The organism is Thermoactinomyces mirandus (genome assembly GCF_013868055.1).
In the GTDB taxonomy this organism is placed as follows: Bacteria; Bacillota; Bacilli; order Thermoactinomycetales; family Thermoactinomycetaceae; genus Thermoactinomyces; species Thermoactinomyces mirandus.
In genome coordinates, this window is sequence record NZ_JACEOL010000002.1 from 115,343 (window position 1) to 160,589 (window position 45,247).

Annotated in this window: 51 protein-coding genes and 1 riboswitch (1 of these 52 only partly in view); of the genes, 42 read left to right on the forward strand and 9 right to left on the reverse strand. The window is 44.8% G+C overall.

Features of this window, described 5'->3' with window-relative positions:
• From H2C83_RS01030 to H2C83_RS01065, 8 genes are all read left to right on the forward strand, one after another.
• Nucleotides 1–1,226: the 3' portion of a sigma-54 interaction domain-containing protein gene (locus H2C83_RS01030; RefSeq protein WP_181736882.1), read on the forward strand. 832 nt of this gene lie to the left of the window's left edge; the window shows 1,226 of its 2,058 coding nt (coding positions 833–2,058); the start codon falls outside the window, past its left edge; its stop codon occupies nucleotides 1,224–1,226.
• 238 nt (nucleotides 1,227–1,464) lie between these two features.
• Complete coding sequence (yqiS, locus tag H2C83_RS01035) at nucleotides 1,465–2,370, forward strand: phosphate butyryltransferase (protein WP_181736884.1); 906 nt, start codon at nucleotides 1,465–1,467, stop codon at nucleotides 2,368–2,370.
• Nucleotides 2,371–2,750: 380 nt separating this feature from the next.
• Entirely contained in the window at nucleotides 2,751–3,851 is a 1,101-nt protein-coding gene (locus H2C83_RS01040; protein ID WP_181736989.1) for a Leu/Phe/Val dehydrogenase, read from the forward strand.
• Between the two features lie 42 nt (nucleotides 3,852–3,893).
• Nucleotides 3,894–5,000, forward strand: a complete 1,107-nt coding sequence (gene buk, locus H2C83_RS01045; RefSeq protein WP_181736885.1) for a butyrate kinase — start codon at nucleotides 3,894–3,896, stop codon at nucleotides 4,998–5,000.
• Nucleotides 4,993–6,417, forward strand: a complete 1,425-nt coding sequence (gene lpdA / locus H2C83_RS01050) for a dihydrolipoyl dehydrogenase (RefSeq protein ID WP_181736887.1) — start codon at nucleotides 4,993–4,995, stop codon at nucleotides 6,415–6,417. Before buk ends, lpdA begins: the two co-directional genes overlap by 8 nt.
• An 18-nt stretch (nucleotides 6,418–6,435) precedes the next feature.
• Entirely contained in the window at nucleotides 6,436–7,425 is a 990-nt protein-coding gene (locus tag H2C83_RS01055) for a thiamine pyrophosphate-dependent dehydrogenase E1 component subunit alpha (RefSeq protein WP_181736889.1), read from the forward strand.
• Nucleotides 7,426–7,446: 21 nt separating this feature from the next.
• The gene (locus H2C83_RS01060; protein ID WP_181736891.1) at nucleotides 7,447–8,430 is read left to right on the forward strand and encodes an alpha-ketoacid dehydrogenase subunit beta; all 984 of its coding nucleotides are present in this window, start codon (nucleotides 7,447–7,449) and stop codon (nucleotides 8,428–8,430) included.
• Nucleotides 8,431–8,450: 20 nt separating this feature from the next.
• The gene (locus tag H2C83_RS01065) at nucleotides 8,451–9,722 is read left to right on the forward strand and encodes a dihydrolipoamide acetyltransferase family protein (RefSeq protein ID WP_181736893.1); all 1,272 of its coding nucleotides are present in this window, start codon (nucleotides 8,451–8,453) and stop codon (nucleotides 9,720–9,722) included.
• Between the two features lie 125 nt (nucleotides 9,723–9,847).
• On the opposite strand, the gene H2C83_RS01070 is transcribed toward H2C83_RS01065, so the two are convergent.
• Nucleotides 9,848–10,252 carry a hypothetical protein gene (locus tag H2C83_RS01070; protein ID WP_181736895.1) on the reverse strand — a complete coding sequence of 135 codons (405 nt, stop codon included), beginning with the start codon at nucleotides 10,250–10,252 and terminating at the stop codon, nucleotides 9,848–9,850.
• Between the two features lie 203 nt (nucleotides 10,253–10,455).
• Between H2C83_RS01070 and H2C83_RS18000 the strand changes: the two genes are divergently transcribed.
• On the forward strand, nucleotides 10,456–10,581 hold the full coding sequence (locus tag H2C83_RS18000) for a hypothetical protein (RefSeq protein WP_281364066.1): 126 nt from the start codon (nucleotides 10,456–10,458) through the stop codon (nucleotides 10,579–10,581).
• 472 nt (nucleotides 10,582–11,053) lie between these two features.
• Here the strand turns inward: H2C83_RS18000 and H2C83_RS01075 are convergent, their stop codons facing one another.
• On the reverse strand, nucleotides 11,054–11,227 hold the full coding sequence (locus H2C83_RS01075) for a hypothetical protein (RefSeq protein ID WP_181736897.1): 174 nt from the start codon (nucleotides 11,225–11,227) through the stop codon (nucleotides 11,054–11,056).
• 334 nt (nucleotides 11,228–11,561) lie between these two features.
• Between H2C83_RS01075 and H2C83_RS01080 the strand changes: the two genes are divergently transcribed.
• The 5 genes from H2C83_RS01080 to H2C83_RS01100 all read left to right on the forward strand — a co-directional run bounded on the left by H2C83_RS01080 (nucleotide 11,562) and on the right by H2C83_RS01100 (nucleotide 17,131).
• Entirely contained in the window at nucleotides 11,562–13,211 is a 1,650-nt protein-coding gene (locus H2C83_RS01080; RefSeq protein ID WP_181736899.1) for an acyl-CoA mutase large subunit family protein, read from the forward strand.
• 18 nt (nucleotides 13,212–13,229) lie between these two features.
• Nucleotides 13,230–13,643, forward strand: coding sequence for a cobalamin B12-binding domain-containing protein (locus H2C83_RS01085; RefSeq protein ID WP_181736901.1), 414 nt, complete (start codon nucleotides 13,230–13,232; stop codon nucleotides 13,641–13,643).
• Complete coding sequence (gene mce, locus H2C83_RS01090) at nucleotides 13,640–14,065, forward strand: methylmalonyl-CoA epimerase (protein WP_220183938.1); 426 nt, start codon at nucleotides 13,640–13,642, stop codon at nucleotides 14,063–14,065. Before H2C83_RS01085 ends, mce begins: the two co-directional genes overlap by 4 nt.
• A 12-nt stretch (nucleotides 14,066–14,077) precedes the next feature.
• Nucleotides 14,078–15,619: an acyl-CoA carboxylase subunit beta gene (locus tag H2C83_RS01095; protein ID WP_181736994.1), complete on the forward strand. Its 1,542-nt coding sequence runs from the start codon at nucleotides 14,078–14,080 to the stop codon at nucleotides 15,617–15,619.
• A gap of 363 nt (nucleotides 15,620–15,982) precedes the next feature.
• Entirely contained in the window at nucleotides 15,983–17,131 is a 1,149-nt protein-coding gene (locus H2C83_RS01100) for a M20/M25/M40 family metallo-hydrolase (RefSeq protein WP_181736903.1), read from the forward strand.
• Between the two features lie 169 nt (nucleotides 17,132–17,300).
• Here H2C83_RS01100 and H2C83_RS01105 read toward each other — a convergent pair whose 3' ends face one another.
• The 4 genes from H2C83_RS01105 to H2C83_RS01120 form a co-directional block, all read right to left on the reverse strand.
• A complete protein-coding gene (locus H2C83_RS01105) occupies nucleotides 17,301–18,143 on the reverse strand; it encodes an EcsC family protein (protein ID WP_181736905.1) in 843 nt (280 codons plus the stop codon).
• A gap of 21 nt (nucleotides 18,144–18,164) precedes the next feature.
• Nucleotides 18,165–18,929, reverse strand: a complete 765-nt coding sequence (locus tag H2C83_RS01110; protein WP_181736907.1) for a hypothetical protein — start codon at nucleotides 18,927–18,929, stop codon at nucleotides 18,165–18,167.
• A gap of 528 nt (nucleotides 18,930–19,457) precedes the next feature.
• Nucleotides 19,458–20,324, reverse strand: coding sequence for a fructosamine kinase family protein (locus tag H2C83_RS01115; RefSeq protein WP_181736910.1), 867 nt, complete (start codon nucleotides 20,322–20,324; stop codon nucleotides 19,458–19,460).
• 78 nt (nucleotides 20,325–20,402) lie between these two features.
• Entirely contained in the window at nucleotides 20,403–20,558 is a 156-nt protein-coding gene (locus H2C83_RS01120; protein WP_181736912.1) for a hypothetical protein, read from the reverse strand.
• Nucleotides 20,559–20,678: 120 nt separating this feature from the next.
• On the opposite strand from H2C83_RS01120, the gene H2C83_RS01125 reads away from it, so the two are divergent.
• Nucleotides 20,679–21,227, forward strand: a complete 549-nt coding sequence (locus H2C83_RS01125; protein ID WP_181736915.1) for an NUDIX domain-containing protein — start codon at nucleotides 20,679–20,681, stop codon at nucleotides 21,225–21,227.
• On the forward strand, nucleotides 21,224–22,417 hold the full coding sequence (locus H2C83_RS01130; protein WP_181736917.1) for an endonuclease Q family protein: 1,194 nt from the start codon (nucleotides 21,224–21,226) through the stop codon (nucleotides 22,415–22,417). The genes H2C83_RS01125 and H2C83_RS01130 overlap by 4 nt, the downstream gene beginning before the upstream one ends.
• Nucleotides 22,418–22,445: 28 nt before the next feature.
• On the opposite strand, the gene H2C83_RS01135 is transcribed toward H2C83_RS01130, so the two are convergent.
• Nucleotides 22,446–22,826, reverse strand: coding sequence for a hypothetical protein (locus tag H2C83_RS01135; protein WP_181736919.1), 381 nt, complete (start codon nucleotides 22,824–22,826; stop codon nucleotides 22,446–22,448).
• A gap of 223 nt (nucleotides 22,827–23,049) precedes the next feature.
• Between H2C83_RS01135 and H2C83_RS01140 the strand changes: the two genes are divergently transcribed.
• The 23 genes from H2C83_RS01140 to H2C83_RS01250 all read left to right on the forward strand — a co-directional run bounded on the left by H2C83_RS01140 (nucleotide 23,050) and on the right by H2C83_RS01250 (nucleotide 41,815).
• Complete coding sequence (locus tag H2C83_RS01140) at nucleotides 23,050–23,499, forward strand: hypothetical protein (protein ID WP_181736920.1); 450 nt, start codon at nucleotides 23,050–23,052, stop codon at nucleotides 23,497–23,499.
• Nucleotides 23,500–23,572: 73 nt separating this feature from the next.
• Nucleotides 23,573–24,223 (forward strand): stage II sporulation protein M, encoded by a 651-nt coding sequence (gene spoIIM, locus H2C83_RS01145; RefSeq protein WP_181736922.1) that lies wholly within the window; start codon nucleotides 23,573–23,575, stop codon nucleotides 24,221–24,223.
• A gap of 115 nt (nucleotides 24,224–24,338) precedes the next feature.
• Nucleotides 24,339–24,818, forward strand: coding sequence for a ferric iron uptake transcriptional regulator (gene fur, locus H2C83_RS01150; RefSeq protein WP_181736924.1), 480 nt, complete (start codon nucleotides 24,339–24,341; stop codon nucleotides 24,816–24,818).
• Between the two features lie 162 nt (nucleotides 24,819–24,980).
• On the forward strand, nucleotides 24,981–25,226 hold the full coding sequence (locus H2C83_RS01155) for a DUF4227 family protein (RefSeq protein ID WP_181736926.1): 246 nt from the start codon (nucleotides 24,981–24,983) through the stop codon (nucleotides 25,224–25,226).
• A gap of 124 nt (nucleotides 25,227–25,350) precedes the next feature.
• A complete protein-coding gene (deoB, locus tag H2C83_RS01160) occupies nucleotides 25,351–26,532 on the forward strand; it encodes a phosphopentomutase (RefSeq protein ID WP_181736927.1) in 1,182 nt (393 codons plus the stop codon).
• A gap of 16 nt (nucleotides 26,533–26,548) precedes the next feature.
• On the forward strand, nucleotides 26,549–27,373 hold the full coding sequence (locus H2C83_RS01165) for a purine-nucleoside phosphorylase (RefSeq protein ID WP_181736996.1): 825 nt from the start codon (nucleotides 26,549–26,551) through the stop codon (nucleotides 27,371–27,373).
• Nucleotides 27,374–27,544: 171 nt separating this feature from the next.
• Nucleotides 27,545–29,818, forward strand: coding sequence for an immune inhibitor A domain-containing protein (locus H2C83_RS01170; RefSeq protein WP_181736929.1), 2,274 nt, complete (start codon nucleotides 27,545–27,547; stop codon nucleotides 29,816–29,818).
• Between the two features lie 185 nt (nucleotides 29,819–30,003).
• Nucleotides 30,004–31,191, forward strand: coding sequence for a D-alanyl-D-alanine carboxypeptidase family protein (locus H2C83_RS01175; protein WP_376766322.1), 1,188 nt, complete (start codon nucleotides 30,004–30,006; stop codon nucleotides 31,189–31,191).
• A gap of 124 nt (nucleotides 31,192–31,315) precedes the next feature.
• Complete coding sequence (gene spoIIAA, locus H2C83_RS01180; protein ID WP_181736934.1) at nucleotides 31,316–31,669, forward strand: anti-sigma F factor antagonist; 354 nt, start codon at nucleotides 31,316–31,318, stop codon at nucleotides 31,667–31,669.
• Nucleotides 31,666–32,121: an anti-sigma F factor gene (gene spoIIAB, locus H2C83_RS01185; protein WP_181736935.1), complete on the forward strand. Its 456-nt coding sequence runs from the start codon at nucleotides 31,666–31,668 to the stop codon at nucleotides 32,119–32,121. Before spoIIAA ends, spoIIAB begins: the two co-directional genes overlap by 4 nt.
• Nucleotides 32,122–32,130: 9 nt before the next feature.
• Complete coding sequence (gene sigF, locus H2C83_RS01190) at nucleotides 32,131–32,901, forward strand: RNA polymerase sporulation sigma factor SigF (RefSeq protein WP_181736938.1); 771 nt, start codon at nucleotides 32,131–32,133, stop codon at nucleotides 32,899–32,901.
• Nucleotides 32,902–33,002: 101 nt separating this feature from the next.
• Nucleotides 33,003–33,629, forward strand: coding sequence for a stage V sporulation protein AA (locus H2C83_RS01195; protein ID WP_181736939.1), 627 nt, complete (start codon nucleotides 33,003–33,005; stop codon nucleotides 33,627–33,629).
• Entirely contained in the window at nucleotides 33,613–34,038 is a 426-nt protein-coding gene (locus H2C83_RS01200) for a stage V sporulation protein AB (protein ID WP_181736941.1), read from the forward strand. The genes H2C83_RS01195 and H2C83_RS01200 overlap by 17 nt, the downstream gene beginning before the upstream one ends.
• Nucleotides 34,039–34,056: 18 nt before the next feature.
• Nucleotides 34,057–34,410 carry a stage V sporulation protein AE gene (gene spoVAE, locus H2C83_RS01205; protein WP_181736943.1) on the forward strand — a complete coding sequence of 118 codons (354 nt, stop codon included), beginning with the start codon at nucleotides 34,057–34,059 and terminating at the stop codon, nucleotides 34,408–34,410.
• Nucleotides 34,411–34,412: 2 nt separating this feature from the next.
• Complete coding sequence (gene spoVAEA / locus H2C83_RS01210) at nucleotides 34,413–34,985, forward strand: stage V sporulation protein SpoVABEA (protein ID WP_181736945.1); 573 nt, start codon at nucleotides 34,413–34,415, stop codon at nucleotides 34,983–34,985.
• 153 nt (nucleotides 34,986–35,138) lie between these two features.
• On the forward strand, nucleotides 35,139–36,107 hold the full coding sequence (locus tag H2C83_RS01215) for a COX15/CtaA family protein (protein ID WP_181736947.1): 969 nt from the start codon (nucleotides 35,139–35,141) through the stop codon (nucleotides 36,105–36,107).
• Nucleotides 36,108–36,285: 178 nt separating this feature from the next.
• A riboswitch (FMN riboswitch) is annotated at nucleotides 36,286–36,421 on the forward strand.
• 164 nt (nucleotides 36,422–36,585) lie between these two features.
• The gene (gene ribD / locus H2C83_RS01220) at nucleotides 36,586–37,701 is read left to right on the forward strand and encodes a bifunctional diaminohydroxyphosphoribosylaminopyrimidine deaminase/5-amino-6-(5-phosphoribosylamino)uracil reductase RibD (RefSeq protein ID WP_181736949.1); all 1,116 of its coding nucleotides are present in this window, start codon (nucleotides 36,586–36,588) and stop codon (nucleotides 37,699–37,701) included.
• A gap of 18 nt (nucleotides 37,702–37,719) precedes the next feature.
• Nucleotides 37,720–38,367, forward strand: coding sequence for a riboflavin synthase (ribE, locus tag H2C83_RS01225; RefSeq protein ID WP_181736951.1), 648 nt, complete (start codon nucleotides 37,720–37,722; stop codon nucleotides 38,365–38,367).
• A 13-nt stretch (nucleotides 38,368–38,380) separates the two neighbouring features.
• Nucleotides 38,381–39,577 (forward strand): bifunctional 3,4-dihydroxy-2-butanone-4-phosphate synthase/GTP cyclohydrolase II, encoded by a 1,197-nt coding sequence (locus H2C83_RS01230; RefSeq protein WP_246333670.1) that lies wholly within the window; start codon nucleotides 38,381–38,383, stop codon nucleotides 39,575–39,577.
• Nucleotides 39,578–39,593: 16 nt separating this feature from the next.
• The gene (ribH, locus tag H2C83_RS01235; protein WP_181736955.1) at nucleotides 39,594–40,064 is read left to right on the forward strand and encodes a 6,7-dimethyl-8-ribityllumazine synthase; all 471 of its coding nucleotides are present in this window, start codon (nucleotides 39,594–39,596) and stop codon (nucleotides 40,062–40,064) included.
• A gap of 22 nt (nucleotides 40,065–40,086) precedes the next feature.
• On the forward strand, nucleotides 40,087–40,827 hold the full coding sequence (locus H2C83_RS01240) for a segregation and condensation protein A (RefSeq protein WP_181736957.1): 741 nt from the start codon (nucleotides 40,087–40,089) through the stop codon (nucleotides 40,825–40,827).
• 8 nt (nucleotides 40,828–40,835) lie between these two features.
• A complete protein-coding gene (scpB, locus tag H2C83_RS01245; protein ID WP_181736998.1) occupies nucleotides 40,836–41,450 on the forward strand; it encodes an SMC-Scp complex subunit ScpB in 615 nt (204 codons plus the stop codon).
• 218 nt (nucleotides 41,451–41,668) lie between these two features.
• Nucleotides 41,669–41,815, forward strand: a complete 147-nt coding sequence (locus H2C83_RS01250; protein ID WP_181736959.1) for a hypothetical protein — start codon at nucleotides 41,669–41,671, stop codon at nucleotides 41,813–41,815.
• Between the two features lie 126 nt (nucleotides 41,816–41,941).
• On the opposite strand, the gene H2C83_RS01255 is transcribed toward H2C83_RS01250, so the two are convergent.
• Both H2C83_RS01255 and lepB read right to left on the reverse strand, forming a co-directional pair.
• Nucleotides 41,942–42,550 (reverse strand): YIP1 family protein, encoded by a 609-nt coding sequence (locus tag H2C83_RS01255; RefSeq protein ID WP_181736962.1) that lies wholly within the window; start codon nucleotides 42,548–42,550, stop codon nucleotides 41,942–41,944.
• A 17-nt stretch (nucleotides 42,551–42,567) separates the two neighbouring features.
• Nucleotides 42,568–42,963: a signal peptidase I gene (lepB, locus tag H2C83_RS01260; protein WP_181736964.1), complete on the reverse strand. Its 396-nt coding sequence runs from the start codon at nucleotides 42,961–42,963 to the stop codon at nucleotides 42,568–42,570.
• Between the two features lie 469 nt (nucleotides 42,964–43,432).
• On the opposite strand from lepB, the gene H2C83_RS01265 reads away from it, so the two are divergent.
• The 3 genes from H2C83_RS01265 to H2C83_RS01275 all read left to right on the forward strand — a co-directional run bounded on the left by H2C83_RS01265 (nucleotide 43,433) and on the right by H2C83_RS01275 (nucleotide 45,074).
• Nucleotides 43,433–43,954, forward strand: coding sequence for a hypothetical protein (locus H2C83_RS01265; protein WP_181736966.1), 522 nt, complete (start codon nucleotides 43,433–43,435; stop codon nucleotides 43,952–43,954).
• A 90-nt stretch (nucleotides 43,955–44,044) separates the two neighbouring features.
• Nucleotides 44,045–44,809: an HNH endonuclease gene (locus tag H2C83_RS01270; protein WP_181736968.1), complete on the forward strand. Its 765-nt coding sequence runs from the start codon at nucleotides 44,045–44,047 to the stop codon at nucleotides 44,807–44,809.
• A 19-nt stretch (nucleotides 44,810–44,828) separates the two neighbouring features.
• The gene (locus H2C83_RS01275) at nucleotides 44,829–45,074 is read left to right on the forward strand and encodes an SMI1/KNR4 family protein (protein WP_181736970.1); all 246 of its coding nucleotides are present in this window, start codon (nucleotides 44,829–44,831) and stop codon (nucleotides 45,072–45,074) included.
• Nucleotides 45,075–45,247: the final 173 nt, after the last annotated feature.

A 45,247-nucleotide genomic window follows, 5' to 3' on the forward strand; every position in this document is an offset into this window, starting at 1 on the left:
GCAAGCCGGCGGAAACGGATATTTCCGAAGGGGAGAGCATGCACAGGAAGGTGCTTCGGACAAAACAGCCTGTGCGTGGTGTACAATTAAAGGTAGGGCCCAATCGGAAAGAAGTTTTTGTTAACGTGGCGCCGATTGTGATCGATGGTGAATTGAAAGGCAGTGTGGGAATCATATATGATGTTTCAGAGATCAAGCAGTTGAACAAGGATTTGGAGCGGGCACGCCGGATTATTCGTACCCTGGAGGCAAAATATACGTTTGATGACATCATCGGCAGCTCGGAAGCGATGAAAGTGTGCATAGAACAGGCCAAACAGGCTGCAAAAACTAGAGCTACTGTTTTGCTAAGAGGGGAATCGGGTACAGGCAAGGAATTGTTTGCCCATGCAATCCATAATGCAAGTGACCGCAAATATAACCAGTTTGTTCGGGTGAATTGTGCGGCATTATCGGAAACGCTATTGGAAAGTGAGCTGTTTGGATATGAAGAGGGCGCCTTTACCGGTGCCAGACGGGGAGGAAAAAAAGGTCTGTTTGAGGAAGCCAATGGCGGCACAATCTTTCTCGATGAAATTGGCGAATTAAAGCCGAGTACGCAGGCAAAACTGTTGCGTGTGTTGCAGGAAAAAGAGGTTTTGCGTGTAGGAGGAACCAAATCGATTCCGATTGACGTTCGTGTCATTGCGGCCACCAACGTTTACCTGGAAAAAGCAATCCAGGAAAAAAGATTCCGGGAAGATTTGTTTTACCGGCTAAATGTGTTGCCAATCCAGATTTCCCCTCTGCGCATGCGGAAGGAAGATCTTGTTGATCTGGCCATGCACTTGGTCAAGAAGTTCAATCAGGAATATGGCCGGAATGTGGAAAAGATTGATACCAAAGCAGTTCAGACCCTGCTTCAGTATTCGTGGCCAGGAAACGTCCGCGAACTTGAAAATGTTTTGGGACGGGCCATGATCAATATGAAGTTCAATGAGGTAATCATGAGAAAGAAACACTTGCCTCCCCTGGATCTGTACCGGATTAAGGAGATGGAAAAGGATGATGACGTGCTGGATTCGGATGAGACGAAGCCCTTAAAAGATGTCATCTCAGAGACGGAAAAGTTGTATATCAGGAAAGTTTTTGAAAAAACCGGAAAAAACAAGACAGAAACAGCGCGTTTGCTGGGGATTTCGGTGAGAAGTTTGTATTATAAACTGGAGAGATATCATTTGCTCTGATCTTGCAAAATATTTCATGAAAAAAAATTCATATTATGTGCAGTCTTTTGCAAAAAAGTTTATACTGGAACAAGAGGTTAAAATAACAATTAACTTTAATAAAATCACCGCTTTCCCTGTTTCGTTCCACAGTTGGCATCGCTTTTGCATAAATGTAGGACGACCGGCGAAACTGTTAATATTAGATTTTATTAAAAAAATAAAACATGGCAAATTGCCGGGATAAGAGGTGTGTAGGATGATAAGAACTTTTGATGAGGTACTGAAGAAGGCTGAGTCATTGCCTTCAGTTACAGTCGCAGTGGCAGCAGCAGATGACAAGGATGTGCTGGAAGCTGTTCAAAATGCGATTTCGCATGAGATCGCCCAATTCCTGCTGTTCGGGAATAAGGCAAAGATCCAGGAAATCAGCAAGGAAATCGGTCTGGAGATTGATGGCAGTCGGATTTTCCATGCGGATTCTGCCGGACAAGCTTCAAAAATGGCAGTAGCTGCTGTGCGCGATCAAAAAGCAGATGTCGTAATGAAAGGGATGGTGCAAACCGCAGACTTTTTGCGTGCCATTCTCAATAAGGAAAAAGGACTGAGAACAGGCAAGGTTTTGAGCCATGTCGCCACATTTGAAGTACCGGGTTACGATTATCTCATTCATGTGACAGACCCGGCATTAAATGTTGCTCCTGCTTTGCCGGAGAAAGCACAAATTGCTGAAAATGTCATTCAGTATTGCCATTCTCTGGGGAATGAAAATCCAAAAGTGGCCGTATTGGGTGCGGTTGAAGTGGTCAACCCGAATATGGAAGCGACACTGGACGCAGCTGCTCTTACTCAAATGAATCGCCGCGGTCAAATCAGAGGGGCAGTGATTGACGGGCCTTTTGCACTGGATAACGCGGTTTCAGTCAAAGCTGCCGAGCATAAAGGCATTGAAAGCCCTGTGGCAGGACGTGCTGATGTATTGCTGGTTCCGGATATCAATGCAGGAAACATGCTGTACAAATCAATGGTGTATTTCGCCAAAAGCAAAATTGGGGCAGTAGTATTGGGAGCTGCAGCACCGGTAGTATTGACATCCCGTGCAGATTCTCCAGAATCCAAGCTTTATTCAATTGCTTTGGCGGTTGTTCAATCTGCCTATAAATAAAAATTATTATTAAATTTCATTTCCTGAAAAAAAGAAAGTACCTCCTGTTAAAGACTATTAACAGATGAGGTACTCAAAAAAAGCAATCTTAAAATTAGGTAAATTAATGATTCAAAATTAATTTTATGTTTTTCTTTTGCAAAAAACAAGCATCTTTTAAATTTTCTAAACAAAATTATTTTGATTTCATTTGGGTGAATGAAAAAAAGCAATTTGGTACAGATAGATTCGGATCAAGGCGGTCTTGGAACAAAACCGTCTTTTTCAAGAATTGGTTCTGTTTGTAATTTTTTACAGAATACCCAAGAAAAGGATTGCAGGCAAATAAAACAAGTTGATCGACAGTGGGAACAAATCCAATTCACAGAGGGATGGTAAAAATGATTATCTTCGATTATATGGAAAAATATGATTACGAACAATTGGTTTTCTGTCACGATGAAACATCCGGGCTTAAAGCAATTATTTGCATCCATGACACCACGTTGGGACCCGCTTTGGGCGGAACCCGCATGTGGACCTATGATTCTGAAGCTGATGCCATTGAAGATGCGCTCCGCCTGGGTAGAGGAATGACCTATAAAAATGCTGCGGCCGGATTAAATCTTGGCGGAGGCAAAACCGTTGTCATCGGTGATCCGAAAAAAGATAAAAGCGAAGAGTTGTTCCGTTCATTGGGACGCTTTATCCAGGGGTTGAACGGGCGCTATATCACGGCCGAAGATGTAGGGACAACCGTGGAAGATATGGATATTATCCATGAGGAAACCCGCTTTGTTACAGGAGTTTCACCTGCTTTCGGTTCCAGCGGCAACCCTTCACCGGTAACGGCCTATGGAGTGTACCGGGGTATGAAAGCGGCCGCAAAAGTAGCATTTGGCGACGATTCGCTCAAAAATAGAGTGATTGCCATTCAAGGAGTCGGACACGTTGCTTATTCTTTGTGTAAACATTTGCATGATGAAGGTGCAAAAATAATTGTAACCGATATCAATAAAGAAAATGTGGATTGTGCCGTTCAGGAATTCGGTGCCGAAGCCGTTCATCCGGAGGAAATCTATGATGTGGAATGCGACATTTTTTCCCCGTGTGCCCTGGGTGCCATTATCAATGATGAAACCATCAATCGTTTGAAATGTAAAGTCGTGGCCGGTTCTGCCAACAACCAGTTGAAAGAAGAACGCCATGGAGATCTGCTCGAGGAAAAAGGAATCGTTTATGCACCCGATTATGTCATTAATGCCGGAGGTGTCATCAACGTGGCCGACGAACTCTTGGGCTACAATCGTGAACGCGCCATGAAAAAAGTGGAAGGCATTTATGGAAATATCCTAAAAGTTTTTGAAATTGCAAAACGGGACGGAATTCCAAGTTATCTCGCAGCTGATCGCATGGCGGAAGAACGAATTGAAAAAATACGTAAAACAAGAAGTAATTTCTTGCAAAATGAACGGAGTTTAATAAACTTTAATTTGAAATAATAGATTTTTAATTTAGGGCTAATTGGAAATGGAGTGTTGTAGGTGGAGCCGATTCGGGTTTTGGCGATTAACCCAGGATCAACTTCAACCAAAATTGGCGTCTTTGACAATGAAAAGCCAATTTTAGTTGAAATGTTGCGACATAATGCAGATGAGATTGCACAGTTCAAAGATTTGTTTGATCAGTACCCGTTTCGAAAGCAAGTGATATTGGATACACTCGATCATGAAGGCATTAATTTGAACCGACTTGATGCTGTGGTGGCGCGTGGCGGATTGTTGAGACCGATTCCCGGCGGAACTTATCAGGTTAATGACAATATGATCGAAGATTTGCGGTCTGGAAAATATGGTGTTCACGCCTCTAATCTCGGTGCAATTATTGCCCGGGAGATCGCTGGTCAATTAAATATCCCCTCGTATATTGTCGATCCGGTCGTTGTGGATGAGTTGCAACCGGTTGCCCGGCTTTCGGGAATTCCGCAAATTGAGCGGAGAAGCATTTTCCATGCGTTAAATCAAAAGGCGGTTGCCCGGCGGGTCGCAAAAAAGTTGGGTACCACCTATGAACAGGGCCGTTTTATTGTGGTCCATATGGGGGGAGGTATTACGATCGGGGCCCACGAATATGGCCAGGTGATCGATGTGAATAACGGTCTGAATGGTGATGGTCCTTTTTCTCCTGAACGTTCCGGGACGCTTCCGGTGGGTGATCTCGTTTCACTCTGTTTTTCCGGCAAATATCTTTTGGGTGATATCATGCAATTGATTGTCGGCCGTGGGGGACTGGTCGGTTATTTGGGAACAAACGATGCCCGTGATGTGGAAGAAATGATTGAAAACGGGGACAAAAAAGCAACTCTTGTCTATGAGGCAATGGCCTATCAAGTGGCGAAAGAGGTCGGATCGGCTTCTACGGTGCTCTACGGGAATGTGGATGCTATCATTTTGACCGGAGGATTGGCTTATGGAGAGTCATTTATCCGGATGATCCGCGAGCGGGTGGATTGGATCGCTCCTGTCCATATCTTTCCGGGGGAAAATGAATTGCAGGCTTTGGCAGAAGGCGCTCTCCGTGTCATTCGGGGTGAAGAAGAGGCAAAAACTTATCCACCTTTAGAAAAAGGAGTCGAGATAATACATGGCTGAGAATTATGATCTCGTTGTGTTGGGGGCCGGTCCCGGCGGTTATGTAGCCGCCGCTCGCGCCGCCCAATTGGGGATGAAAGTGGCTGTCGTTGAGAAAGAAAAACTGGGTGGTGTCTGTTTGCACAAAGGGTGCATCCCGACGAAAACACTGCTCAGGAGTGCGGAGCTTTATCAGGAGATAAAGAAAAGCCATGACTACGGAATTAAAACCGGAGAAGTTGAACTGGAGTTCGAGCTGGTGCAGAAACGGAAACAAAAAGTGATTGACCAGTTGCATAAAGGAGTTCAAGGCCTCTTAAAGAAAAATAAAGTTGATGTTTATTACGGTTTCGGCCGTATTTTGGGGACATCGATTTTTTCACCGCTGTCCGGAACAATCTCGGTAGAAAGCAATGAAGGTAGTGAACCGGTGATTTTGATTCCAAAATATGTATTAATTGCTACAGGATCAAGGCCGAGAACATTGCCGGGTTTGGAAATTGATGGCCAATATGTGATGAATTCCGATCATGCCCTCTCCATGAATCAGTTGCCGGAATCGATTGTGATCATTGGCGGAGGCGTAATCGGCGTGGAATGGGCTTCCATGCTGAGTGATTTTGGCGTAGAGGTTACTATTGTCGAATACCTGGATCGCATCCTGCCGCTTGAAGATAAAGAGGTAAGCAAAGAGATTGCACGGATCCTCAAGAAAAGAAAAGTTAAAATCATGACTGGTACCAAAGTACTGCCTGAAACCGTCTCGATTGAAGACAGGCAAGTTTTCCTGCAGGCGAAAAAGGGCGGAGAAGTGGTTACGTTAACAGCAGATCGCGTATTGGTATCTGTGGGACGCCAGGCAAATATTGATGAGATCGGCTTGAACAATACCTCCATCAAGGTTGAAAAAGGGGTTATTCAAGTAAATGAATTTATGCAGACCGAGGAAAGTCACATTTATGCGATCGGCGACGTGATTGGCGGGTACCAGCTGGCACATGTTGCTTCTCATGAAGGAATCCTGGCTGTTGAACACATGGCTGGAAAGAAAACCCATCCGATCGATCCGTTAACGATTCCGCGTTGTACCTATAGCCGTCCGGAAGTGGGAAGTATTGGTCTGACCGAAGCTCAGGCAAAAGAACAAGGATATGAAGTAAAAGTCGGCAAATTTCCTTTCCGGGCCATCGGGAAATCTGTAGTAATGGGTGAACTGGATGGATTTGTAAAAATCATTACAGATCAAAAAAACAATGATCTGTTGGGTGTTCATGTGCTTGGTCCGCATGCAACCGATTTAATTTCCGAGGCTGGTTTGGCCAAAGTATTGGATGCAACTGCATGGGAAATTGCTCATACGATTCATCCGCATCCAACTCTGTCAGAAGGTTATATGGAAGCTGCGTTGGCAGTGGATGGTAAACCGATTCATGGTTGATAAAAGGAGAGAGTGCAGATGAGCGAATTAAACCACCGCGAACTGGGATTAAGTGACGAAGAGGTTTTGGAAATGTACCGCTACATGCTTTTGGCGCGTAAAATTGATGAACGCATGTGGCTTTTGAATAGAGCCGGAAAAATCCCGTTTGTGATTTCCTGTCAGGGGCAGGAAGCCATTCAGGTAGGAGCCGCTTTTGCGCTGGATCGTGAAAAAGACTGGCTTTGTCCTTATTATCGTGATTTAGGCATGGTATTGGCATTTGGACAAACAGCGAAAGAACAAATGCTGTCCGCCTTTGCCAAAGCGGGTGATCCCAACAGCGGAGGCCGTCAAATGCCTGGACATTACGGAGACAGGCGTTTCCGGATTTTTACCGGTTCCAGCCCTGTTACCACACAGGTGCTTCATGCAGTAGGAATTGCGTATGCCGGGAAGTTGCAACAGAAGGAGCATGTCGTGCTGACGACAAACGGTGATGGTTCCAGCAACCAGGGAGACTGGCATGAAGCCTGCAACTTTGCCGGGGTTCACAAGCTGCCGGTAATTTTCATGGTGGAAAACAACCAGTATGCCATTTCAGTACCGCTAAAAAGGCAAGTAGCCGGCGGTGAGATTTGGAAACGTGGAGAAGGATATGGATTCCCGGGAATAAAAGTAGATGGAAACAATCCTTTGGCGGTCTATCAGGCGGTTAAAGAAGCCAGAGAGCGAGGCATAAATGGTGAAGGCCCTACATTGATTGAAGCGGTTGCCTATCGCCTGGTTCCCCATTCCAGTGATGATGATGACCGCACTTACCGGACACGGGAAGAAGTGGAAGAGGCGAAGAAAAGAGATCCGATGCTTCTGTTCAAAAATTATCTGGTCGAAAAAGGCATCCTGACCGAAGAGCTCAATCAAAAGTTTAATGAATCCATTGCCAGAGAGATTAATGAAGCAACGGAATATGCAGAAAAGGCACCTTATCCGGATCCGGAAACTACTTATGAGCATGTATATGCCTAATATGAGCAGGGGGAGAAAGATATGCCAGTCATTTCCTATATAGATGCGGTGACACAAGCGCTTATGGAAGAAATGAGACGTGATTCATGTGTCTTCGTACTCGGAGAAGATGTTGGTGTGCGCGGCGGAGTCTTTCGGGCCACGGTCGGTCTTTATGAAGAGTTTGGTCCTGATCGGGTGCTCGATACGCCGCTTACGGAATCTGCAATTGTTGGCGTTGGTATTGGCGCAGCGGCGTATGGTATGCGTCCTGTTGCAGAAATCCAGTTTGCAGACTTTATCTTGCCAGCATTCAATCAGATTGTCAGTGAAGCCGCAAGAATTCGTTATCGTTCCAACGGGGATTGGAATGTTCCGATGGTGATTCGTGCACCATATGGTGGCGGTGTTCATGGTGCTTTGTATCACTCACAAAGCGTGGAAAAACTTTTCACCGGCGTGCCCGGCCTGAAAATTGTCATGCCATCCACGCCATATGATGTGAAAGGCTTGTTAAAAGCTGCGATCCGTGATGAAGATCCTGTGCTGTTTTTCGAACACAAACGTTGTTATCGACTGATTAAGGGAGAAGTACCCGTTGAAGATTATACGCTGCCGATTGGCAAGGCCGATGTGAAACGTGAAGGAAGCGATGTAACGGTTATTACCTATGGATTGATGGTGCATTATGCTTTACAGGCTGCAGAAAAGCTGGAAAAAGAAGGCATCAGCACGCATGTGCTCGATTTGCGCACATTGATTCCACTGGATAAAGAAGCGGTTCTGGAAGCAGTCAAAAAAACAGGTAAAGTATTGATTGTGCATGAAGATAACAAAACTGGCGGATTTGGCGGAGAAGTGGCAGCCTTGATCTCTGAAGAAGCATTTTTAGAACTGGATGCTCCCGTCCAGCGCCTCTGCGGCCCGGATGTACCGGCGATGCCATATAGCCCGCCCCTTGAAAAAGAGTTTATGTTAAACCCTGATAAAATTGCGGATGCCATTCGCGAACTGGCAGAATTCTAAGCAAAAGAGGAGGTTCCTGTATGGTGACCGATATCTTGATGCCTCAACTTGGGGAAAGCGTAACGGAAGGCACTATCTCAACATGGCTGAAAAAACCGGGTGATCCTGTTACAAAATATGAACCCATCTGTGAAGTAACAACGGATAAAGTGAATGCGGAAGTTCCTTCAACTTTTGACGGAACCATTACGGAACTCATCGCCAAAGAAGGAGAAACGGTAGAGGTAGGACAATTGATCTGCCGGATTGAAGTAAGCGGTGAAGAGGCTGAAGAAGCAAAAGCGGAAACCCCGGTACCGTCAGAAGTGCCAAAACCGGCGGCAAACGAAAAAGACGATTCGCAGAAAAATCGTTACTCCCCGGCTGTGCTTCGACTGGCTCAGGAAAATGACATTGATTTGACACAATTGACCGGCAGCGGAAAAGGAGGCCGGATCACCCGCAAGGATGTGCTTCGCGCCATTGAAGAAGGAGTTGGCCAATCGAAGGCTGCTCAAGTGACCTCTGCGGTCATACAGGAAAAACCGGCAGAAGCGGAAAAGGATGTCAAAAAAGAGGCCGTAAAACCGGCAACCGATTCCGGAAATGTTTTGGAAAACGGCGATATTGAAATACCTGTATCGGGTGTCCGCCGCATGATTGCCAACCGCATGGTGGAAAGCAAACATGAAGCACCACATGCCTGGACGATGATGGAAGTCGATGTTACAGGGCTTGTTGAATTGCGCCATCGCATGAAAAAGGACTTCCAGGAGCGGGAAGGGGTAAAACTGACCTTTATGCCTTTTTTTATCAAAGCCGTTGTTGACTCTTTGAAAGAGTTCCCTTATCTCAATTCCGTCTGGGCAGATGACAAGATCATTCTGAAGAAACGGATCAATATTTCCATGGCTGCCGCAACGGATGACGCGTTATATGTGCCGGTGATTCATGATGCTGATGAGAAAAACATCCTGGGACTGGCAAAATCTGTCCAAAATCTGGCTGAAAAAACGCGTGCGGGCAAATTGGAAGTTTCCGATATGGAAGGTGGAACCTTCACGGTCAACAATACCGGATCTTTTGGATCGATCCAGTCTCAACCGATTATCAACTCTCCGCAGGCGGCGATTTTATCTTTTGAATCAATTGTCAAACGGCCGGTTGTGATTAACGACATGATTGCGGTTCGGGATATGATGAACATCTGCATGTCATTGGACCATCGGATTCTCGACGGATTGATGGCTGGAAAATTCCTGAAACGCGTAAAAGAACGTCTGGAATCTTACGGACCGGATACAAAGTTTTGATAAATATTTCAGAGGGCACCCAGTGGAGACGGGTGCCTTCATTATGCAAACAGATGTAAGAATTTTAATGAAACGAATATATTTCCTTGTTTGCCTGCAAACTGGAGAGAATAAAAGAAACAGGATCAGCCCTTTTTTACAGTAAATTTTTTGGCTATCAGGCACCATAATCCTGTGCTAACAAAGATCATCCCTGGAATGATCAGTGGGGAGAGAGAGTTTCCACCGCTATAGGGCAACCTGGTTATCTCAGTATAAACGATGCCTCCCAAACATAAAAAACCTGTTAAAGCAAAAATCCATCCACTTCTTGCAGAATGAATTTTTATTTGTTTTGGAAAGGAAAAATAGATAGCAGACAACGTCAACACAAATAAAATCCAATACAGGGGGATGTAAGGATCCAGAGCCTCTGCAACACCTTCATTAAAAATCGTATCACCGAATAAAACCAGTATAGATTCTCCCAGCAAGAACACAGTTCCCAGCCCATTTAACATAAATATAGTAGCAGTACTCCACTTGTTCATCCTGTTTCCTCCAAACATCTTTTTGTAAATTTTTTATTCTGATGCTGAAATTGGCAACAATAATGAAAACAAGTTACTCCATGAAAAGGGAATATGCCTAGCATATTGTTTCCTGCTTCTTCCAGCAGGGGAAATAGAAGAAAAAACTCCAAAAATGAGGATGCGTTGCTTAAGTGTTTAAAAAAATATAGAGAGGATGGATCGTGAAGAAGTTGTCCGGCTTGCTGCTGCTTTTTCTGGGGTGTGTAAGTGTTTACGAGTTTTTCTCGCTGGTGACCAAAGAAACAGCACTCAAACAGGGAACACTTCATGTAATGTTCAGACTGTAGAAAAAAATATACAAAGATGATTTTTAGGACTCTGTTCCGTCTTCGCCTTGCAAAGAAGGCATAACGCTTGAGCATTCCCTTCCAGGCGGGCTCAAAACTCGCTTGCGCTCAAACAGTTTCGTCCTCTTTCCCTGGAAGTGAACGCTTTCGCTTGAGAGCGGCATTGACGCCGCTCCGCTTCTAAAAATCACTTTCTCACACTTTGTCGACAAGCTGAAACATTCTATATAATGCTTTTCTTATAGTATCGCAAAAAAAAGAGGCCAATAGGACCTGCATTCTTTAAAATTTTATTAAAATACAGAAAAAATCTTTGGATGGGCGTTTGGGACCGGGCACCTTATTTGTTATGTTTTTAAAACCAGATCCGTAACCGGGTTGACCCGAATCGCGACTGGCATAGGGTTTTGCAAAAAATACAAGGTTCTCACCCTTATGGTGAAAACCTTGCCAGAATCTTGTCCGGGGTTGATTAAAGCCCGATAAAGAAGTCATACAGAGCCAGTACGGTAACTCCGGTGATTCCGAGCGAAAAAAGACCACCGAGAATGAGACCGGGTTTGTTCCCGGTTTTTTTGTTGTACCAGGTTCCCCAAAGGGCAAAAATACTGATTAATACAAGAAGTGGCACCATGAAGTAATTCACTTTTTTGCACCTACTTTCTTCATTGTATTAAATTAATCGTTTCAATTTTCAGTATAAACAAATATTTTGCCCTTTGAAAGATAGATTGCGGAAAATCAGAACAGGAAAATGCTTGAGGCCAAAGATGTCGCAACCAGTGTAAAGATAATTAAATAAACAATCACCTTTATCCAGCTTGGTTTCAAAATCATTCACCTCAAAAACATATTTTAATCAACTTTTTTTTGCTTGTCCACGTTATTAATCATTGCAATTAGCAGTCCAAAGAAGCATAATATTTGATATATTAAAAAGTGAAAATGTTTTATACAATATTGAGAGGAGATTGTAAAATATGAAGAAAAAGACTTCGGAAGAAGAAGAACTATTCAAAAATTGGAAAGAAAAGACGGAGCGCCTTCTGCAAAAAAGACCGGAACGGAAAAACAGGTTTCAAACGTTATCCAATATTGAAGTTAACCGGGTTTATACAGAAGCGGATCAGCCAGGGGAAAGCCCGGGATTTCCGGGGGTTTTTCCTTATGCCCGCGGAATTCATCCAACCATGTATCGCAGCCGGTTATGGACAATGCGACAATATGCGGGATTTGGTTCGGCGAGGGAAACCAACAGGCGTTTTCGCTATCTCCTGGAGCAAGGGCAGACAGGATTAAGTGTCGCTTTCGACTTGCCCACACAAATCGGCTATGATTCCGACGATCCCATGGCCTCCGGAGAAGTGGGGAAAGTAGGGGTAGCTATCGATTCCCTTAAAGATATGGAGAAACTGTTTGAAGGCATTCCGCTTGATCAGGTAAGCACCTCCATGACAATCAATGCTCCGGCTTCCGTATTGTTGGCCATGTATATTGCGGTGGGTGAAAAACAGGGAGTCAGTTCCAGGGAATTGAGAGGAACCATCCAAAACGATATTTTGAAAGAATATATTGCCCGCGGAACCTATATTTTCCCGCCCAAGCCATCCATGCGCCTGATTACCGATGTGTTTAAATATTGCGCGGAATCGGTTCCGAAATGGAATACGATCAGCATCAGCGGCTATCATATTCGGGAAGCGGGATCCACCGCTGTTCAGGAAGTCGCTTTTACGTTGTCTGACGGAATTGCTTATGTGGAAGCAGCCATTCAGGCCGGTCTGGAAGTGGATCAGTTCGCTCCCCGTTTATCCTTTTTCTTTAATGCGCATAATAATTTCTTCGAGGAAATTGCCAAATTCCGTGCAGCACGCCGGATTTGGGCCAAAATCATGAAAGAGCGTTTTCATGCGTCGAACGAGCGCTCGTTACAATTGCGCTTCCATACACAAACAGGAGGTTCTACTCTAACGGCCCAACAACCGGATAACAATATTGTCCGTGTAACGCTGCAAGCTCTGGCAGCTGTATTGGGCGGAACACAAAGCCTGCATACCAATTCACGTGATGAAGCCCTGGCCTTGCCAACCGAAGAATCAGCCCGGATTGCCCTGCGTACCCAGCAAATTATCGCCTACGAAAGCGGTGTTGCAGATACCGTTGATCCATTGGGCGGTTCATATTATATCGAGGCCTTGACGGATCAGATTGAGCAGGAAGTCTGGCGCTACATAGAAAAAATTGATGAAATGGGTGGTGCCGTAAGTGCGGTTGAGCAGGGATATATGCAACAGGAGATTCATCGTGCGGCTTTGGAAACGCAAAGACGGATTGAATCGGGAGAAGAGATCGTGGTCGGAATGAACCGCTATCAAATAGAACAGGAAACAGAACCTCAACTCCTGCGGGTAGACCCGTCAGTTGAGAAACAGCAATTGGCACAATTGTCAGAACTGAAAGCGAATCGTGACTTGTTGGAAGTGGAGGAAAAGTTGAATAGTCTTAAAAAGGCTGCCGAGGGTACCGACAATTTGATGCCTTATATTTTGGATGCAGTCAGGGCTTATTGCACGGTTGGGGAGATCTGCCATGCGTTGCGTGAAGTTTTTGGAGAATATCGAGCTGTATAAAAAAGAGGAGGAAAGAAAATGAAACGGCCTATTCGTGTGTTAATTGCCAAACCAGGTCTTGACGGGCATGACCGGGGGGCGCTGGTGATCGCCCAGGCCTTAAGGGATGAAGGAATGGAAGTGATTTATACAGGATTGCGACAAACTCCTGCACAAATTGCAGCAGCGGCCGTTCAGGAGGATGTTGATGTGGTTGGCTTGTCCTGTTTGTCAGGCGCACACAATGAATTGTTTCCTGAGGTCGTCCGTTTGCTGAAAGAACAGGGAGCGGGAGACATTCTGGTCATTGCAGGCGGTGTGATCCCGAAGGAAGATATCGCCTATCTGAAAAAACATGACATTGCTGAAGTATTTACTCCGGGAACGCCAACCAAAGTAACCGCTGAGTTTATCCGGCAGGCCATTGTCCAAAAGGTGAAATCGTCAATATGAGTTCAATCAATCCCAAAAAGATAAGTCATATCGGGATCGCCGTCAACAGCCTGGATGAGGTGATTCCATTTTACCGTGATGTACTGGGACTAGCCTATGAGGGTGAAGAGGCTGTTGAAAGCGAACAGGTTCGGGTTGCTTTTTTCCGGATTGGAGAGAGCAGGATTGAACTTCTGGAACCATTATCTGAAGAAAGCGCCATTTATAAATTCCTGCAAAAAAAAGGCCAAGGAATCCACCATATTGCTTTGGAAGTATGCGATATAAAACAGCGGATATCGGACCTGAAACAGAAAGGAGTCCGAATGATTCAGGAAGAGCCCAAGGCGGGAGCGCATCAGATGAATATTGCTTTTCTTCATCCCGGGGCAACGGGCAAAGTCTTGTATGAAATTTGTGAACCGCAGCACAGGGAGGAGTAGTCATCGATGGATATGCATATGAAAATAGGTGAACTGTATAAAAGGCGCCGGAAAGTGGAACTGGGCGGCGGGGAAAAACGCATTCGTGCCCAGTATGACAAGGGAAAACTGACGGCTCGCGAACGGATCGATTTATTGCTGGATGATGACAGCTTTGTCGAGTTGAACCCGTTTATCGAGCATCGTGCTGTTCATTTTGGAATGGATCAAAAAGAAGCTCCGGGAGAAGGAGTCGTTACAGGATACGGGAAAATCGACGGACGTGACGTTTATGTATTTGCCCAGGATTTTACCGTTTTTGGCGGGGCATTGGGGGAAATGCACGCGCTTAAAATCGCCCGCTTGATGGATCTGGCGGTGAAAAACGGAGCCCCCATCATCGGGTTGAATGATTCGGGAGGGGCGAGAATTCAGGAAGGTGTTGTTTCGTTAGATGGGTATGGGCATATTTTTTATCGCAACTCCATTTACTCAGGAGTGATACCGCAAATTTCCGTCATCATGGGACCGTGCGCCGGTGGAGCGGTTTACTCCCCTGCGATTACCGACTTTGTGTTTATGGTAGAAAAAACCAGCCAAATGTTTATTACCGGGCCCAAAGTAATCGAAACCGTGACGAAGGAAAAAATTTCTTCCGAAGCGTTGGGCGGAGCCAAAGTTCACGCCAGCGTGAGCGGAAATGTCCATTTTACCGCGTCAAGTGAGCCGGAAGTATTGGAGCAGGTTCGCCATCTGGTCAGCTTTCTGCCGCAAAACCATAAGGAAGTTCCGCCGCAGGTTCCATTTGAAGAAGAAGAGGACTGGATTGAAGAACTGGCCGAAATCGTTCCGGTAGAAGAGACAAAAGTATATGATGTGCGCAAAGTGATCAGACTGATTGTGGATCACGGGGATTTTATGGAAGTTCACGAACAGTTTGCCCGCAACATGGTAGTGGGATTCGCCCGGATTGCCGGACGGACTGTCGGAATTGCCGCCAACCAGCCGAAAGTGATGGCCGGCAGTCTCGATATTGATTCATCCGATAAACTGAGCCGGTTCATTCGTTTTTGTGACAGCTTCAATATTCCCATTATCACTTTTGAGGATGTGACCGGTTTCTTCCCGGGGGTTAATCAGGAACACCGGGGGATTATACGACATGGGGCGAAAATTCTCTATGCCTACTCCGAAGCAACTGTTCCCAAAATTACGGTTATTTTGCGGAAAGCGTTTGGAGGCGCTTATGTTGCCCTGAACAGCAAAGCAATCGGTGCTGACCTGGTTTTTGCCTGGCCAAGTGCGGAAATCGCGGTCATGGGCGCACAGGGGGCAGCCAATATTATTTTTAGCCGTGACATAAGAGAAAGCGATAATCCTGAACGGACCAGACAGGAACGGATTGCCGAATATAAGGAAAAGTTTTCCAATCCTTATGTAGCAGCCAGTCATGGCATGGTGGATGATGTGATCGATCCGCGGGAAACAAGGCATAAACTTAAACAGGCGTTAATTATGTTGCGAAATAAACAGGAACAACGGCCAGCCAAAAAACATGGTAACATTCCATTATAACATTAAAAAAAATAAAAAGTGGCGAAAAAGTGGGAAACAAGATTGTTTGCCACTTTTTCTTTGAAAAAACGGGATACGACAAAAGCAAAAATAATGGATAATGAAGGAAAAAAAGGAGGAAATTAAACTTAAAAATTTAAGTTGAATAATGGTAAAATGATTATTGGACCAGAAGAAAGAAAAATTTTCTACAGGTATTGTCAGTTTTGGCTTTATAGTTTTAAACATTTATTATGTAATTGTTTTAACTGATCACGGCAGTTTTCCGCCGGATCAGAGATCTTTTCAATTCCTTTCCAATCCGTTTCCGAAACCGCAGGCACCATAGATTAAAAAATTTTTTCAGTGAATGGAGGAATTTAATTGGTAGATCAACAACGACTTTTTGATGAATTTATTGAGCTTATTAAAACGGACAGCGAAACAGGTGACGAACGGGCGATCTGCGATTTGCTGAAAGGGAAATTGGCAGCACTCGGTTTTGAAGTTGTTGAAGATGATTCGGCTGAAAAAACGGGTCATGGGGCGGGAAATCTGGTAGCCACATTAAACGGTACACTGGAAGATGCCCCCATTATTTATTTTACTTGCCATATGGATACGGTTGCCCCGGGGAAAGGAATTAAGCCGACACTGAAAGACGGATATTTTGAGTCAGATGGGACAACCATTCTCGGAAGTGATGATAAAGCCGGTTTGGCAGCATTGATGGAAGGAATCCGTTTGTTGAAGGAACAAAATATTCCGCACGGTAAAATTCAGTTTGTAATTACCGCCGGTGAAGAATCCGGCCTGATGGGTTCCAGGCACCTGGATACAAGCCTGGTCGATGCCGATTTCGGTTTTGCGATCGATTCCAACGGACCGGTAGGAGAAATTATTGCCTCTGCTCCCGCACAGGCAAAAATTATCACTACTATTTATGGTAAAGCAGCCCATGCAGGGGTAAATCCGGAAGACGGCATCAGCGCTATTCAAGTAGCGAGCCGGGCCATTTCCAAAATGCGTTTGGGCAGGATCGATGCCGAGACAACAGCCAATATCGGTTTCTTCAAGGGAGGAACCGCAAGCAATGTTGTTCCGGAGAAAGCAGAGATCATTTCCGAGGCACGCAGCCGCAACGAAATCAAACTGAAAGCGCAAGTAAAACATATGGAGCAGACCTTCAAGGAAGTAGCTGAAGAGTTGGGAGCCAGAGCAGAAGTTGAGACCAGGTTCATGTATCCTTCGTACAAGTTTACGGAAGAGGATCTTGTTGTTCAAAAAGCAATCGCGGCTGTTGAAAAAATTGGCCGCACTCCCAAGGTTACGGTAAGTGGCGGAGGCAGTGACGCCAATGTCATGTCCGGTTATGGATTTCCCACGGTAAACCTTGGAATCGGTTACGAAAATATTCATACGACAAGTGAACGGATGCCGGCCAAAGAATTGGTCAAGACGGTCGAACTTGTTGTTGCCCTGATTGAGGAAAGCGCAAATGTCCCCGCCAAAGGCGCTGAAGTCACCCCTTGATCAAGGGTTACTGACTTTACAGTTTCAAACAGCCGCTGTTTGATGCCAAAACAGCGGAAATGCAAAATCACTTCCAAAGACAGGTTAAGAGAACCCTGATAGACATGGGTTCTCTTTTTTGTCATTCATATCGGGGCAGGACTCAAACTGTGTATATACCCATTCTGAACTAGGCAAAGAAGTTTTCGCTGGAAGGTGGATCAATGACTTTCAGCTTTTCCATGATTCTCCGTTTCCGGTACAGCATCATTCCTGTTTCAGCCACCTCCCCAATGGTGGAGCGATTGATGATTGCGCCAAAAACAATGCCAATTACAGGAACAAGCTGAAACAGCTTCTTCCAGCCGTAATTGTCACCATAGGTAATAATGACTTCCCGCCAGCCCTGAAATTCGGAAATGGCTTCCCGCTGAACTTTGCCTGAATCGGCCAGTTGTTTCAGGATTGATTTTTTCCCGACATAATCAGCCGACGCAAATTGCAGGCATTTAACAATAAAGATGCGTTCTTTTTTTTCACGGGGCTGATAGCCATAGATCAGTGCCATTTCCTGCAACACCCGGAGGGAGAGCCCAAGCAGGGCCGGGATGTCGATGGCAAGCGTGAAAATGCCGCCAAAACCCGTCGTTGCCCCCTGCATGGTGGCAATCTGTTTATGAAGTTCTTTTGTTTCCTCGGCCACTTGGTTTAAAACGGACAGGGGGACGTGGGCAACCTCTTCAATAGAGAGGGAACCTGATGCAATCCCGGCCGCCCTGGAGACATGAAATAAGGTTTGCCGGTCGTTGATCAGATAATGGCCGCCGGTTTGCACATAGTTCCCCAGTTCGTCCAAAAATTTGCCGAGTATTTCGTGCACCGTTTTTGGGATGATTTTGTCCAAGAGAGCAAAAGGAAGACGACCGATTTTTTCCCAAAACCATAAATCTTTCTGGTCTTTTTCCCATCGACGGATCGTTTCCAGTTCTTGCAGTAAATATTCCTTGCTTTCAAGCGGAAATAAATAATTCATTTAGCAAGCCCTCACCTCTTTTCAAGTGTTCAATAATTCTCTGCAAGCTTTGAGCAGTGTTTCCCCATAAGCCTGGCGCAAAGGTTTATGCTCGGTCTTATCAATACTTTTTTCAATTGCAGAAATGATTGCCAAAGCAGCACGTACTTTCAGATCAATTCCGGAAGATGTTTCCTGGTCGCCCTGAATCAGCAATTGACAATCTTGATTTTCATCTTCAATAAGGATGCCTTTTTTGACCGACAGAAACCGGTCTTTGGCTGCTATGGTTTCCAAAGCGATGTGATAAGCTTCTTCCATGAGATCGAACAGGAATAAATCAGACGCGGAGCTGTCAGATTCGAGTTTTTTCCGGAGTGCCTGCAATTCTTTCAGGTGATGTCGCAAGTTCTGGTTTTCCAGTTCATAAATCGCCTCGACCGGGGTAGTGGTGTGTTTTTTTCCGGAAGGAACCGGTTGAGGCGCCTCGATATGTTTGATTCTGTATATGGTGCGAAACTGCAGGTTATCTCCGGAAGCTGTTCTGCCGATACTGGTCAATTCAATCAAATCTTTTTCTACGAGACGGGTTAAGGCGCGCCGAATGGTGGAACGAGTCAAATCCAGATATTTTTCCAGCTTTTTGTAGGAAATAATGGCAGATCCCTTGGAAATCGGGATGCCCGTATTTTCATCGATCGTATCTTCATTGGCGGCCAGGCGAACCAGTTCGAAATAGGTTTGGCGTTCCCGGGGAGTCAGACTGTTTAATTTGGCCTGATACAGAAGATGTTCGCTTTGTTTCATAAACGTGCTCCTTTCTGCAAACAACTTCTTAAGCAGTATTTAATTTTATTATAAAATTCATATGATGTATTAAATATAGATTTGATTTTATCAAAGTTTCTATCTTAAAAGCCGGAGAAACTTAATATTTAAAGTTATCATCCAATAAACTTCATTTTGCATGCTCCTTTTATTAACGCGCAGTAAGAAACTCCTCGAACAACAGCAGCGTTTCCAAAATCCATTTTCAGCTTCCTGTCAACCGCGTATATTCATTGTGCCTTGCCGAAGCGTTTCCCACCGATTCCTGCCTGTTTCTCAATATTCACTATTGTCGGGTCTCAAGACGGTTTTGTATGCCAACGCTTTTTGTGTCAGTCCCGTTTTGTCTTATCCTTATGATGTAACTTACCAGGTTCATATCAAACTCAACATTAATTTGTGTCCCTTTCGGAGATTAATTGTTAAGAGTAGCAATTGCAAACCGGGTACTTCTTAAAAAATGAAATGGAATTTGCAGGTAAAAAACTGTATTTTTCCGGACTTTGATTAAACATAGGTATTCAAAACGCGATCGACAGAACTGCCATATGACTCTCCAAACAGATTCAGATGGACCAGCAAATAATAAAGTTGGTAGAGCGGTTTGCGTTCATGGTAATTTTTGTCAAGTGGCTGGACTTCTTGATAACAGTCATAAAATGAAGGGGAAAATCCTCCGAATAATTCCGTGAAGGCGATTTCCAGCTCATAATGGGCATAATTGACTGCGGGATCGATTAAATAAGGCCTGCCGCCTTTCCCGGCGATCCAGTTGCCGCCCCACAAATCCCCATGAATCAAAGAGGGTTCCGCATTCAAGGGCAGCCACTGGTCCAGCCGGTCTATCAATTTTTCCAGCTTTTTTCTTCGTTTTCCCAATATTGTTTGACGTTTTATGCCCAGTTCGTACTGGACCTTTAAACGTTGGTCATGGTAGAAGGTAATCCAGTCGGAAGTCCACGGATTGTGCTGGGGGAGTGACCCGATAAAATTATCTTCTTTAAATCCGAAAGCTTGTCCTTTTACCTGGTGGAGACGGGCAAGCCCACGTCCTAACTGCGGGTTTGTGTTTGCTGTTTTGTTTCCCTGAACCCATTCCAACATTAAGAGAGCCGATTTGGTTTCCGGATCGTAATAAGTACCGTAAATCTGAGGGACCGGCAAAGTATGGGTTTGTGCGATCGCAGTCAGGCCATTGATTTCTTTCTGAAAGAATGTTTGGGAGACAGGCTGGTTCATTTTTACAAAATATTGTCGTTTGCCGGTTTTCACCTGACAGGCCCTGTTGATATCTCCTCCGGATACAGGACGAACCTCCAGGAGGCCGCTTTGGTCCTGAATTTGGCGAAGTGCCTTCAACATCAATTTGTCCATATTGCTCCCTCCTGTGTGGCAGGCTGAATATTGTTTCGAAATTATTGTATCAGAGATCGGGAGCCGATTTGATTATTCTTATTTGATTCTGACCAGATGGTGATTTTGTAAATGGCATTGATTAATGTACTGTTTGACCGTTAATGGATGGGTTGCCATCTTTTTCAGGCAGGAGCGGATTTGGCCGGCTGTGCCTGTCAGTTGCATGCGATTCCGGTTAATCTTCATTTTCATTGGAATGTCCTCCTGGACTTATTTTTCTTATTCTTTTATTACGCCTGAATGTACTTGATTATACGGTCATGTTCTTCGTGCGTTATAATGGAGTGGACTTAGCAAACAGGAGTGAATGAGATGAAACAGGATTTGGAAGAAAAAACAGTATCCACCCGGAAAATATTTGAAGGAAAAGTGATTCAGGTGCAGGTGGATGAAGTCCGCTTGCCAAACGGTCATCTTTCAAAAAGAGAAATTGTCAAACATCCTGGTGCTGTTGCGGTAATTGCTGTAACAGATGAAAATAAAATGGTGCTTGTACGCCAGTTCCGCAAACCGCTTGAAAAAACTATTTTGGAGATTCCTGCCGGAAAACTGGAATACAAAGAGAATTCCGTGGAGTGTGCCAAGAGAGAACTGGAAGAAGAAACCGGGTATGTGGCAGCAAAGATGGAAAAGATCGTTTCCTTTTATACTTCTCCCGGCTTTGCCGATGAAGAAATCCATCTTTACCAGGCAACAGGGCTGCAAAAGAGAGAAAGCAACCCGGATGACGACGAATTTGTGGAGCTGGTGGAACTGACGGCGGATGAATGTTTCAAACGGGTGGAGACAGGTGAGATCTGTGATGCCAAAACGATTGTCGCACTTTATCACTGGAGAAATGCGGTGTCTGATCAAAAATGACTTTGAAAAAGATTTATGCCGATTTTCATATCCATATTGGAAGAACGAGTCATAATCTGCCTGTAAAAATTACAGCAGCCAGAAACCTGACGTTTGAAAATATTGTTAAGGAAGCCCATCATTGCAAAGGTTTGGGTATGATTGGCGTTATCGATGCCCAGTCACCACCTGTCCAGGAAGATATTATAAAGGGACTGGAGTCCGGATTATACAAGGAGCATCCGGACGGGGGAATCATTTACGGGAAAACCACTTGTTTGCTGGGAGCAGAAATTGAGATCAGGGAACCGGGTCTGGGTCCGGCCCATGTCCTGGTATATCTGAAAACGCTGGCCCAGATGCAGCAATTTACGGACTGGTGCCGAAAGTCGATGAAGAATATCCGGTTGAGCACACAAAGGCTTTACCAGCCTGTGCGGGCATTGCAGGAAAAAGTTTGGGAACTGGATGGGATTTTTATTCCGGCCCATGTTTTTACTCCATTTAAAAGTATTTATGGAAGCGCGACCGATAAAATGGGAAAACTGCTTGATCTGGAGAAAGTTTCGGCGGTGGAACTGGGACTCAGTTCTGACACTGATTTGGCTGACCGGTTATCGGAATTGAGTCGGTTTCCTTTTGTAACCAATTCGGATGCCCACTCTTTGCCCAAAATCGGACGGGAGTACAATGAGATTTTGGTCATTGAGCCAAGCTTTGAAGAATTCCGGCGGGCACTAAAGGGAGTAAACGGGCGAAAAATTGTTGCCAACTGTGGATTGAATCCCAAATTGGGGAAATATTACCGCTCCCGGTGTTTGAAGTGTGACAGCATCTGGCCTGAAAATGAACCGGAAAGATGCCCTGGCTGCGGGAGCACCAGGATGGTAAAGGGCGTTTATGACCGCATATTGGAATTAAGCGACCAGCCATGCCAGCATCCGCATTTTCGTCCTCCTTACAGGTATCAGGTGCCGCTGGAATTTATCCCGAAATTGGGGAAAAAGACATTGGACAAACTCCTTTTGGCGTTTGGCACGGAAATGAATGTACTCAATCAGGTGCCAATTGAAAGGATCGCGGAAGTTGCCGGGGAAGGAATTGCCCATCAGATCTGGCTTGCTCGGGAAGAACGGCTGGAATTTGTTGAAGGGGGAGGAGGAATATACGGCCGGGTAAAAACAGCCGGATATTCCGCCAAGGGAAGCTGACCACGTTGATGTGGTTGGCTTTTCCTTTTCAGTCGCGGGCTCCATGCTTTTTCAGAATTTGTTCTGCCTTTTCCCTGTCTTCTTCATAAAAGAAAACCGTAACCGATATGTCTTCCAATGAAGATAAGGGCTGTCCGCCGGACATACCGCTCGCATCCGGATGGACTGCACGAAGAATTCGTGAATCCTGTCTGATGTCCGGTCCGCCCAGGGTTGATTCGGTCAATGACATGGAAGGTTTCTGGAAAGGATTTATTGAATCTTCATCCTGCAAATCATGCGGCTTACCGCCTCCGATTGGGGAAAAGCGGTCAACATATACCTCAAAACCATTTGCCTCTAACTCTTCTGCGGCCTGCCTGGCGGCATCGATCGTCCGAAAATAGCCAAACATATACTTTACTGGCATACCTTTCCCTCCTTGTCTAATATTAATGGATTTTTTTAAAAGATTTATTCATACTGTACAAAATAGTGACATCTTCCCTTTTATTGTTTCAACCGCCAGATCCGGCGCATTTCATAGTATAATGAACACAGATTGATCCTTGGTCCATGGACTTTTATTGAACAAGCCGATGAAATGTGAGGAAGGGAAACCCGAACAGAAGCTGTGAATTTGGAGTGATTGGATGGCTTATATGGAATGGTCTGAAAAGCTGATGAAAATGGGTTGGTCTTGGATCCATATTTGTGCGTTTCTACTGATCTTTCTCAAAATGCTCATTTTCCTTCTGCGCAAGAGGAAATTAGCTGTTTTCATCGCTTGTTTCAGGGGAATATGGTATATATTTTTTGTCATGTATTATGGATTGTTGAGTGTTTTCATTTATCAATTTCTCGCTTCTTCTTCTTTCAAAGGTGACTGGTCTCGCGAAATCCTTATATCTCTGGTCATTATCGTTTTGGCTGTCATGTTTTGGATTGGGCCGGTCAGAGGAATGCTGGGCCTGAAGATGCAGAAAGTTCATCCGAAAACGGACAAGAGTTCCAGGGATGGATGGGTCATTAAAAGTTTGTGGGGAGAAGAGGCATTGCTTGACCGAAATTATGAAGTGAACGGACTGAAACGGAGAAAATGAATGAATGAAACTCTCGTATATTTTCCCTTTGCCCGTCATAGTTTCATAGTGACGGACAAAGGAGGCGGATCGCATGAAAAAGAAACCGGTTCTGAGCCATTCATTTCAGGTGCATTTGAAGAACCAGGGATCATTGGTTATATTTGTCACAGTGCTGTTTATGATGGGGGTAATTTTTGGCGCCGTACTGGTCAACTCATTGGATCCTTCACAAAAAGAGGGACTGTTAAATTATTTGGGATTTTTCTTTCAAGGGTTAAGCGAGAATGCCATTGCTGATTCCAAAGTAGCTTTTCAACATTCACTTGGAGATCATCTGAAAACAATTGGATTAATGTGGATTTTGGGCCTGTCTGTCATCGGGATTCCTGTTTTGCTGGTGCTCCTTTTCCTGAAGGGACTGGTAATCGGTTTTACTGTGGGGTTTCTCGTTCACCAGATGTCATGGCAGGGACTGTGGTTTGCATTTGTTTCGGTGGTCCCGCAAAATCTGCTGATCATTCCGGCAATGATCATTATCACAATGGCCGGAATCCATTTTTCTATTTCACTCTTTAAAAATCGCCTTATTCACCATCGTGGAGCCATCTACCCGCATTTTGTCTCTTTTTCATTACTGGTAACGGGGATGGCTGTTGTGATGTTGTTTTCCTCGGTTTTCGAAGCATATGTATCACCGGTGTTAATGAAAGAAGCCATTCCGACAAATATAACATTGAAGTAATACAAAAATCGATTTTATATTAAAATAATTATTATATTATATTCAATCTTGTTTGGTTTGACTTCCCATGGTTTCCTAAAATATAATGGTGTAAGATAGGCGGGGGGTGTCGTCTTTGAAAAATCGGGTGAATCAAATTAAACAACAATTGTCCGCCCATAATTATAAATTAACCCCCCAACGGGAAGCGACGGTCCGTGTGCTTTTGGAGAATGAAGAAGATCATTTAAGCGCAGAGGATGTCTACCTGTTGGTGAAGGAGAAAGCTCCAGAGATCGGATTGGCCACTGTTTATCGGACCTTGGAGCTTTTAAGCGAGCTTCGGATTATTCATAAATTAAATTTCGGAGATGGCGTTACGCGCTACGAATTCAGGGCTGAAGGGGCGGAACATCACCATCATCACCTTATCTGTCTCCATTGTGGTTCAGTTGATGAAATAACCGAAGACTTGTTGGGCCCGATTGAGGCACGGATTGAAAAAGAATTTGACTTTCAAATTGTGGACCATCGTTTGACCTTTCATGGGATTTGTAGCCGATGTAAAGGAAAAATTTCCAATCTGAAAAAAATAGCTAATTCCAAAGTGACGTGAGATCTTCCACCGATCTCACGTTTTTCTGTTTACGCTGGTCCGTGATTGAGAATAAATACTAAGGTGGGGAAAGGATTTTTCGATTGACAACCGATGACCGGATGCATAAACAGTCGTCTTTAACATACGTTATAACAACGATGTTAAAAAGGACGATCCGATATGGTCATCTCTTTTCGCAAAGTAAAACGTTGGGCAAAGTTTTTCCTGTTGTTCACATTGTTTACACTGCTGTTGTATCAGGTTTTTTCCGTACTCGCTCCATTTTTCAAACCGGATTTTTTGTATGAGGAACCGTCTGAAGGCGCGGTAAAGGTGATTGCCCAGGAAAATGCAGATCATGAACCGGTATCCGCCTTTGAAGAAATGAAAGAGCGCCTGCTGATCTTTTACTGGATGGGAGAGTAGGCCTGACTTGTCCCCCAAAGTTGGGGTTAGCGGGTCTTCCCGGATATGCTTTTCCACAGTCTGAAAGAACGTTGTACGTTCTTTTTTTTCTCATTTATAATGGGATTGGAAGGAGATGTGAAAGATGAAATCATTTTCTAGAGTGGCACTGGTTGTCCTGGACAGTGTCGGTATTGGTGCTTTGCCTGATGCTATGGAATATAATGATGAACGTGCTTATACATTGGGGCATATAGCTGAAAAGAGAAACGGGCTGAATATGCCGAACATGGAAAGGCTGGGGTTAGGAAATATAGCTGAAATCAAGGGCATCGAACCGGTGGAGAATCCCCGGGCCTATTATGGAAAAATGATGGAGATGTCCAAAGGGAAAGATACTTCCACAGGACACTGGGAATTTATGGGCATCTATACGGACAAGCCCTTTAAAACCTATCCAAACGGGTTTCCGGATGAACTGATCCGGCGGTTTGAGGAGAAAACGGGACGCAAAGTGATTGGAAACAAACCTGCTTCTGGTACCGAAATTATCAAGGAACTGGGAAAAGAGCATATGGAAACAGGCGCATTGATTGTATATACTTCCGCTGACAGCGTGTTTCAGATTGCGGCTCATGAAGAGGTTGTTCCGCTTGATGAATTGTATCGGATTTGCGAGATCGCCCGGGAACTGACTCTGGATGAAAAATACGCGGTGGTTCGCATCATTGCCCGACCGTTTGCAGGAGAACCCGGAAACTTTACCCGAACAGCCAACCGCAAGGATTATTCTTTAAAGCCACCCGCAAGGACGGTGCTCAATTTTCTTGAAGATGCCGGCAAGGATGTGATTGCCATTGGAAAAATCTCGGATATATATGCCGGGGAAGGAATTACAAGATCAATACATACAAAGTCCAATATGGACGGGGTAGACCAATTGATAAAAGTGATGAAGGAGGAGTTTCATGGCATCGCTTTTGTCAACCTGGTCGATTTTGATGCCAAATTTGGCCATCGCCGTGATCCGGAAGGTTATGCGCAGGCCCTGGAAGAATTTGATGCACGCTTGCCGGAAATTCTGGCATCGCTGGAAGACAACGATCTGCTGATCATCACGGCAGATCATGGAAATGATCCAACCCACCATGGCACCGATCATACCCGTGAGTATACTCCTTTACTGGTATATGGAAAACAGTTGGCCAAACCGGGAAATTCTCTGGGAGTACGCAAATGTTTCGCGGACATAGGAGCGGCCATTGCCGAGAACTTCAATGTGCAAAAGCCGGAAATTGGAACCAGTTTTTTGGGAGAGTTGAGATAAAAGGAGCGGATAGATGATGAGTTTTACCTTGAAACAAGTAAGAGAAGCAGAAAAAGCGATCCGTGGGAAAATGACAGAAGAACCGGCCATCGGGATGATTCTGGGTTCGGGCTTGGGGGTGTTGGCCGAGGAAATCGAAAATCCTCTTGCCATTGGTTATGATGAGATCCCGCATTTTCCGGTGTCGACAGTAGAGGGGCATGCCGGAAAACTGATTATGGGAAAACTGGAAAACGTAAATGTGTTGGTTATGGCTGGCAGGTTTCATCTTTATGAAGGCCATGATCCAACAACGGTTTCCTTTCCCATTCGCGTCATGAAAGAGCTTGGGGTAAAAACGCTTATTGTGACAAATGCAGCGGGCGGTGTGAATCTGGCCTATGAACCGGGAGATTTGATGGTCATACAGGATCATGTTAACCTGATGTTTCGTAATCCCTTGGTTGGTTTGAACAATAAGGAATTTGGCGTGACCTTTCCCGACATGTCTTCCGCCTATGACCCGGAGTTGCGTGAGTTGGCGCACCGGGTGGCAAAACAGCTCGGGTTCTCTCTGCGGGAAGGGGTTTATGCTGCCGTTTTGGGACCTTCTTATGAAACACCTGCCGAGATCCGCATGATTCGGACATTGGGCGGAGATGCAGTAGGCATGTCAACCGTGCCGGAAGTAATTGTTGCCTGTCATGCCGGAATCCGTGTGCTGGGAATTTCCTGTATCACCAATATGGCTGCCGGGATTTTGCCCCAACCGTTGTCCCATGAGGAAGTGATTGATACGGCAAATCGGGTTAAGGATCAGTTTACCGCCTTGGTTAAAGGGATTTTGCGGCATTTGTCCTGACCGTTTTCGTTTTGTCAAGATGGATCTTCCGTTTTCGGTGAGATCCATCTTTTATATATATACCGATAGATTAGTTAACTAAATACGAAAATAATCATATTCTTTTCAAAAAAATTTATATAATTTATAATTATAAATGTATTTGGTTGGTTTCACAAAGGGGGAAACGATTTGAAAAAAATCAAGAGGACGATGGCCATTCTTTTGGCGTTGCTGTTGATCGGCTTAATGGCGATTGCTCCGTTTACCGGTGAAAAGGCTAAGGCCGAAGCAAAAACGTTAACCGGGGAAGTACATGTGGATTTGGCCCTGGTGAATGAAACGGCCTTGATTGATGCGTTGAAGAAACGGGGAGTTCTCGCCGAGGATGCCACACCTGAGGAAACCCGTCAGGCGGTGAAAAAGTATGTGTCAGACGGAAGAATTCCCAACAGCAAAACGGAAGGAATCGATACATCCTCGAAATTCGGAAAACGTGCCTATAAAGGGAAAAAAGCTGTACAGAAACGGGCTGCTGACAGGATCTCCCGTTATCGTGAAGGATCTGTTGCCCAGGAAAAGCTGGGGAAACAACAGTTTACGGATCATGCTGTTGTTGCATTGATAGAATTTCCTGATTTTGCCCATAATTCCATTAAAAAGAAAAAGAATCAATTTTGGGTGGAAGATTTTAATCAGGAACATTACCAGGAACTTTTGTTCAACAAAAATGGTTTCACGATGGATGATGGAACGCGTCTGCCTTCTTTTCGCCAGTTCTATCTGGAACAGTCGGCGGGTTATTGGAATGTTGTCGGGAAAGTGACGCCCTGGATTCCGGCAAAGAATGAAGCAAAATACTATGGGCAGCATGTGGATTACGGCGATTATGAATTGAAAGATGCACGCCCGCAGGAACTGGTCAGGGAAACGCTGGCAGCGGTGGGAAAACAGATTGCCGGTGAGGAAAAGAATTATGACAAGCGCGACCCCTATGATCATGATGGCGATGGCGATGTGATGGAACCTGACGGTTTATTGGACAATCTGTTCGTCGTACATTCAGGCGAAGGAGAAGAAGCGGGAGGCGGTGATCTGGCCGAAGATGCAATCTGGTCCCACCGGTCGGTGGTAGGTCCTGAACCAGTGCCGATTCCGGGAACCAGTTTGAAAGCATTTGATTATATCATTCAGCCTGAAGATGGAGCAGCAGGTGTATTTACACATGAATACGGACACAACCTCGGATTGCCGGACGAATATGATACGGGATATACGGGAACAGGCTCTCCGGTTGAAGCCTGGTCATTAATGTCTTACGGCAGCTGGACCGGAAACATTCCCGGTACGGAACCGTCCGGATTCAGCCCTTGGGCCAAGTTATTCTTCCAGGAAACTTACGGCGGTTCCTGGCCGACAGCCACCGCCATTGATTTTGATAAATTGAAAGGAAAACGGGTTGTTCCGTTAATGGAAGCCGTGGCACAGACGAAAAAAGGAAAAATGATCAAAGTGAATCTTCCCAACCGTCTTGTTGATCCACCCACCCAGCCGCGGGGGAAAAAAGCCTACTTCTCCACTAAAGGAAACATGCTGGATACAAAGCTGACTTCGCCGGAAATTGATCTGACAGGAGTGACCGGTGCAGAACTCCGTTTTGACTCATGGCGCCAGATTGAAGCAGGTTATGATTTCCTGTACGTCAATGTCTATGCGGATGGCATAAAGAAAATGATCAAAAAATATGATGATGACACCAAGGGAGACTGGGTGCAGGATCAACTGGATCTTACCCCTTATGCCGGCAAAAAAATCAGAATTGAATTTAACTATGTGACAGATATCGGACTTTCGCCGGAAGGTTTTTATGTAGATAACATTCTTGTCATGGCTGACGGGAAAACGGTTTTTTCCGATGATGTTGAAGGAGAACCGAAATTTGCCATGGACGGGTTCAAGATATTTGACGGAGCCAAAATTCCGTTTGAACATTATTATCTGATTGAGTGGCGGACACATCACGGCATGGACCGGGCCCTTGCTCATTTGCGCCGCGATGATACGATGATGAAATACGACCCCGGAATGGTGATCTGGTACTACGATGCCCGCTGGGGAGAAGACAATATGACAGGGCTTCATCCGGGTGAAGGATTCCTTGGTGTGGTCGATGCCCATCAACGCGGACATTTCTGGCATGATGGAACGGTTGCCTCAACCCGGTATCAGGTGAATGATGCCGCGTTCGGTTTCAAGTCGACTTCACCGATTGATATTCAATACCTCGGCTATTCTATGAAATATCATCCGCTGCCAGGAGTCCCGTTGTTTCATGATAAAAAGGATTACTCCAGCCCATTTAACCCGGATGGTGGAAAAATCCTGCCGCAATACGGAATTCAAATCAGATTGAAAAAGGAAATCGGAAATAGAGCCGTGTTGGTAGAAATATCCAGGACCCAATGATAAATTCACTTCAAGGTGGTTCGGAGTGATGTGGGGCAAAAACAGTTGCAAAGAGAGAGGAAACATTCCATTTTCCAAAAGACGTTTCTGGCAGATGTCAGAAACGTCTTTCTCCTTTTTTGGCATAATTTCCCGGATGCTTGTTCAAACTATGGGTACTGCTACATAGGAGGGAAGTTGGGATGCTGAAAAAGTTCAGCTTTGCAATCATTGCGCTGTGCATGCTGGTCAACCCATTGCTTTTGCCCAGCAAGGTTCAGGCGAAGGAAGCCGAAACTGATCTGGCGCCGGAAGCGGTGTCAGCGGTCCTGCTTGATGCAGGCACAGGAAAAATCCTGTTTGAAAAAAACAGCCATCAGGCTTTGCCTCCGGCAAGCATAACCAAAGTGATGACCATGCTGTTGGTGATGGAGGCAATTGATCGGGGAAAAATTTCCTGGTCCGACCCGGTCACTATCAGTGAACATGCCGCTTCCATGGGAGGAAGCCAGATTTTCCTGGAACAGGGAGAACGAATGACCGTACATGATTTGTTCAAGGCCATGGCTGTTTCCTCTGCCAATGATGCTGCGGTTGCGCTGGCGGAGTATCTGGGAGGTACCGAACAGAATTTTGTTCGAATGATGAATGACAAAGCCAGGGAATTGGGCTTGAAAAATACACATTTCCAAAATGCCAACGGGCTTCCGGCACCTGACCACTATACATCTGCCTATGATATTGCGGTCATGTCAAGAGAATTGCTCTCTTATCCCAAAGTTACCAACTATACAGGCCTGTATGAGGATTATTTGCGAAAGAACACGAAAAAACCGTTCTGGCTTGTCAATACCAATAAACTGATCCGTTTTTATCCGGGAATGGACGGATTAAAGACCGGTTATACATCGGAAGCGAAATATTGTCTTGCGGCAACGGCTAAACGGGGAAATCTCCGTTTGATCGCTGTTGTAATGGGAGAGCCTGATATCAAGAAGCGCAATCAGGAAGTTGTCTCCATGCTTGATTATGCATTCAATCACTATACCAGCAAACGCATTTTTAACAAAGGGGACATTTTGGCGGAAATACGGATTGACAAAGGTAATCCCGACAAGATTCGGATTCAGGCCAACCAGCCTTTGGACATGCTGATCAAAAAAGGAATTGAGCATAAAGGCTATGAAAAAAGATGGATTTGGAATGAATTAAAAGCCCCCATTCACAAAGGCGACCGCCTTGGAAAACTTCAGATCGTGCAAGACGGGAACATTGTTGCCGAATGGAACCTGGTCAGTTCGATGGAGATTGAACAGGCAAATTTGTGGACTTCGCTGAAACGAACTTTGCAAGACATATTCTTTTTACCAAATAATGTAAATTCACAGATGTAGAAAAAAAGCGGATTCTTGGCAATCGTGTCGGGAATCCGTTTTTTATGGATTATTTTCGCAAGTGGAAGGAAAGTTTCGGAAATTGATAGAAGTTATGGGTCAAAAGAGAAAGGAGCGGAGAAACATGGGTCTGTCCCTGCGAATGAAGCGAAATCAAAATGTTCTGGTTGTCCGTCTTGCCGGAGAGCTGGATCATCATACCGCAGAAAAAGTACGCACATCCATCGAGGCAGAGCTGGATAAAGGAGTGAGCACACATCTGGTATTAAACCTGGCGGATCTGGAATTTATGGACAGTTCCGGACTTGGCGTTATTTTGGGACGGTATAAGAAGGTGTCGCAATTGGGGGGAAAAATGATACTCTGTTCGATCAAGCCATCAGTGTACCGCTTGATGGAAATGTCAGGATTGTTTAAAATCTTGCCTACATACGATGATGAAGAACGTGCGATTATTGCTTGCGGGGTGGCGTCATGACCGAATCAACGAAAAATTTTATGGAACTCAGGTTTGCCAGTCGTTCGGAAAATGAATCATTTGCCAGAGTCGCGGTTGCTTCGTTTATATCTCAACTGGACCCGACCGTGGAAGAACTGACAGATATCAAAACGGTTGTGTCTGAAGCTGTGACCAATGCCGTGATTCATGGTTACGAAGAAAAAACAGATGGTGTTATTCATGTTCGCACTGAAATTGATGGTGCACGGGTAAGCATTACCATTTCCGATCAAGGGATAGGAATTCCTGATGTGAATGAAGCAAGACAGCCGTTATATACGTCAAAACCGGAATTGGAACGGTCGGGAATGGGATTTACCATTATGGAAAATTTCATGGATGAGGTAATGATTCATTCCAAACCGGGGAAAGGGACCACTGTCCATATGGTTAAATATCTGAAAAGCCGTCAGCAGACGATGGCTTATTGAGGGATGTCTATGGAACCGGATGTACATAACAACAGGCACGGCCATCTGTCGGATGAAAAAGTGAAGGAATTGATCAAAGCCAGTCAGCAAGGGGACATGGAGTCCCGAAACAAGCTGATTAGTCACAATATTCGGTTAGTTTGGTCGGTTGTGCAGCGATTTCTCAACCGGGGTTATGAAGCGGAAGACTTGTTCCAGATTGGTTGTATCGGGCTCTTGAAAGCGGTGGACAAATTTGATTTGAACTATGATGTCAAATTTTCCACCTATGCCGTTCCGATGATCATCGGCGAAATCCAACGCTTCCTGCGTGATGATGGGATGGTCAAGGTGAGCCGGTCATTGAAGGAAATGGCGAACCGGATCAGAAAAACCAAAGACGAGCTGTCAAAGAAATACAACCGTTTGCCCACCATTCAGGAAATTGCCGCTGAAATCGGGATTGATCCCGAGGAAATTGTTTTTGCACAGGAAGCCAACCGGGCCCCTACGTCCATTCATGAAACGGTTTATGAAAATGACGGAGACCCGATTACCCTGATGGATCAGATTGCCGATGAACAGTTTACAACATGGTTTGACAAATTGACATTGAAGGATGCGATTCACCGGTTGAGTGACCGCGAAAAGCTGATTGTTTATCTTCGTTATTACAGAGACCAGACCCAATCGGAAGTTGCTGACCGGTTAGGGATTTCACAGGTACAGGTTTCACGCCTGGAAAAGAAAATTATTGCCAAAATGCGGGAAGAACTGGATTTAAGTAAAGAAAACGGATGATTTTGAAGCTGGAAGCACCTTTGCGGGTGCTTTTTTTATATTTGAACTGTCCTGCACATACTAACAAGAGCCCAAACGTTTCATAAAGGAGTTGCCCGCATATGGAGAACATTGTCACAATCAGGCTGAAAAAGAAAGTAACGGCAAAACCTGGGCAACGCTTGTTTTTAAAAGATATTGCTGTTCTGGACATGCAAGGAGATGCGTCAGAAAATCTTCAGGAACTGTTGGTATGTAAACTTTCTCTGAGCAATGGAAATTTTGCCGTGATTGATGTTATTGATGTGATGAAACTGATTCGGAGACATTTTCCATCACTTGATATTCGTTATGCCGGTCCTCCGCAAACCCTGATCGAGATTCAGACAGGTTCAAAACGGCCTTCATTGATCGCGGTCATATTCGCCATGCTGGTTTTGTTTATCGGATCGGGGCTGACCATTATGAACTTCCATATGGATGTGAGCATGCCGCAGGTGCATGAGCGTATTTATTATCTAATCACAGGGGTGCATAAAAAATCGCCGTTGATTTTACAAATTCCTTATTCTTTAGGCATTGGCATAGGAATCTTTCTGTTTTTCAACCGATTGTTCAAAAAGCGTTTTAATGAAGAGCCAAGTCCATTGGAACTGGAAATGTATCTGTATCAGGAAAACATTGATCAATACATCATCAATGACGACAAACAGAAAGCGGATTGCAAGCATCATGAATCTGGTACATGACCTGTTGCTGGTGTTGATCGGCCTGGCTGGCGGGGTTGCGGTAGGTAGCGGTTTTGTCGCGTTTATAACGGTTCTTGATATTGTTCCCCGGCTGGCTCAGGTAACCTGTACCCAGTCCCGGGTGTATCTCTATGAATATGTCATTGGACTTGGTGTACTTTTTTTTACATGGATTGATTTTCGCACCCTGTTGCTTTCCCTGCCCCATGTTTTTACTGCGATTTTTGGTCTTAACATGGGAATCTATGTGGGAATGTTGGCAGCCGCGTTAACGGAAGTTGTCAATGTTATCCCGATCACAGCCAGACGGTTGAACATGCAAGAATACATGATTTATTTTCTGATCGCCATGGCATTGGGAAAAGTAACCGGATCATTGGTGGAGTGGTTTCTGTTTCAAAATTTTTAAGAGAGGAAGTGGTGAAAAATGGGGTCATTCTGGACCGCTTTTCTGGTAGGCGGAATCATTTGCGTAATCGGTCAGCTGCTGATCGACCTTACCAATCTGACACCAGCCCATGTGCTTAGCCTGCTGGTAGTCGCCGGCGCTGTACTGGACGGATTTGGCCTATATGATCCATTAATTCAATTTGCTGGAGCCGGTGCAACCGTTCCAATCACGAGTTTTGGCAACTCATTGGTGCATGGTGCGTTGTCTGAAGCCCACAAACATGGTTTTGTCGGGGTTTTGTCCGGGATTTTCGAGATTACCAGCGCCGGAATTTCTGCAGCCATTATTTTTGGCTTTTTGACTGCCGTCATTTTCAAACCTAAAGGTTAAGAATGAACAAACGAAAAATAATTATTGTGACTGACGGCGATCAAATTGCCAGGCAGGCGTTGGAAAAGGCTGCAGAACAGCTCGGTGTGCGCTGCATTTCTCTCTCAGTCGGCAATCCCAGCCCGTTTGGCGGACCTGAGCTGGTGGACCTTGTCAAACAGGCAGCATATGACCCTGTTATCGTCATGTTTGATGATTGTGGAGACGAAAAAGAGGGAATCGGTGAGCAATCCCTGAAATATGTTGCAACCCGTCCGGATATTGATGTAATCGGAGCGATTGCCGTTGCTTTCAACTGCAAGAAAAGCAAAGGCACCCCCGTTCATGTTGCTATCGACCGAAACGGTCAGATTATCTCATCTTCGGTGGACAAATCCGGTCAGATTGTTTATGACCAGCCACTGCGAATCCTCGGGGATACGTTAGAAGTATTGAATGAATTACCGATTCCGTTTGTGGTTGGAATCGGTGATTTGGGCAAAATGCAGCACCAGGATGAAGTCAAGATTGGGGCGCCGGTTACAACCAAGGCATTGCAGCTGATTTTGTGCAAATTTCAGCATGGCTGCCAGTGAATGAGTGGGGACACCAAGCATCCACTCATTTTCAAACGCAATCTGAATATTGATAATATTTTGTTGTTTTTGTTTATCGGCTATATTGGATCAGATAAATATGGTATTCTTAAAAATGAGTACTTGTCTGTTTTTCAGGAGGAGGGCAGTAACATGAAACATCTGCGTGCATTGCAAATTTTCGGGGTTATTACATCGATTGGGGCTTATTTCATGCTGCTCATGGGAGCGATTGTAAGCGCAACCGAATCAGGAAAAGGATGCGGCAATACCTGGCCGTTTTGCCACGGGCAACTGATTCCTTCTTCGCTACCCGTGGAAACCGTGATTGAATACGGTCATCGGATTGTTTCCGGCCTTGACGGTTTGCTGATACTTGTTTTGGCTGTCTGGTCCTGGATGACATTTAAAGACGATCGGCGGGTCAGGATTTTAGGTTTCCTGAGTTTGTTCTTTGTGGTATTTCAGGGGATATTGGGTGCATTAACCGTTGTTTTTGAAGGACCATTTTCCAAACAGTTTTCGTTGGCTCTTCACTTCGGATTTTCCCTGATCTCTTTTGCCAGCGTCATATTGCTGACCGTCTATCTGTTCCAAATTCCCGGGAACAAACTGGACAGGCCTGTACTTGGCCGCAGGCAAAAACGATTGGCAAAATGGATCTGGGGACTGGCTGCTTATACCTATGTTGTCGTTTATACAGGGGCCCTGGTTCGCCATGCGGAAGCAACGATGGGCTGCGGTTATTCTTTCCCGTTTTGCGGTTCGGTCTATTTGCCGGACTTGTCATCACTAGCGGGAATTCATTTATTACATCGCTACTTTGCATTTGTGCTTTTTTTCCTGGTCGTTGGCTTGTTCATTTTCATTTGGCGAAAATATCGTGACCGGAAGGATCTGGTTCAGGGTGGTCTGCTTGCGCTGATTCTGATTGGTTTGCAAGCAGCAAGCGGGGCCCTGGTTGTTTGGACAGGAGGAAAACTGATTCTGGAGTTGATACATACCACCATTATTTCCGGTTTCTTTGCGGTTCTCTCTTATATGTGCATGCAAATCGGTTTTCCATGGCGAAAAAAGACCCACTTTTCCAAACAGTCGCTAAAAATGGGTTATTCCAAATAATTGAGTGAAACAGGAAGTGATTTTGGCAGCAAACAAAATCACTTCCTTTTCTGTTTATCTGTATGCTCGAAAAATTGATACTTTAAGTAGATTTAGAGAGAACAAGAAGAAATCTCGACAATGAAATAAAAATAGGCTATAGTTATCTTGAAGTATGAAAAGGTAATAATTCATTTATTGCATCCTTCGGGGCAGGGTGAAATTCCCGACCGGCGGTGATGGCTGATCTATGGCCTCAGTCCGTGACCCGCGCAAGCGGTTGATTCGGTGAAACTCCGAAACCGACAGTATAGTCTGGATGGGAGAAGGATGAGCAGATGTGTACCTTTGCTTTGTGAACTTTTTTCACGATTGATAAAGGGCTTGTTTTTGTTGCCAAGCACTTTTTTATACACAACTGCTTTTTCTGTTTTTTTGCCCCGAATTTTGAATTCGGGGTTTTCTATTGATTTTCAGCAAAAGGATCAAGGAGTGAATTATGCTTACAATACATGAAACTTGGATGCGTTTGGCTTTGCAGCTGGCTGAGGCAACTCAGGGACAGACGTCTCCCAATCCGATGGTGGGAGCGGTTGCTGTTAAAAATGGACAGGTTATTGGTACCGGAGCCCATTTAAAATCAGGTACGCCACATGCTGAAATCCATGCCCTGAACATGGCCGGAGAGAATGCCAGGGGCTGTACCCTTTATGTTACTTTGGAACCCTGCAACCATTTTGGCCGCACTCCTCCATGTACTCATCGTATTATAGAGGCTGGCGTAAAGCGGGTGGTGATTGGCAGTGCCGATCCGGATGAAAAGGTGTCCGGACAAGGAATCGAGCATTTGCGGCAAGCCGGAGTAGAAGTGATGACGGGGGTATTGAAAGAAGAATGTTTACGGCTCAATGAAGCATACTTTCATCACCGGAAAACCAAAAAGCCATTTGTCACCCTGAAAATGGCCATGACGTTAGACGGGATGATTGCCACTCACACTGGAGACAGCCGGTGGGTGACCGGGAAAGAATCACGCGCTCATGTTCATGAATTGCGAAAACGAAGTGATGCCATTCTTGTTGGAGTGGGCACTGTTCTCGCAGATGATCCGCAGTTGACAGCGCGTATAGAAGGAGAAATGCTTCGGCAGCCGGTACGGATTGTGTTGGACAGCAAGCTTCAAACTCCGCTTCATGCCCAAATTGTTCGTACTGATGTGGCTCCCACCTGGATTTTTACAACGCCGGCTTGCGATCGGAAGAAGAAAGAGCAGTTAACTGCCAAAGGGGTCCGCGTTATTATGACCCGCAGCCACAATCAGGTTGACCTGGACGAAATGCTTGCCTATTTGGGGAAACAGGGAATTTTATCCCTGATCGTTGAGGGCGGAACCAGGATTAATGCCTCATTTCTGCGAGGAAATCATGTACAGAAGGTGATGGCTTATATCGCCCCAAAATTACTAGGCGGCACCAACAGTAAAAACGTAATTGCAGGAGCGGGTCCGGATTATATGGCTCAGGCGATTCCGTTGTCCCGCACCCGACTGGAGCGCTTGGGAGATGATTATTTGATGATCGGATATATTGATCCAACAGGACCAGCAAAATTTTGAGAAAAGGGGTTGATATTCTTGTTTACGGGGATTGTGGAAGAGGTCGGCCGGGTAAAACAGCTGCGAAAAACTCCATTGACAATGGAATTAAAGATTGAATGCCGGCATGTTTTGGAAGGAACCCGCTCAGGAGACAGCATTGCGGTAAATGGCGTATGCCTGACGGTCACCGAAATGGGCAGTGATCATTTCACAGCCGATGCCATGCCTGAAACCATGAAACGGACGAATCTTGGAAAATTGAACATCTCGGATACCGTGAATTTGGAGCGGGCCGTTGCGGCCGGACAGCGAATGGGAGGGCATTTTGTTCAGGGGCATGTAGATGGAGTTGGTACCATCCTTTCTGTCACGCCTTATGAAAATGCCGTGCTGTTTCATATTAAAGCAGGCCGTAACCTGACCCGTTATATGATCGAAAAAGGTTCAATTGCAGTAAACGGAATCAGCTTGACCATTGTTGAAGTTGGAGCTACGGGGTTTAGCGTCTCATTGATCCCGCACACAATAAAAAACACGCAGCTTCGCGATGCAAAGCAGGGAGATCTCGTAAATATCGAAGTAGATATGATCGGAAAGTATCTGAACAAATGGCTTGAAGAAAAATCTGGTTCGACCGGAACGCTTACCTGGGATCATTTAAAGGAACATGGATTTATCAAATAAGGAGGGATTACACATGACATTTCATTCCATTGAAGAGGCGCTTACATCCTTGAAAAATGGGGAAATGATCATTGTTGTTGATGATGAAGACCGTGAGAATGAAGGGGATCTGTTGGCGCTTGCCGAAAAAGCGACACCGGAAGTGATAAATTTCATGATTACGCATGGGCGGGGACTTGTCTGTGTTCCGCTGACAGAAGAACGGGCCAAAGAACTGGATCTTCCGCAAATGGTGAATCGAAATACAGACCGGCATGGAACGGCGTTTACCGTTTCTGTCGATGCGATGTCCACTACCACCGGCATTTCCGCTTTTGAACGCTCCGATACGGTCATGCAATTGATTGATCAAACCAGGGGACCGGACGATTTCCGGCGGCCCGGACACATTTTTCCTCTGGTTGCCCGGCAAGGCGGAGTGTTGCGGCGTGCAGGACATACCGAAGCAGCTGTTGATCTGGCCCGGTTGAGCGGGGCATATCCGGCCGGTGTGATCTGTGAGGTGATCAAGGAAGATGGTACAATGGCACGTGTGCCTGACCTGAAAAAAATGAGCCAGAAATTTGGTCTGAAAATGATTACGATTCAGGATCTGATCCAATACCGTCGCTATAAGGAAACGCTGATTGAGCGGGTTGTTTCTGTCCATATGCCTACCGATTATGGTGACTTTAAGATGATTGCCTATACCAGTCAAATCGATGGAAAAGAGCATGTTGCACTGATCAAGGGAAAAATTGATCCGGAACAGCCCGTGTTGGTCCGTGTTCATTCCGAATGTTTGACAGGGGATATTTTTCATTCCCAACGCTGTGACTGCGGTCCGCAACTGGATGCGGCCCTTAGAAAAATCGAACAGGCCGGCCGGGGAGTTCTTCTGTACATGAGGCAGGAAGGGCGCGGAATTGGACTCATCAATAAATTGAAAGCTTATAAATTGCAGGAAGAAGGATTGGACACAGTAGAAGCCAATCTGCGCCTGGGATTCCGTGAAGACTTGCGCGAATACGGGATCGGTGCACAAATCCTGCGCGACCTGGGAGTTGGCAAAATCCGGCTCATGACCAATAACCCGCGCAAAATTGCCGGCTTGAAAGGTTATGGACTGGAAGTAACAGAAGTTGTACCTCTTGAACTTCCGCCAAATAAAAATAACCGGCGATATATGGAAACAAAAAAGGAAAAACTGGGGCATTTGTTGCACTTGTAAACGAGGAGGAAAAATCATGCAAAATGTATACGAGGGAAGTCTTGTTGGCAAGGGGTTGCGGTTTGCGATTGTCGTAGCCCGGTTTAACGAATTTATTACAAGCAAACTGTTGGATGGAGCACTGGATGCATTCAAGCGTCATGGAGTGGAAGAAAATGAAATAGAAATTGTTTGGGTACCCGGTGCATTTGAAATCCCGCTTGTTGCCGATCAATTGGCGGCCACCGGAAAGTATGATGCGATTGTAACCCTGGGATGTGTGATTCGCGGTGCCACCACCCACTATGACTACGTTTGCAATGAAGTTTCCAAAGGGGTTGCGGCAGCGAGTGTCCGTCATCATCTCCCAGTCATTTTTGGGATTGTGACCACGGAAAATATTGAGCAGGCCGTTGAACGGGCTGGAACCAAAGCGGGCAACAAAGGATGGGACAGTGCTGTTGGGGCCATTGAAATGGCAAACCTGATGAAACAATTGAATCGTTAATGGGAGAACGGGGGATAAAAACATGGAAATAAAAATCAAATTGGATATGTTTGAAGGCCCCCTGGATTTATTGCTTCATCTGATTGAAACGGCCGAAGTGGATATCTATCAGGTTTCCATCGCCAAAATTACGGATCAGTATATGCAGGTTTTGAATGAAGCCGAACAAATGGAGTTGGAAGTGGCCAGTGAGTTTCTGGTGATGGCGGCAACCCTGCTGGCGATTAAAAGCAAAATGCTGTTGCCCAGGCATGAATTGCTGGAAGAGGACTTGACGACAGAACACGAGGGGTGGTTTGAAGATCCGCGGGCGGAACTGGTGGAGCGCCTGTTGGAATATAAGAAATACAAGCGTCTGGGAGAAGTCCTGCGCATGCGGGAGGAAGAAAGAAGCAAGGTTTATTCCCGTCCGGCCATGGATTTGACTCCCTATACCCCCGAGGAAAATCCGGTCGAGGGTCTTTCACCTGACGATTTGTTGCAGGTATTTGTGGAAACGTTGAAAAACCGGGCGCCACAAGAACAGGTGACCCGGCTGGTTCGGGAGGAAATCTCTGTCAGTGACCGGATGGAAGAAATATATTCCCTGTTGACCAGAAAGGGACAGTTGTTTTTCAGCAGGCTGATCGACTGGAATACCGTGACCAGGGAATGGATCATCACCACCTTTCTGGCGCTCCTGGAATTAATGAAACTGAAAAAGATTGTTTGTTATCAGGAAGGGCTGTTTGGAGAAATTCGGGTGGAGGTGCTGCCTGGGTGAGTCAGGAAATGAAAGCAGTAATCGAAGGACTGTTGTTTGCAGCCGGTGAAGAGGGTTTAAGTCTTAAGGAAATGGCTGACGTCACCGGGCTGACCAAAGTTGAACTGGAACAACTCCTGTTCGATTTGCGGATCGAATACAAAGAACAGCAGAGAGGCATGCAAATAGTAAAAGTGGCCCAGGTGTACCAAATGACAACATTGCCGGAGCATGCACCTTATTTTGAAAAGCTGGCTCAGGCGCCTGCCCGGTCACGCCTTTCCCGGGCAGCACTGGAAACGCTGGCCATTATTGCCTACCGCCAACCTGTCACCCGTATGGAAATTGAGGAAATCCGGGGAGTGAAAAGTGACCGCATCCTGCATGTTCTTTCCCGGAAAGGACTGATTCGGGAAACCGGGAGGGCTGAAGGGGCCGGCCGACCGATATTGTATGGGACAAGCAAGGAATTCCTTGAGTATTTTGGGCTGAATCATATTGAGGAACTGCCACCGCCGGAGTCCATTTTCGATTGGCGGGAATGGGAGCAGGAAAGACAGGATCTGTTTAAGCGGTTAGGTGTCGATTCTGAAGCAGAGGCAAATTCACAGAAAAACGGGTTGAAAACAAGCCTGGCAAAATGAAAATAGCATGGACATTTACCTGAATGGAGGCATGGTTGCCTCCATTCAGGCGTTGGAAGAACATATAAGGGGCAGGACTTTTTCGTCTTCATTTTGCTCCGATTTGTGATTTTTCCCAACCGTGTGCAGAACAAAAAAAGCGGAAAGGCTTGATATCATTGAAGCAGGAGTGTAAAACAGGCCGATTTTTTCGGAGCATCGGAGAGGTTGGAGAAAATTTGGCAAAAGCCTTGGCAAAAGCTTTGCTGTTTCAGCCATTTTGGCTTGATCTGAAAGACAGGAAGCTTGATTTAACTGGGGTTGAACCGGAACATAGGATGTATTTAAATACTCGTAATAATACAATGATTGCGCGTTATTCATAAGTTGAACCTTAACATAGGATTGATGTAAGCGTTGGAAGATGGGGTTATTTTCTGCTTACCTATAAAAAAAGATTGAGGATACTACTTCCTCAATCTGATCAAACTTAATGGATTCACATTCTTCTTTTAATTCAATATCAAAGCCAGAACCAGCAACAGCAGAATAAAAATGACAGGAACGAGAATAATCGAGACAAAGCCTTTCCATGAACCAATTTTGTTAATTTCTCCGATGATTTTCGAGTAGGCCACAAAGTAATAGATGCTCATGATCAGACTGATCGTCAAAGCAATAAAAAACAACAGTAATAAGAAGAATGAGGAGTCAATATCCGGTGTTTCTGTTGTAAAGTTTTCTTCTCTAAAAATCAGGAGCATGGGGATGAACAAAGCTAACTTTGTCGTATACGGAATCGTTGCCCAGGCAGTTGCTTTATATGTTTCTTTGAAGGTGGCTGTCCCTTTAAATAAACGAGTGGTTCCGTAAGTACAAAGGCTGCTTAAGAACCAAGAAATGGCGCCAATGATTGGACCAATAATGATGAATAGGATCAGGATGGTCAAGACAGACATGGAATCTCCTGTATCCTGATTCATTGCTTGTTCCAAAAACAGGGTTATTCCAAATAATGCAATCAAAACAAAGAGTATGCTGCCTGAGGTCTTGTCGATTGCAAGACGAATCGCAGACTTGGGTTGCTTGATCAGTGGAACCCAATATTCTTTTAATATCAAACATGAACCTCACCTTTCTATTGCACAACAACTCCAATGATGTTGTCTTTTTTTATAGCTCCATAATATCGGCTATCCTGGCTAATTGAGCGGACATCGCCAAGGACAAAATATTGGCCGGCTGGTACATCCACTGGTTTCAGATTATCACTTTTGTTCTTGTTTAAGAGGTAAGTTTCTTCGTATTTTTCTCCGTCTATATAGAGCTGGCCTTCCCTGATTTCAACGGTTTCGTTCCCAAAGGCAACAACTCGTTTTGTATGTATCTGATTCAGGCTGGGAACTTTGAAAACGATAATATCTCCTCTTCGGATGTAGTCAGGGTTCTTTTTAACGAGATACACTTCTCCTTCGATTAAGGCAGGCTCCATACTCTTGCCTACCCCTTGATAAAAACCGTAAAAAAATTCCATATGATAAAAATTATAAGAAGAAGTCCGGCGAGGCTTCCTATGAACCCTTTACGGGTCTTCAACCAAGCCACATAATTCCTCCTTTCCTGTCTGTGGTTTACTCGATTCAATTTTAAATTTGTCATATTTCGATTATAACGAAATGTTTGCTGTCTATCTATAGACAATAGGAGTTTTAAAACATAAGAAAAAAGACCAGTGTTTCACTCAGTGTTTCACTGGCCTTTATTGTAATCTTTTATTACCAATTTATGTCTGTTGGAACATACAAAGCATTAATAAACTCTGTAAAGGAAGAACCAAAAACCTGAACCCGATCGTTTAACTCGTTTCCATCAAAGATCATCTCAAGTGCGTCATTTTTATCCTTCCAAATAATTATTGGATTTTGTTTGTTCGGACCGTAGAAAAAACAATAAAAGAAAAGGGGCTTCTCGTTCCCTTCGCTTTTGATTGAATCACAATTGGTATGGGTAAACTATTTCATCGCTTTCTCATTGTCTTTCTCATTATAGGAATTGTAACCTTAAACACAAATGTAGTTCATGCTGAAGGCAGCTTTCATGTTCCTGAAGTACAAGATGATTTCAAACAGTTTGAACAAGATACACTTCCAAAACAGGAACAACCTGTTGACTCCCCACCCGTCAATGAAGAAAAAGGAGTCTTGGATTCCTTAACACAACCGTTTGTCGATGCATGGAATGGGGCAAATGAGGAAATTTCCGATATTTGGGAATCAACCAAAGAGTCATTTTCGGATTTTTTGAATTGGTTAGATGGTGTCTTGTCAAAAATCAGCAATGTTGCCGTGGATCCCCACTCTGCCAGGGATTGGTTAAGCAAACAAGCAGATCTTATTAAAAACAACTGGCAGCACTTCATCAATGAACCGGGCAACTACTTATATGAAGCCTTAGCGATTGAAGATTATAAAGCAGCATGGGATAAATTAACCTCTGATCCATTAGGATATTTCAAAGATGCATGAAGTAACTTCAAGACAAGTATTAACGAAATAAAAGAGGATCCCGTTTCAGCAATTTTTGATTATGAAATGTTTACGGAAGCACTGGCTGGGATGGATAAAAACGGCAAACCGATTCTTCTTCCAAATCGTGTATGGAACATGGTCGAAAGCCTCCCGACACCTGCCAGGCTTATCAAATTACTTCGGATTGGAAAGGATGCACTTGTACCAGATAGCTGCCACTGCGGCTGGAAAAATCCTGCGAATAAAAACGAGTTTCCAACGGATCATCCAAGAAAGCCAGCTAGCTTAAAGAGTGGAGATCCTAATTTCAAATATGAAGTCATCGAAAAAGATGGAAAACATTACATTCGAACCAGTGATGGACGCGAAATACCTAACAAGTATTTTTACACAGGGGAAGTGACGAAAACCACCAAACAAGGCAATACGTACACGGTAACCTATGATAAAAACGGGTTCCCAGATTTTGAACCCCATGCGAAAAAAGATAAAGATGGCAATCCAATCATCATTTATTTGCCAGAGGATGCAATTGTTGGAGCATCCGCAGCTCAAACTCAATTCGCAACGAAATTGTTGAAAGAAAGATATGTGAAAAAATATGGTGAAACCAAATGGAAAGATCAAATGAAATCAGAAGGATTTACAGATGCTCAAATTGAATCTATTGATAAAGGAAAAGGTTCAATCGGCCGTAAGGAGGAAGGCTATGCCAATAGACTGACATGGCATCATGATGTAGAAACCGGCAAAATGGTTTTAGTTCCATTTGATTTAAATAATACCTTCAAGCATACCGGGGGCACAAGATCTGGGGAAAACAAAAAGTTAAATAACATCCTTTATTCTTAATGAAAGGGGATTTGTAATATTGATTACATGGGTAAGGCGAAATAAGAAAATTCCAGATGAGCAATTTGCTGAAATTGAGAAACACATAGGTGTGAAACTTCCCAAAGACTATATCCATTGGACTCAACAATACTTCGAACCAGAAGATGAAGCGTATTATCAGTTTGATTCGCTATATGATCCAGACATGATTATTGATGAATTTGAGGCCCTCTATTTTAAAGAAGAAACGGAAAACAACTGTTTAGCGATTCTACCTTCTTAAAAGCAAATGCCAGCAAAAGCAAGTTCAAGAAACAAAAGGTTACTGTCACTCCCAAGGACTATATGGTTGAATTGGAAAAAGCCATCGACGAAGACCGGATTCAGCATGGAAAACATCCGTTAAAAAAAACAAGTAAAATTGGAGAAAAAGGAAATCCGGATCAGTACAACCGA

Coding starts and splice junctions, on each gene's coding strand:
- H2C83_RS01055 (WP_181736889.1), top strand. CDS start 6,436: ATGAGCGAATTAAACCACCGCGAACTGGGATTAAGTGACGAAGAGGTT.
- H2C83_RS01125 (WP_181736915.1), top strand. CDS start 20,679: ATGAAACAGGATTTGGAAGAAAAAACAGTATCCACCCGGAAAATATTT.
- H2C83_RS01240 (WP_181736957.1), top strand. CDS start 40,087: ATGGAAATAAAAATCAAATTGGATATGTTTGAAGGCCCCCTGGATTTA.
- H2C83_RS01130 (WP_181736917.1), top strand. CDS start 21,224: ATGACTTTGAAAAAGATTTATGCCGATTTTCATATCCATATTGGAAGA.
- H2C83_RS01105 (WP_181736905.1), bottom strand. CDS start 18,143: ATGAATTATTTATTTCCGCTTGAAAGCAAGGAATATTTACTGCAAGAA.
- H2C83_RS01140 (WP_181736920.1), top strand. CDS start 23,050: ATGGCTTATATGGAATGGTCTGAAAAGCTGATGAAAATGGGTTGGTCT.
- H2C83_RS01155 (WP_181736926.1), top strand. CDS start 24,981: ATGGTCATCTCTTTTCGCAAAGTAAAACGTTGGGCAAAGTTTTTCCTG.
- H2C83_RS01065 (WP_181736893.1), top strand. CDS start 8,451: ATGGTGACCGATATCTTGATGCCTCAACTTGGGGAAAGCGTAACGGAA.
- scpB (WP_181736998.1), top strand. CDS start 40,836: ATGAAAGCAGTAATCGAAGGACTGTTGTTTGCAGCCGGTGAAGAGGGT.
- spoVAE (WP_181736943.1), top strand. CDS start 34,057: ATGGGGTCATTCTGGACCGCTTTTCTGGTAGGCGGAATCATTTGCGTA.
- H2C83_RS01135 (WP_181736919.1), bottom strand. CDS start 22,826: ATGCCAGTAAAGTATATGTTTGGCTATTTTCGGACGATCGATGCCGCC.
- H2C83_RS01060 (WP_181736891.1), top strand. CDS start 7,447: ATGCCAGTCATTTCCTATATAGATGCGGTGACACAAGCGCTTATGGAA.
- H2C83_RS01085 (WP_181736901.1), top strand. CDS start 13,230: ATGAAACGGCCTATTCGTGTGTTAATTGCCAAACCAGGTCTTGACGGG.
- H2C83_RS01215 (WP_181736947.1), top strand. CDS start 35,139: ATGAAACATCTGCGTGCATTGCAAATTTTCGGGGTTATTACATCGATT.
- H2C83_RS01165 (WP_181736996.1), top strand. CDS start 26,549: ATGAGTTTTACCTTGAAACAAGTAAGAGAAGCAGAAAAAGCGATCCGT.
- H2C83_RS01120 (WP_181736912.1), bottom strand. CDS start 20,558: ATGAAAATGAAGATTAACCGGAATCGCATGCAACTGACAGGCACAGCC.
- spoIIAB (WP_181736935.1), top strand. CDS start 31,666: ATGACCGAATCAACGAAAAATTTTATGGAACTCAGGTTTGCCAGTCGT.
- H2C83_RS01040 (WP_181736989.1), top strand. CDS start 2,751: ATGATTATCTTCGATTATATGGAAAAATATGATTACGAACAATTGGTT.
- H2C83_RS01200 (WP_181736941.1), top strand. CDS start 33,613: ATGAATCTGGTACATGACCTGTTGCTGGTGTTGATCGGCCTGGCTGGC.
- spoIIAA (WP_181736934.1), top strand. CDS start 31,316: ATGGGTCTGTCCCTGCGAATGAAGCGAAATCAAAATGTTCTGGTTGTC.
- lepB (WP_181736964.1), bottom strand. CDS start 42,963: ATGGAATTTTTTTACGGTTTTTATCAAGGGGTAGGCAAGAGTATGGAG.
- lpdA (WP_181736887.1), top strand. CDS start 4,993: ATGGCTGAGAATTATGATCTCGTTGTGTTGGGGGCCGGTCCCGGCGGT.
- spoVAEA (WP_181736945.1), top strand. CDS start 34,413: ATGAACAAACGAAAAATAATTATTGTGACTGACGGCGATCAAATTGCC.
- H2C83_RS01110 (WP_181736907.1), bottom strand. CDS start 18,929: ATGAAACAAAGCGAACATCTTCTGTATCAGGCCAAATTAAACAGTCTG.
- H2C83_RS01270 (WP_181736968.1), top strand. CDS start 44,045: ATGGATAAAAACGGCAAACCGATTCTTCTTCCAAATCGTGTATGGAAC.
- H2C83_RS01115 (WP_181736910.1), bottom strand. CDS start 20,324: ATGGACAAATTGATGTTGAAGGCACTTCGCCAAATTCAGGACCAAAGC.
- sigF (WP_181736938.1), top strand. CDS start 32,131: ATGGAACCGGATGTACATAACAACAGGCACGGCCATCTGTCGGATGAA.
- ribH (WP_181736955.1), top strand. CDS start 39,594: ATGCAAAATGTATACGAGGGAAGTCTTGTTGGCAAGGGGTTGCGGTTT.
- spoIIM (WP_181736922.1), top strand. CDS start 23,573: ATGAAAAAGAAACCGGTTCTGAGCCATTCATTTCAGGTGCATTTGAAG.
- mce (WP_220183938.1), top strand. CDS start 13,640: ATGAGTTCAATCAATCCCAAAAAGATAAGTCATATCGGGATCGCCGTC.
- deoB (WP_181736927.1), top strand. CDS start 25,351: ATGAAATCATTTTCTAGAGTGGCACTGGTTGTCCTGGACAGTGTCGGT.
- H2C83_RS01080 (WP_181736899.1), top strand. CDS start 11,562: ATGAAGAAAAAGACTTCGGAAGAAGAAGAACTATTCAAAAATTGGAAA.
- H2C83_RS01265 (WP_181736966.1), top strand. CDS start 43,433: ATGGGTAAACTATTTCATCGCTTTCTCATTGTCTTTCTCATTATAGGA.
- H2C83_RS01070 (WP_181736895.1), bottom strand. CDS start 10,252: ATGAACAAGTGGAGTACTGCTACTATATTTATGTTAAATGGGCTGGGA.
- H2C83_RS01195 (WP_181736939.1), top strand. CDS start 33,003: ATGGAGAACATTGTCACAATCAGGCTGAAAAAGAAAGTAACGGCAAAA.
- H2C83_RS01230 (WP_246333670.1), top strand. CDS start 38,381: ATGACATTTCATTCCATTGAAGAGGCGCTTACATCCTTGAAAAATGGG.
- yqiS (WP_181736884.1), top strand. CDS start 1,465: ATGATAAGAACTTTTGATGAGGTACTGAAGAAGGCTGAGTCATTGCCT.
- H2C83_RS01095 (WP_181736994.1), top strand. CDS start 14,078: ATGCATATGAAAATAGGTGAACTGTATAAAAGGCGCCGGAAAGTGGAA.
- ribD (WP_181736949.1), top strand. CDS start 36,586: ATGCTTACAATACATGAAACTTGGATGCGTTTGGCTTTGCAGCTGGCT.